This window comes from Streptomyces angustmyceticus (assembly GCF_019933235.1).
GTDB lineage: Bacteria > Actinomycetota > Actinomycetes > Streptomycetales > Streptomycetaceae > Streptomyces > Streptomyces angustmyceticus.
Map to the genome: position 1 here is coordinate 2,908,255 of NZ_CP082945.1, position 55,661 is coordinate 2,963,915.

The 55,661-nt window shown below is 71.7% G+C and carries 57 protein-coding genes (2 of these 57 only partly in view); 26 read left to right on the plus strand and 31 right to left on the minus strand.

Features of this window, described 5'->3' with window-relative positions:
• The 3 genes from xseA to K7396_RS13060 all read left to right on the plus strand — a co-directional run.
• Positions 1 to 655: the 3' portion of an exodeoxyribonuclease VII large subunit gene (gene xseA / locus K7396_RS13050; protein ID WP_152104553.1), read on the plus strand. It extends 581 nt beyond the left edge of the window; the window shows 655 of its 1,236 coding nt (coding positions 582–1,236); the start codon falls outside the window, past its left edge; the stop codon is at positions 653 to 655.
• A 29-nt stretch (positions 656 to 684) separates the two neighbouring features.
• Positions 685 to 978: an exodeoxyribonuclease VII small subunit gene (locus K7396_RS13055; protein WP_152104552.1), complete on the plus strand. Its 294-nt coding sequence runs from the start codon at positions 685 to 687 to the stop codon at positions 976 to 978.
• Positions 979 to 1,257: 279 nt separating this feature from the next.
• Positions 1,258 to 1,851, plus strand: coding sequence for a malonic semialdehyde reductase (locus K7396_RS13060; protein ID WP_152104551.1), 594 nt, complete (start codon positions 1,258 to 1,260; stop codon positions 1,849 to 1,851).
• A 75-nt stretch (positions 1,852 to 1,926) separates the two neighbouring features.
• On the opposite strand, the gene K7396_RS13065 is transcribed toward K7396_RS13060, so the two are convergent.
• On the minus strand, positions 1,927 to 2,436 hold the full coding sequence (locus K7396_RS13065) for a DUF4245 domain-containing protein (protein WP_233476800.1): 510 nt from the start codon (positions 2,434 to 2,436) through the stop codon (positions 1,927 to 1,929).
• A 263-nt stretch (positions 2,437 to 2,699) separates the two neighbouring features.
• Here K7396_RS13065 and glpX point away from each other — a divergent pair, with 263 nt between their 5' ends.
• Positions 2,700 to 3,731, plus strand: coding sequence for a class II fructose-bisphosphatase (gene glpX / locus K7396_RS13070; protein ID WP_086717321.1), 1,032 nt, complete (start codon positions 2,700 to 2,702; stop codon positions 3,729 to 3,731).
• A gap of 150 nt (positions 3,732 to 3,881) precedes the next feature.
• Here glpX and K7396_RS13075 read toward each other — a convergent pair whose 3' ends face one another.
• Complete coding sequence (locus tag K7396_RS13075; protein ID WP_086717320.1) at positions 3,882 to 4,241, minus strand: WhiB family transcriptional regulator; 360 nt, start codon at positions 4,239 to 4,241, stop codon at positions 3,882 to 3,884.
• 227 nt (positions 4,242 to 4,468) lie between these two features.
• Positions 4,469 to 5,350 (minus strand): DUF1707 SHOCT-like domain-containing protein, encoded by an 882-nt coding sequence (locus K7396_RS13080; protein WP_223659914.1) that lies wholly within the window; start codon positions 5,348 to 5,350, stop codon positions 4,469 to 4,471.
• A gap of 188 nt (positions 5,351 to 5,538) precedes the next feature.
• Between K7396_RS13080 and K7396_RS13085 the strand changes: the two genes are divergently transcribed.
• The 5 genes from K7396_RS13085 to K7396_RS13110 all read left to right on the plus strand — a co-directional run bounded on the left by K7396_RS13085 (position 5,539) and on the right by K7396_RS13110 (position 9,450).
• Complete coding sequence (locus K7396_RS13085; protein WP_086717319.1) at positions 5,539 to 7,212, plus strand: fumarate hydratase; 1,674 nt, start codon at positions 5,539 to 5,541, stop codon at positions 7,210 to 7,212.
• Positions 7,213 to 7,422: 210 nt separating this feature from the next.
• Positions 7,423 to 7,620: a hypothetical protein gene (locus K7396_RS13090; RefSeq protein WP_086717318.1), complete on the plus strand. Its 198-nt coding sequence runs from the start codon at positions 7,423 to 7,425 to the stop codon at positions 7,618 to 7,620.
• Positions 7,621 to 7,633: 13 nt separating this feature from the next.
• Positions 7,634 to 8,128, plus strand: a complete 495-nt coding sequence (locus K7396_RS13095; RefSeq protein ID WP_086717317.1) for a DUF6879 family protein — start codon at positions 7,634 to 7,636, stop codon at positions 8,126 to 8,128.
• Positions 8,104 to 8,955, plus strand: a complete 852-nt coding sequence (locus K7396_RS13100) for a helix-turn-helix domain-containing protein (RefSeq protein ID WP_174886904.1) — start codon at positions 8,104 to 8,106, stop codon at positions 8,953 to 8,955. The genes K7396_RS13095 and K7396_RS13100 overlap by 25 nt, the downstream gene beginning before the upstream one ends.
• A gap of 309 nt (positions 8,956 to 9,264) precedes the next feature.
• Positions 9,265 to 9,450: a hypothetical protein gene (locus K7396_RS13110; protein WP_086717314.1), complete on the plus strand. Its 186-nt coding sequence runs from the start codon at positions 9,265 to 9,267 to the stop codon at positions 9,448 to 9,450.
• 62 nt (positions 9,451 to 9,512) lie between these two features.
• On the opposite strand, the gene K7396_RS13115 is transcribed toward K7396_RS13110, so the two are convergent.
• The 3 genes from K7396_RS13115 to K7396_RS13125 are packed head-to-tail and all read right to left on the minus strand — an operon-like array spanning position 9,513 to position 11,574.
• A complete protein-coding gene (locus K7396_RS13115) occupies positions 9,513 to 10,157 on the minus strand; it encodes a TetR/AcrR family transcriptional regulator (protein WP_086717313.1) in 645 nt (214 codons plus the stop codon).
• Complete coding sequence (locus K7396_RS13120) at positions 10,154 to 10,834, minus strand: DUF4166 domain-containing protein (protein WP_086717312.1); 681 nt, start codon at positions 10,832 to 10,834, stop codon at positions 10,154 to 10,156. Before K7396_RS13120 ends, K7396_RS13115 begins: the two co-directional genes overlap by 4 nt.
• A complete protein-coding gene (locus tag K7396_RS13125; RefSeq protein ID WP_152104550.1) occupies positions 10,831 to 11,574 on the minus strand; it encodes a hypothetical protein in 744 nt (247 codons plus the stop codon). The genes K7396_RS13120 and K7396_RS13125 overlap by 4 nt, the downstream gene beginning before the upstream one ends.
• 320 nt (positions 11,575 to 11,894) lie before the next feature.
• On the opposite strand from K7396_RS13125, the gene K7396_RS13130 reads away from it, so the two are divergent.
• The 5 genes from K7396_RS13130 to K7396_RS13150 all read left to right on the plus strand — a co-directional run bounded on the left by K7396_RS13130 (position 11,895) and on the right by K7396_RS13150 (position 19,426).
• Positions 11,895 to 13,307 carry a class II fumarate hydratase gene (locus K7396_RS13130; protein ID WP_086719501.1) on the plus strand — a complete coding sequence of 471 codons (1,413 nt, stop codon included), beginning with the start codon at positions 11,895 to 11,897 and terminating at the stop codon, positions 13,305 to 13,307.
• 137 nt (positions 13,308 to 13,444) lie between these two features.
• On the plus strand, positions 13,445 to 14,188 hold the full coding sequence (gene fomD, locus K7396_RS13135) for a cytidylyl-2-hydroxypropylphosphonate hydrolase (RefSeq protein WP_223659918.1): 744 nt from the start codon (positions 13,445 to 13,447) through the stop codon (positions 14,186 to 14,188).
• A 211-nt stretch (positions 14,189 to 14,399) separates the two neighbouring features.
• On the plus strand, positions 14,400 to 15,083 hold the full coding sequence (locus tag K7396_RS13140) for a class I SAM-dependent DNA methyltransferase (protein WP_086719500.1): 684 nt from the start codon (positions 14,400 to 14,402) through the stop codon (positions 15,081 to 15,083).
• A 537-nt stretch (positions 15,084 to 15,620) separates the two neighbouring features.
• A complete protein-coding gene (locus tag K7396_RS13145; RefSeq protein ID WP_435837634.1) occupies positions 15,621 to 17,762 on the plus strand; it encodes a SpoIIE family protein phosphatase in 2,142 nt (713 codons plus the stop codon).
• A 200-nt stretch (positions 17,763 to 17,962) separates the two neighbouring features.
• Entirely contained in the window at positions 17,963 to 19,426 is a 1,464-nt protein-coding gene (locus tag K7396_RS13150; protein ID WP_086719498.1) for a catalase, read from the plus strand.
• A 68-nt stretch (positions 19,427 to 19,494) separates the two neighbouring features.
• Here K7396_RS13150 and K7396_RS13155 read toward each other — a convergent pair whose 3' ends face one another.
• Positions 19,495 to 21,777 carry a transglycosylase domain-containing protein gene (locus K7396_RS13155; protein ID WP_086718412.1) on the minus strand — a complete coding sequence of 761 codons (2,283 nt, stop codon included), beginning with the start codon at positions 21,775 to 21,777 and terminating at the stop codon, positions 19,495 to 19,497.
• Positions 21,778 to 22,085: 308 nt separating this feature from the next.
• Between K7396_RS13155 and K7396_RS13160 the strand changes: the two genes are divergently transcribed.
• The 7 genes from K7396_RS13160 (at position 22,086) to K7396_RS13190 (ending at position 28,584) form a co-directional block, all read left to right on the plus strand.
• Positions 22,086 to 23,057: an SPFH domain-containing protein gene (locus tag K7396_RS13160; protein WP_086718413.1), complete on the plus strand. Its 972-nt coding sequence runs from the start codon at positions 22,086 to 22,088 to the stop codon at positions 23,055 to 23,057.
• A gap of 55 nt (positions 23,058 to 23,112) precedes the next feature.
• A complete protein-coding gene (locus K7396_RS13165; RefSeq protein WP_086718414.1) occupies positions 23,113 to 23,379 on the plus strand; it encodes a hypothetical protein in 267 nt (88 codons plus the stop codon).
• A 132-nt stretch (positions 23,380 to 23,511) separates the two neighbouring features.
• Positions 23,512 to 24,036, plus strand: a complete 525-nt coding sequence (locus tag K7396_RS13170; protein WP_086718415.1) for a PadR family transcriptional regulator — start codon at positions 23,512 to 23,514, stop codon at positions 24,034 to 24,036.
• Complete coding sequence (locus tag K7396_RS13175) at positions 24,033 to 24,722, plus strand: ABC transporter ATP-binding protein (RefSeq protein ID WP_086718416.1); 690 nt, start codon at positions 24,033 to 24,035, stop codon at positions 24,720 to 24,722. The genes K7396_RS13170 and K7396_RS13175 overlap by 4 nt, the downstream gene beginning before the upstream one ends.
• Positions 24,723 to 24,877: 155 nt before the next feature.
• Complete coding sequence (locus K7396_RS13180) at positions 24,878 to 27,178, plus strand: FtsX-like permease family protein (RefSeq protein ID WP_086718422.1); 2,301 nt, start codon at positions 24,878 to 24,880, stop codon at positions 27,176 to 27,178.
• A gap of 57 nt (positions 27,179 to 27,235) precedes the next feature.
• Entirely contained in the window at positions 27,236 to 27,835 is a 600-nt protein-coding gene (locus K7396_RS13185) for a dihydrofolate reductase family protein (RefSeq protein ID WP_086718417.1), read from the plus strand.
• A gap of 152 nt (positions 27,836 to 27,987) precedes the next feature.
• Positions 27,988 to 28,584 carry a Uma2 family endonuclease gene (locus K7396_RS13190; RefSeq protein ID WP_086718418.1) on the plus strand — a complete coding sequence of 199 codons (597 nt, stop codon included), beginning with the start codon at positions 27,988 to 27,990 and terminating at the stop codon, positions 28,582 to 28,584.
• Between the two features lie 3 nt (positions 28,585 to 28,587).
• Here K7396_RS13190 and K7396_RS13195 read toward each other — a convergent pair whose 3' ends face one another.
• Positions 28,588 to 29,547, minus strand: a complete 960-nt coding sequence (locus tag K7396_RS13195) for a LysR substrate-binding domain-containing protein (protein ID WP_086718419.1) — start codon at positions 29,545 to 29,547, stop codon at positions 28,588 to 28,590.
• Positions 29,548 to 29,679: 132 nt separating this feature from the next.
• Here K7396_RS13195 and K7396_RS13200 point away from each other — a divergent pair, with 132 nt between their 5' ends.
• Both K7396_RS13200 and K7396_RS13205 read left to right on the plus strand, forming a co-directional pair.
• On the plus strand, positions 29,680 to 30,234 hold the full coding sequence (locus tag K7396_RS13200; RefSeq protein ID WP_086718420.1) for a peroxiredoxin: 555 nt from the start codon (positions 29,680 to 29,682) through the stop codon (positions 30,232 to 30,234).
• 32 nt (positions 30,235 to 30,266) lie between these two features.
• Positions 30,267 to 30,800, plus strand: a complete 534-nt coding sequence (locus tag K7396_RS13205) for an alkyl hydroperoxide reductase (RefSeq protein WP_086718421.1) — start codon at positions 30,267 to 30,269, stop codon at positions 30,798 to 30,800.
• A gap of 82 nt (positions 30,801 to 30,882) precedes the next feature.
• On the opposite strand, the gene K7396_RS13210 is transcribed toward K7396_RS13205, so the two are convergent.
• The 4 genes from K7396_RS13210 to K7396_RS13225 all read right to left on the minus strand — a co-directional run bounded on the left by K7396_RS13210 (position 30,883) and on the right by K7396_RS13225 (position 36,333).
• Entirely contained in the window at positions 30,883 to 32,427 is a 1,545-nt protein-coding gene (locus K7396_RS13210; RefSeq protein ID WP_152104548.1) for an AI-2E family transporter, read from the minus strand.
• 128 nt (positions 32,428 to 32,555) lie between these two features.
• Complete coding sequence (locus K7396_RS13215; RefSeq protein WP_086721478.1) at positions 32,556 to 33,260, minus strand: aggregation-promoting factor C-terminal-like domain-containing protein; 705 nt, start codon at positions 33,258 to 33,260, stop codon at positions 32,556 to 32,558.
• 406 nt (positions 33,261 to 33,666) lie between these two features.
• Positions 33,667 to 34,989 carry a PhoH family protein gene (locus K7396_RS13220; RefSeq protein WP_086721477.1) on the minus strand — a complete coding sequence of 441 codons (1,323 nt, stop codon included), beginning with the start codon at positions 34,987 to 34,989 and terminating at the stop codon, positions 33,667 to 33,669.
• Between the two features lie 564 nt (positions 34,990 to 35,553).
• Positions 35,554 to 36,333, minus strand: a complete 780-nt coding sequence (locus K7396_RS13225) for an isoprenyl transferase (RefSeq protein ID WP_086721476.1) — start codon at positions 36,331 to 36,333, stop codon at positions 35,554 to 35,556.
• Between the two features lie 140 nt (positions 36,334 to 36,473).
• Here K7396_RS13225 and mgrA point away from each other — a divergent pair, with 140 nt between their 5' ends.
• Complete coding sequence (gene mgrA, locus K7396_RS13230) at positions 36,474 to 37,505, plus strand: L-glyceraldehyde 3-phosphate reductase (protein WP_086721475.1); 1,032 nt, start codon at positions 36,474 to 36,476, stop codon at positions 37,503 to 37,505.
• 218 nt (positions 37,506 to 37,723) lie between these two features.
• Here mgrA and K7396_RS13235 read toward each other — a convergent pair whose 3' ends face one another.
• Positions 37,724 to 38,449 carry a prepilin peptidase gene (locus K7396_RS13235; protein WP_373866918.1) on the minus strand — a complete coding sequence of 242 codons (726 nt, stop codon included), beginning with the start codon at positions 38,447 to 38,449 and terminating at the stop codon, positions 37,724 to 37,726.
• Between the two features lie 81 nt (positions 38,450 to 38,530).
• On the opposite strand from K7396_RS13235, the gene K7396_RS13240 reads away from it, so the two are divergent.
• Positions 38,531 to 38,884: a DUF192 domain-containing protein gene (locus K7396_RS13240; protein WP_086721982.1), complete on the plus strand. Its 354-nt coding sequence runs from the start codon at positions 38,531 to 38,533 to the stop codon at positions 38,882 to 38,884.
• Positions 38,885 to 38,919: 35 nt separating this feature from the next.
• Here K7396_RS13240 and K7396_RS13245 read toward each other — a convergent pair whose 3' ends face one another.
• The 13 genes from K7396_RS13245 to K7396_RS13305 form a co-directional block, all read right to left on the minus strand.
• Positions 38,920 to 39,555 (minus strand): OmpA family protein, encoded by a 636-nt coding sequence (locus K7396_RS13245; protein WP_086721981.1) that lies wholly within the window; start codon positions 39,553 to 39,555, stop codon positions 38,920 to 38,922.
• Between the two features lie 10 nt (positions 39,556 to 39,565).
• On the minus strand, positions 39,566 to 40,147 hold the full coding sequence (locus tag K7396_RS13250; protein WP_086721980.1) for a hypothetical protein: 582 nt from the start codon (positions 40,145 to 40,147) through the stop codon (positions 39,566 to 39,568).
• Between the two features lie 67 nt (positions 40,148 to 40,214).
• Positions 40,215 to 40,913 carry a pilus assembly protein TadG-related protein gene (locus tag K7396_RS13255; RefSeq protein WP_152104546.1) on the minus strand — a complete coding sequence of 233 codons (699 nt, stop codon included), beginning with the start codon at positions 40,911 to 40,913 and terminating at the stop codon, positions 40,215 to 40,217.
• A gap of 23 nt (positions 40,914 to 40,936) precedes the next feature.
• Positions 40,937 to 41,101: a membrane protein gene (locus tag K7396_RS13260; RefSeq protein WP_018089307.1), complete on the minus strand. Its 165-nt coding sequence runs from the start codon at positions 41,099 to 41,101 to the stop codon at positions 40,937 to 40,939.
• Between the two features lie 593 nt (positions 41,102 to 41,694).
• Entirely contained in the window at positions 41,695 to 42,588 is an 894-nt protein-coding gene (locus K7396_RS13265) for a DUF5936 domain-containing protein (protein WP_086721512.1), read from the minus strand.
• 44 nt (positions 42,589 to 42,632) lie between these two features.
• On the minus strand, positions 42,633 to 43,580 hold the full coding sequence (locus K7396_RS13270; protein WP_086721511.1) for a type II secretion system F family protein: 948 nt from the start codon (positions 43,578 to 43,580) through the stop codon (positions 42,633 to 42,635).
• Positions 43,577 to 44,917 carry a CpaF family protein gene (locus K7396_RS13275; RefSeq protein WP_086721510.1) on the minus strand — a complete coding sequence of 447 codons (1,341 nt, stop codon included), beginning with the start codon at positions 44,915 to 44,917 and terminating at the stop codon, positions 43,577 to 43,579. The genes K7396_RS13270 and K7396_RS13275 overlap by 4 nt, the downstream gene beginning before the upstream one ends.
• Positions 44,914 to 45,405 carry a TadE/TadG family type IV pilus assembly protein gene (locus K7396_RS13280; protein ID WP_086721509.1) on the minus strand — a complete coding sequence of 164 codons (492 nt, stop codon included), beginning with the start codon at positions 45,403 to 45,405 and terminating at the stop codon, positions 44,914 to 44,916. The genes K7396_RS13275 and K7396_RS13280 overlap by 4 nt, the downstream gene beginning before the upstream one ends.
• Positions 45,402 to 45,785: a TadE/TadG family type IV pilus assembly protein gene (locus tag K7396_RS13285; protein WP_086721508.1), complete on the minus strand. Its 384-nt coding sequence runs from the start codon at positions 45,783 to 45,785 to the stop codon at positions 45,402 to 45,404. The genes K7396_RS13280 and K7396_RS13285 overlap by 4 nt, the downstream gene beginning before the upstream one ends.
• Before the next feature lie 3 nt (positions 45,786 to 45,788).
• The gene (locus K7396_RS13290) at positions 45,789 to 47,249 is read right to left on the minus strand and encodes an AAA family ATPase (RefSeq protein WP_152104545.1); all 1,461 of its coding nucleotides are present in this window, start codon (positions 47,247 to 47,249) and stop codon (positions 45,789 to 45,791) included.
• A gap of 13 nt (positions 47,250 to 47,262) precedes the next feature.
• A complete protein-coding gene (cpaB, locus tag K7396_RS13295) occupies positions 47,263 to 47,979 on the minus strand; it encodes a Flp pilus assembly protein CpaB (protein ID WP_174886903.1) in 717 nt (238 codons plus the stop codon).
• Between the two features lie 167 nt (positions 47,980 to 48,146).
• On the minus strand, positions 48,147 to 49,727 hold the full coding sequence (locus tag K7396_RS13300) for a hypothetical protein (protein ID WP_152104544.1): 1,581 nt from the start codon (positions 49,725 to 49,727) through the stop codon (positions 48,147 to 48,149).
• Between the two features lie 468 nt (positions 49,728 to 50,195).
• The gene (locus K7396_RS13305; RefSeq protein ID WP_086718340.1) at positions 50,196 to 51,098 is read right to left on the minus strand and encodes a S1 family peptidase; all 903 of its coding nucleotides are present in this window, start codon (positions 51,096 to 51,098) and stop codon (positions 50,196 to 50,198) included.
• 248 nt (positions 51,099 to 51,346) lie between these two features.
• Between K7396_RS13305 and K7396_RS13310 the strand changes: the two genes are divergently transcribed.
• Complete coding sequence (locus tag K7396_RS13310; protein ID WP_152104543.1) at positions 51,347 to 52,699, plus strand: M14 family metallopeptidase; 1,353 nt, start codon at positions 51,347 to 51,349, stop codon at positions 52,697 to 52,699.
• An 81-nt stretch (positions 52,700 to 52,780) separates the two neighbouring features.
• Here K7396_RS13310 and K7396_RS13315 read toward each other — a convergent pair whose 3' ends face one another.
• From K7396_RS13315 to K7396_RS13340, 5 genes are all read right to left on the minus strand, one after another.
• Positions 52,781 to 52,972: a hypothetical protein gene (locus K7396_RS13315; protein WP_086715786.1), complete on the minus strand. Its 192-nt coding sequence runs from the start codon at positions 52,970 to 52,972 to the stop codon at positions 52,781 to 52,783.
• A 10-nt stretch (positions 52,973 to 52,982) separates the two neighbouring features.
• Positions 52,983 to 53,174, minus strand: coding sequence for a hypothetical protein (locus tag K7396_RS13320; RefSeq protein ID WP_086715785.1), 192 nt, complete (start codon positions 53,172 to 53,174; stop codon positions 52,983 to 52,985).
• A gap of 9 nt (positions 53,175 to 53,183) precedes the next feature.
• On the minus strand, positions 53,184 to 53,375 hold the full coding sequence (locus K7396_RS13325; RefSeq protein WP_086715784.1) for a hypothetical protein: 192 nt from the start codon (positions 53,373 to 53,375) through the stop codon (positions 53,184 to 53,186).
• Between the two features lie 281 nt (positions 53,376 to 53,656).
• Positions 53,657 to 55,132, minus strand: coding sequence for a GntP family permease (locus K7396_RS13335; RefSeq protein ID WP_152104542.1), 1,476 nt, complete (start codon positions 55,130 to 55,132; stop codon positions 53,657 to 53,659).
• A 179-nt stretch (positions 55,133 to 55,311) separates the two neighbouring features.
• Positions 55,312 to 55,661 carry the 3' portion of a RidA family protein gene (locus K7396_RS13340; protein WP_152104541.1) on the minus strand. Its footprint extends 61 nt past the window's final position, so the window shows 350 of its 411 coding nt (coding positions 62–411); the start codon falls outside the window, past its right edge; it ends in the stop codon at positions 55,312 to 55,314.

Consider the following 55,661-nt stretch of genomic DNA (forward strand, 5'->3'; position numbering starts at 1 on the left):
GCTGGACGCGCTGCCCGAGGTGGACGTGATCATCGTGGCCCGGGGCGGCGGCAGCGTGGAGGACCTGCTGCCGTTCTCCGACGAGCAGCTCGTGCGGGCCGTGAGCGCGGCCGTGACGCCCGTCGTCTCGGCGATCGGCCACGAGCCGGACACCCCGCTGCTGGATCTGGTCGCCGACCTGCGCGCCTCGACGCCGACGGACGCGGCGAAGAAGGTGGTCCCGGACGTGGGCGAGGAGCTGGCCCGGGTCCGGCAGCTGCGGGAACGGGCGCTGCGTGCGATCGACGGCTTCCTGCAGCGCGAGGAGCGCGGCCTGGCCGGGGCCCTGCAGCGGCCGTGCATACAGCGTCCGCAGCGGATGGTCGAGGAGCGCGAGGAGCAGGTCACGGCGCTGCTGGAGCGCGGCAGGCGGACCCTGGGACATCTGCTGGACCGCGCCGACTCGGAGCTGTCGCACACCCTGGCCCGGGTGGTCGCGCTCTCCCCGAAGGCGACGCTGGAGCGCGGCTACGCGGTCCTGCAGAAACCGGACGGCACGGCCGTGCGCGCACCGGCCGAGGTCGGCGCGGACGAGACGCTGCGGGCCCGGGTGGCCGAGGGCGAGTTCCGGGTACGGGTGGACGGCGTCCCGGGCGCCGGCACACCCCCCGAATAGGGCACGGACCAACTCTTAGGGTGGGAGACATGGCGAAGGCGAAGACGGACGGCGCGGCGGACACGGAGCAGGGCGCGGCGGCCGGGGCGGCGGCCCCCGTGGAGTCGGTGGACTCCACGCTGGGCTACGAGCAGGCGCGGGACGAGCTGATCGAGGTCGTCCGCAGCCTGGAGGCGGGCGGTACGACGCTGGAGGAGTCGCTCGCGCTGTGGGAGCGCGGCGAGGCGCTGGCGAAGGTCTGCCGCCGCTGGCTGGACGGCGCACGGGCACGGCTGGACGCGGCGCTGGCGGAGCCGGACGAGCCGGAGGCGGAGCGCGCATAGGGGGCGGAGCGCGCCCGGCGACGGAGTTCGCCGGAAGCCCTCGCGGCCGGTCCCGGGGTCTCCGGAAGCCCTGGCGGCCCCGCGCGGCACTGCCGGTTCGGCCTCTCGCCCCCTCGGCAAGGCGAACCCTTGTGAACCCCCTCACAACACCCGCATTTTAGTTGAAGCTTAATCTATTTCCTCTACAGTATTTCCCGAATGACCCCTGTGGCGGCTACATGATCACTGGTGTCTGCACTGTCACAGAACCCGACCCAGCTCACTCACCGAGGTGCCCTTATGTCTCTCGCCCTTGACACCGCCGCTCAGGACCTCCTGTTCCGGGAGGCCCAGACCGCCAACACGTTCACGGACGAGCCGGTGACGGACGAGCAGGTCCAGGCCATCTACGACCTGGTGAAGTTCGGCCCGACCGCCTTCAACCAGACGCCGCTGCGGATAACCCTGGTCCGTTCCCAGGAGGCCCGTGAGCGCCTGGTCAACCACGCCATGGGCGCCAACGGCCCGAAGACCCTCAGCGCGCCGCTGACCGCGATCCTCTCCGTGGACCTGGACTTCCACGAGAAGCTGCCGCAGCTCTTCCCGCACGCCCCGGGCATCAAGGACGCCTTCTTCTCCGAGGCCGCGCGCCGCGAGGTGGCCGGCACCCAGAACGCCACCCTCCAGGCCGGCTACTTCATCGTCGGCGTCCGCGCCGCCGGCCTGGCCGCCGGCCCGATGACCGGCTTCGACTTCGCCGGCATCGACAAGGAGTTCTTCGGCGACGGCAAGCAGAAGGCGTTCCTCGTCATCAACATCGGCAAGCCGGGCGCCGACGCCTTCTTCCCGCGCTCCCCGCGGCTGGCCTTCGACGAGGCCGTCGCCACCGTCTGAGCGGACCCGCCCGCACCACGCACGAGGCCGCCGCACCCCTCCCGGGTGCGGCGGCCTCGTCGGTTTCGCCGGCGCTCAGCTCTTCTTCGCGACCAGCGCGGCGGCCAGGTCGGCGAGCCGTCCGTAGGGCGCGGTGCCGGTGACGACGGTGGTCACCCCGGGCTCCTCGCGGACCAGCGCGTTGTACTTGTCGCCCTTGTAGCGGTCCCACTTCTTGCTGCCGACGGCCTGCTTGCCCTCGGCCTTGGCCGCGCCGAGCGTGACCTCCTGGATGAACTTCCGCGGCACGGCGTCGCTCTGCTCGACGGCCGCGTACTGCTGCTCCGGGTCGAGCAGGCCCAGATGCCAGGCGCCGCCCTTGCCGTCCTCGCTCGCCTTGTACGACACGGAGGTGGCGCGCCAGGTCTTGGGCAGCCCCTCGGGCGCGGCGACCGCGTAGGGCGCCGCCCGCCGGGCCGTGATCAGTTCGACGCGGTAGTCGACCGTCTTGACCGCGTTCTTCGCCGCGTCCGCGCTCTCGTCGTGCGGGATGAAGATGTAGATCGCCCCGACGAGGATGCCGATCACCGCCAGCGACAGGACCATGTCCCGCACCGTTTGCCTGCCTCGCATACCTGCCACGCCCCTATGGTCCCCCATCCCCGGCGCGGCCCCGACAGGCCCCCCGGCAAAGGCCCTGACCTGCGAGGACAACCACGCGACCGGCCGCCCGGCGGGTGCTCATGCGTAGGGCCCTCTGCTCATTTTGGCGGCCTGGAGATACTGTGAACCTCCGGGGGAAACCCCCGCACCCCCGCACAGCCACCCTCATTCCCTCACGGCCGTCGCCGTTCAGAAAGGTGCGCTCGATGAGCGAGCATCATCTCCCGTCCCAGCTCGAGGTCAGCCCCGAGGCCCCGGACCGCAACCTCGCCCTGGAGCTCGTCCGGGTCACCGAGGCCGGTGCCATGGCGTCGGGCCGCTGGGTGGGGCGAGGTGACAAGAACGGCGCGGACGGCGCGGCGGTCAAGGCGATGCGCGCCCTGATCCACACCGTCTCGATGGACGGCGTCGTGGTCATCGGGGAGGGCGAGAAGGACAACGCCCCGATGCTCTACAACGGCGAGCGCGTGGGCGACGGGACCGGCGCGGAGTGCGACGTGGCCGTGGACCCGGTGGACGGGACGACGCTGACCGCCAAGGGCATGGCGAACGCGGTGTCCGTGATGGCGGTGGCCGAGCGCGGCTCGATGTTCGACCCGTCCGCGGTCTTCTACATGGACAAGCTCGCCACGGGCCCGGAGGCGGCGGACTTCGTCGACATCACGGCGCCGGTGGCGGTGAACATCAAGCGGATCGCCAAGGCGAAGAAGTCCGCGGTCGAGGACGTCACCGTCGTCATCCTGGACCGGCCCCGCCACGAGGGCCTGGTCAAGGAGGTCCGGGAGGCCGGGGCCCGGATCAAGTTCATCGCCGACGGCGACGTCGCCGGCGCGATCATGGCGGCCCGCGAGGGCACCGGCGTGGACCTGCTGCTGGGAATCGGCGGTACGCCCGAGGGCATTATCGCGGCCTGTGCGCTGAAGTGCCTGGGCGGCGCCTTCCAGGGCAAGCTGTGGCCCAAGGACGACGAGGAGCGGCAGCGGGCGCTGGACGCCGGGCACGACCTGGACAAGGTGCTGGAGATCGGCGACCTGGTCCGCGGCGACAACGTCTTCTTCGTCGCCACCGGCATCACCGACGGCGAACTGCTGCGCGGGGTGCGCTACCGCGCCGAGAACGCCTACACCCAGTCCCTGGTGATGCGCTCCAAGTCCGGCACCATCCGCCAGATCGACTCCCAGCACCGGCTGTCCAAGCTGCGTGCGTACAGCTCGGTGGACTTCGAGCGCCCCAGCTAGCGGCGCGCGGGCCGGCCTGTGCAACCGGCCCGCCCGCCCACGCACTTCGCCCCCGCCGGAGAAGCTCCGGCGGGGGCGAAGTGGCCCATACGCCCTGGGGTGCGTCCTGCTGGGGGGTGCGTCCTATGGGCCGAAGCCTCGCGCGGCCGCTCAGCCCGCCGCAGGCATGTGCGCGGCGCGCTGGAGTTCGCTCTCCCGGCGCCGCCGGCGGGTCAGGACGACCCGGCGCTCGGCCGCGGTCAGGCCGCCCCAGACGCCGTACGGCTCGGGCTGGAGCAGCGCGTGCTCCCGGCACTCGACCATCACGGGGCAGCGGGCGCAGACCCGCTTCGCGGCCTCTTCTCTGGCCAGGCGCGCGGCGGTCGGCTCCTTGGACGGGGCGAAGAACAGCCCGGCTTCGTCCCGGCGGCACACCGCCTCCGAATGCCAGGGGCCGGCCTCGTCACGAGCAGGCACTTGCTGGGACGGGACGACAGCGGCATCCTGCAGGGGCTGTTGCGGTAGCAGCACGGTCAACTCCTGACGACGGCTTCGGCGAGAGAATCACCCTTGCCCGTCTCGCTGCGCACGGCCTTTTCGCACCCCGCAGCCGTACGAGAGACGATGCACCAGCCCTACCCGCTGTACGCACGCTTATGCACACCGTGGCGATCGTGCGACAAGGAGAAAATCGCGGGTGACGCCCCTGCTGGGCGGGGCACCCGCGCCGCGGCGGTGTCCGCGCGCCTTCCCCGGCCTCAGCCCCCCATGCCCTTGCGGAACCGGTCACGGCGCTCACGGCGCTCGGCGTGCAGCCGCTCGTGCCATTCGCGCCGGTCCTCGCGCAGTTGGTGGTGCCGCTCACGCCGCTCCTCGCGCAGCTCGTGGCGGAGTTCGCGGTGCCCGTCGCGCAGACGGTCGCGCAGGTCGCGGATCCAGGCACCGCGCTTGGGCCTGGCCTCCACGCTGCCCAGCACGGCGAAGCCGTTGACGACAACCTGCGGGGCGTCGGCGTCCTCGGAGTCGTGCGACTCGACCTCGAAGCTGCCCAGAATGCCGGAGCCGCTGCTGCGCAGCGTGATGTTCTCCGGCACCCGGATCTCGACGCTGCCGAAGACGGCCGTGACGTTGATCTGGACCTGCCGCTGCGGGAAGACGGCCTCGGTCAGGTCGATCTCGACGCTGCCGAAGAGCGCGAAGGCGTTGATCCGCGCGGGCGCCCGCCAACGGCCCTTGCGCGCGGAGGCGCTGAAGATCGCGACGAGGTTCTGGTCAGGGCCCGGAGTGCCGGCGCCGGGGGCGTACGCGTCCCGGTCCTGCCGGGCGCGGCCGGCGCCGGACGCGGGGAGGTCGCGGATGACGGGCTCCAGTTCGCCCATCGTCTTGGCGCGGTAGACCGTGTCGATCCGCTCGGCGTGCTCCTCCGGGTCCAGCCGGCCCTCGGCCAGCGCCTCGCGGAGGATCTCGGCGACCCGGTCGCGGTCCGCGTCGGACGCCCGGAGGTCGCCCTCGGCCACCGCGGGCGGCGCGGTCGCCGTCTTGGTCATGTTCACCGGCTGCCGGTCCTGCCGCCGGCCCTGCTGCTCCAGCGGTCCGGGCGGGTTCTCGGGGCCCGGTCGTCCCCCGTTGTCTGCGTCCACCGGCTCAGCGTATCGAAACGCGATAGATCGCGACTAGGGCCTGTGGGCAAAGTCCCGCCCTTCCCGGAAGGCGGCGCCGGCGGCGACTGAGCCTTACCTCACAGCGGCGTCCGCGCGCCGGGGTTCTACGCTGTGGAGGCGCTGCCGTAGAAGCCAGCCGGACCTCTCCGAGTAAGGAATGACCTTCGATGCCGGAATTCGCCTACACCGACCTTCTCCCCGTAGGTGAGGACACCACCCCGTACCGCCTCGTCACCGCGGAGGGCGTGAGCACCTTCGAGGCCGACGGCCGGACGTTCCTCAAGGTCGAGCCGGAGGCGCTGCGCAAGCTGGCCGCCGAGGCGATGCACGACATCTCGCACTACCTGCGCCCCGCCCACCTCGCCCAGCTCCGCAAGATCCTGGACGACCCGGAGGCCAGCGCCAACGACCGCTTCGTCGCGCTCGACCTGCTGAAGAACGCCAACATCGCCGCCGCGGGCGTCCTGCCCATGTGCCAGGACACCGGTACCGCGATCGTGATGGGCAAGCGCGGCCAGCAGGTGCTGACCGAGGGCGGCGACGAGGAAGCGCTCTCCCGCGGCATCTACGACGCCTACACCCAGCTGAACCTGCGCTACTCGCAGATGGCCCCGCTGACCATGTGGGACGAGAAGAACACCGGCTCCAACCTGCCGGCCCAGATCGAGCTGTACGCGACCGACGGCGGCGCCTACAAGTTCCTCTTCATGGCCAAGGGCGGCGGCAGCGCCAACAAGTCCTTCCTCTTCCAGGAGACCAAGGCGGTCCTCAACGAGGCCTCCATGATGAAGTTCCTGGAGCAGAAGATCCGTTCGCTGGGCACGGCCGCCTGCCCGCCGTACCACCTCGCGATCGTCGTCGGCGGCACCTCGGCCGAGTACGCGCTGAAGACCGCCAAGTACGCCTCCGCGCACTACCTCGACGAGCTGCCCGCCGAGGGCTCCCCCACCGGCCACGGCTTCCGCGACAAGGAGCTGGAGGAGAAGGTCTTCGAGCTGACGCAGAAGATCGGCATCGGCGCCCAGTTCGGCGGCAAGTACTTCTGCCACGACGTCCGCGTCGTCCGCCTCCCCCGCCACGGCGCGTCCTGCCCCGTCGCCATCGCGGTCTCCTGCTCCGCGGACCGGCAGGCCGTCGCGAAGATCACCGCCGAGGGCGTCTTCCTGGAGCAGCTGGAGACCGACCCCGCGCGCTTCCTGCCGGAGACCACCGACGACGAGCTGACCGAGGGCGCCGGCGCGGACCTCGACGCGGTCGCCGTCGACCTCAACCGCCCCATGGACGAGGTCCTGGCCGAGCTGACCCGGCACCCCGTCAAGACCCGCCTCTCCCTCACCGGCACGCTCGTCGTCGCCCGCGACATCGCGCACGCCAAGATCAAGGAGCGGCTGGACGCGGGCGAGGAGATGCCGGAGTACCTGAAGAACCACCCGGTCTACTACGCGGGCCCGGCCAAGACCCCCGAGGGCTTCGCCTCCGGCTCCTTCGGCCCGACCACGGCCGGCCGGATGGACGCCTACGTCGAGCAGTTCCAGGCGGCCGGCGGCTCCAAGGTCATGCTGGCCAAGGGCAACCGCTCCCAGCAGGTCACCGACGCGTGCGCCGCCCACGGCGGCTTCTACCTCGGCTCCATCGGCGGCCCCGCGGCCCGCCTGGCCCAGGACTGCATCAAGAAGGTCGAGGTCCTGGAGTACGAGGAGCTCGGCATGGAGGCGGTCTGGAAGATCGAGGTCGAGAACTTCCCCGCCTTCATCGTCGTCGACGACAAGGGCAACGACTTCTTCCAGGACCCCGCGCCGACGCCCACCTTCACCAGCATCCCGGTACGCCAGGGAAGCTGACGCACCCGGTCTCACCGGCGGAACCCCCGCAGAGCCCCTGACGTGATGTCAGGGGCTCTGTTCTTGACGCCGTCCCGCAGTGGGCCGGAATCCGCAGTGTCCGGGCCCCGCCCTGTTTTCCTGTCTTGGAAACTCGAACCCCTTGCGCCTGCGGTCGGTTGCTCACGAGCATCAACCACGACGCGACGCAACAGGCCAGGAAGGGAACGCATGAAGGTCACCAAGCTTGTGAGTACCTGCGACCTCAAGGACTGCCCGACCATCTATGCCACCGACCGAGGAACTCTGCTGGTACAGGGGGAGACCCCCGGTGACCACGGGTTAAGGGTTCCCGCACACGAAAATCTCGTCGAGATCCCTGAACAACTCGTCATCGACCTGGTCCGGAAGGGATTTCGTGGCGCCTAAGACTCTCGGCGAAATGTTCGGCGCCTTCGAACGGGAGGCGTTCCGACTGGAAACCCTGAACGACTACAGCAAGTCGGGGAACGTGAACGCCTATAGAACGTTCCTTGCCGGGAAACCGCAGCCGGCCGACTACAACGATGCATGGGTGGCAGAACTCCGTTCTCACACCACCAAGGGCAAGCGCGTCTATCGCGTGCACATCCTCACTCGCCCCCTCACCCCGTATTTGCGGTTCGAACTGGGCTGGGGCTACCAGAAGAACGCAGCGGGCGGCGAAGAGTTCTTCATCCTCGACACCACCGACCAGCCGAACCCCTTGGAAGGGATTCCCGACTTCTGGCTGATGGACAGCCTGAAACCGGCGGTCATGAACTATTCGGAGGACGGGGCTTTCCTCGGAGCCGACGTCCTGGAACCAGAACGTGCAGAGGAGTTCCGCGCGCACCGTGATACGGCGATGGCGCACGCCGTGCCGTTCTCCGGATGGTGGGCGCAGCACGGCACGTGAAAAGAGGAGAGCTGGGGGCCGCGCTGCGGGCGCTACGACGCGCTTCCGGGAAGGAAGCCAAGACTGTCGCCCGCAGCGCCGTCATGTCCGCGAGCAAGCTGAGCAAGATCGAGACCGCGAAGGCCGCACCGTCGGTCGTGGACGTTGAGCGCGTCCTCACGGCCATCGGCGTGTCCGATGAGGTCAAGGAAGAGTACCTGGAGGCCGTCCGAGCAGCGGCGACCGAGGCCACGGCATGGCGTCTCATCCGCCGCATGGGTGTGCACAAGGCTCAGCAGCAGACACGAGCGCTGGAAGCCCACATGACGGTACTGCGGCTCTTCCAGCCGGCCTTGGTGCCCGGTCTCCTGCAAACGCCGGAGTACATCAGGGCCGTTCTCGCCCGCCACAACCTCGGCGCGGAGGTACTCACCAAAACAATCAGCGCGCGCGTAGAGCGCCAACAGGTGCTCTACGACTCGTCCAAGGAACTCCACTTCGTCATCACGGAACCTGTACTGCGGTGGCGAATCGTGTCGGCTTCCAGGATGGCAGAACAGATGGACCGGATCGCCAGTCTTTCGCGATTGCCTCACCTGGATATTCGCATCGTTCCCCTGTCGGCGCGGCAGCGTGACATAGCCAATCACGCCTTCGTCGTCCGCGACGACCGAACGGTTACGGTCGAGACCGTCCATGCTGACCTAGCGGTCACCGATCCTCGCGACGTCGCCCTCTACATCCGCAAGTTCGAGGGATTCGCAGCCATGGCGATTTCCGGTGACGAGGCGCGCTCCACGCTGGAAAGCATCCGGGACGACTTCTTGCGTGAACAGGAAACCGGCTAGGCGGAAACCGCATCGCCGAGCACCATTGCTTGCCACGGTATTGATTCCACCGGGGAGGCATCCAATATTGAGTGACACAAGGAAAACGATGGCGCGGCCGGTGTGCTTGCCGCTCCCTCCTGACGCTCCCGAACCGGCCGAAGGGTGCGATGTCTGTGCCGCACTGGTGAAGCAACGTGCAGAGGCACGGGCCAGTGGCGACTGCTCGGCGGCGTCCGATCGCAACGTGGAGCCGGCAGCGCATCCACACGACAAGGCCACCGATCAGCAGGCCGGCGGCACGCCCCGCGCGAAAAGGGAGGTCGGTGGATGAGTTCTGCCGCCGTCGACACGTACGAGACGCGGCCTCCCGACGCGGAGGGCTGGCGCGGAGTCCCGTTCCGGCACCCCGGCGGCCCGGTGGCCGCCGAGGACGAGGGAGGGAAGCACGACGGTGGGCCGATGCCGCCGGAGGCTCCGCGGGAGCCTGCGCCGCAGGGGGGCGACGGCAAGTAGATGCCTCGGGCCCTTGGGCCGCGGCAACGCGGCCTGCCCCCGCCGTGGCCCCTGACCTCATGTCAGGGGCCACGCCGCCCCGTGCTGCGCCGGATCCTGGCGCGTACGGCGCGCTGTGCGACCGGGCCCAGGTCCTCCAGGACGCCGACCAGGCCGGACAGTTGCTCCAGGGCGTCCAGGGCCGCCAGCGCGCCCTCGGGGTCCACGCCCTCGTACAGTTCCAGGCCGACGAAGCCCGCGGCGAGGGCCCGGGAGAGGCCGGCGACGTCCACGAAGGCGGCGATGGGCGTGCCGGACAGTACCCGGGTCAGTACCGCTTCGATCTCCTCGATCCAGGAGGCGAGTCCGGCGGCGGTCGCGGGGGCGAGGCGGGGCTGGGTCTGGGCGCCGGCCAGGAGCTGGGCGAGGACGGCGACATGGCCGGCGGCACGCTCCTCGGCGTGCAGTTCCCGTCCCAGTTCCAGGAATTCGGCGAGGCTGCCGACCCGGGCGAAGCGTTCGCGGTAGTGGGCGACGCGCTGCTCCGCGCCGTAGCGGCAGGCGGCGGCGAGGAGTTCGTCGACGCTGCCGAAGTGGTAGAAGACCAGGGCCTGGTTGACTCCCGCGGCGGTGGCGACGGCGCGGGCCGAGGTCTTGGCGAGGCCCTGTTCGGTGAGCGTGCGCAGGGCGCCGGCGAGCAGTTTCGTACGGGTGTCGTCCGCGCTCACGCCCGCGCCTCCTCGCGCACCGGCCGCAGCCCGGCGCGTACCCCGCGCTCGGCGGCGTCCACGAATTCGGCGTCGAACGACCCCTCGTAGCCGAAGAGCGGCCCGAACCGCCGGTTGCCCACCCGCACCTGGATGCGGAAGCGTCCGGCCGGCTCGTCGTACGACTCGCGCACCACCGCGTCGCCCCCGATCAGGTCCGGCACCCGGACGTCGACCGGGCCCTCCCGGAAGCGGTGCTCGCCGGAGCGGATGACCAGGGCGCCGGTGGCGTCGGCCGTGAAGTGCAGGTCGGTGGCGAGGTGCTGGTGGGTGCCCAGGTAGTCGACGACGCAGCCGCGCTCGGGGCAGAAGACCATGGTGGCGTCGAAGCGGCGGGGGCGGCCGGGGAAGGCGAAGGTCCGGACGAAGGTGACGGTCTCGCGGCCGAAGGAGTCGGTGTACGGGACGTTCTCGATGACGAAGGGGATGTCCCGGCCGGTCCGCGGGACGAGGATGTTGCGGCTGCCGCCGAGGGCCAGGAACGGGCGGACGAAGCTGCGGCCGTGCCAGATCCGGTCCATCGTGCCCCGGCCGATACACGCCTCGCCGCTGTCGAGCCCGACGGAGAAGCGCCGCCGGATCTCGGGGTGGAGCCGGTCGAAGTCGGCGCCCAGTGCGCGCTGGAACATCGAGGTCATGGCTGCTCCAGGGTGGCGAGGAGGGCGGTGGGGGCGGTGCTCCGGCCGCGTGCGGCGGCCCGCTCCGGCGGGCGGCGCAGGCAGCGGCGGGCCGCGGGGGTGGTGGGCAGGGGCGGCAGCAGCAGCGCGGCGGCCGCCACGGCGGGGACGGTCGCGGCGAGCACCGAGATCGTGGCCACCGGGGCCACGGGGGCCAGGGCCGCGGTGGCGACGACGGCGGCGACACGGACGAACAGCTCCGCGAGGGCCTGGCGCAGCGACCGCTCGGGGGTGATCCCGCGCTCGCACCACAGCCGCAGCCGGTCGAAGGACCAGGCGGTGGCCCAGCCCATCAGCGGCCGGAAGAGGAGCCGGTCGACGACCCGGCCGAAGCGGCCCCAGCGCGGCCGGTAGTCGTATCCGGTGAGGAACCTCAGCGCCTCGCCGTCCGGGACGTACCGCCAGTAGCCGCGGCCCTCCGCGATCAGCGACAGCGGGTGCGCCGAGGCGAAGCGGAGGGCCGAAGTCCGGGTGCCGTCGGGCCGGTTGCGCTCGCCGGCCGAGATGCCGGTCCCGTCGACCGTGAGCCCCGGCAGCACCCGGGTCGCGTACCGGAAGCGCTGCGGTTCCCCCGGCGCGCACGGCAGATAGTCGATCTCCCCGAACCGCAGGTCCCAGCGCTGATGCTGCTGCGGCACCTGGCTCCGGTCCCACACCTCGCCGATCCCGGCGCGTATCCGGGCCTCCACGTACAGCCCCATGCGACATCCCCCTCCCACATGTTTGAGCGACTGCTCAAACGCAGCGTAGAACGTTTTGAGCAGTCGCTCAAGGACGGGTGTGCGAGGGGAGGTTGTGCGTTGCGCGCTGCTCCGGTTCCACGGCGGTGAACCGTCGGGCCGGCTGCCGGGACGCGGGGCCGACGGGCGCCGCGCCGCCGCAGGAGCCTGGCACGGGGCCCCGCCGGTGGCACGCGGGGCGCCCGGGGCCGGGCCAGGGACCGGCCGCCACTGCCCCGCAGCCAGGTGACATCCGGCCGGCCTCCGGGAACAGATCGGGGTTCCTGGGCACTGAGAGAGGTATGAGTGACAACGGCGCATTCGGCGACCCCGGCGGCTTTCGGACCGAGCACGACTCCATGGGGGAGGTGCGGGTGCCCGCGCACGCGAAGTGGCGGGCGCAGACGCAGCGTGCGGTGGAGAACTTCCCGGTCTCGGGGCAGCGGCTGGAGCGGGCGCACATCGAGGCGCTGGCGCGGATCAAGGGCGCGGCGGCCAAGGTGAACGGCGAGCTGGGGGTGCTGGACAAGGACATCGCGGAGGCCGTGCAGGAGGCCGCCGCGGCCGTCGCGGAGGGGCAGTGGGACGACCACTTCCCCGTCGACGTGTTCCAGACGGGCTCGGGGACGTCGTCGAACATGAACACCAACGAGGTCGTGGCGACGCTGGCGAGTGAGCGGCTGGGCCGGGAGGTCCACCCCAACGACCACGTCAACGCCAGCCAGTCGTCCAACGACGTCTTCCCGTCGTCGATCCACATCGCGGCGACGTCGGCCGTGCTCAACGACCTGGTCCCGGCGCTGGAGCATCTGGCGGAGGCGCTGGAGCGCAAGGCGGAGGAGTTCGCCGGGGTCGTGAAGTCGGGGCGGACGCATCTGATGGACGCCACGCCGGTGACGCTGGGGCAGGAGTTCGGCGGCTACGCCGCGCAGGTGCGCCACGGCGTCGAGCGGCTGCGGGCGTCGCTGCCGCGGCTGGCGGAACTGCCGCTGGGCGGCACGGCGGTGGGGACGGGCATCAACACCCCGCCGGGGTTCTCGGTCGCGGTCATCGCGGAGGTGGCGCGGGTGACGGGGCTGCCGCTGACCGAGGCGCGCGATCACTTCGAGGCGCAGGGGGCGCGCGACGGGATCGTCGAGACCAGCGGGCAGCTGCGGACGATCGGGGTCGGGCTGACGAAGATCGCCAACGATCTGCGGTGGATGGCGTCCGGGCCGCGGACCGGGCTCGCGGAGATCGCGCTGCCGGATCTGCAGCCGGGTTCGTCGATCATGCCGGGGAAGGTCAACCCGGTGATCCCGGAGGCGGTGCTGATGGTGGCGGCGCAGGTCACCGGCAACGACGCGACGGTGGCGGCGGCGGGCGCGGCCGGCAACTTCGAGCTGAACGTGATGCTGCCGGTCATCGCGCGCAACGTGCTCGAATCGATCCGGCTGCTCGCCAACGTGGCGCGGCTGCTGGCGGACCGTACGGTCGACGGGATCACCGCGAACGCGGAACGGGCCCGGGAGTACGCCGAGTCGTCGCCGTCGGTCGTCACCCCGCTCAACAAGTACCTCGGGTACGAGGAGGCGGCGAAGGTCGCCAAGATGTCGCTCGCCGAGCGGAAGACCATCCGCGAGGTGGTTCTGGAGGGCGGCTACGTCGAGCGGGGGCTGCTGAGCGAGGAGCAGTTGGACGAGGCGCTGGACGTGCTGCGGATGACGCGTCCCTGAACCGGCCGGCCCCCGTCGCCCGCGCCGGGGCTCCTGTTACGGCGCGGGGTCGCGGGGGCGGGCGCGTTGTCCTGCCCGTAACGCCCGGTGCGTCTCATGTCACGGCGCGCGTCGTGCCGCGCCTCTAAGATCTGCGCATGACAGCGGACATGGTGGACACGACGGAAGGCGAGACGCCCGGCGGACGCGGGACGGCCGGGACGGGGCGGGCGGGCGGTGGTGCGGCGGGAGCCTCCCACTGGGCGCCGGGGGACCACGTCCTGTGGCGCTACCGCGACAACGCCGACGCCGGACGGTTCCACATCTGCCGCCCGATGACCGTGGTGCAGGACACCGACGAGCTGCTCGCGGTGTGGATGGCGCCGGGCACGCCCTGCGTCAAGCCGGTGCTCGCCGACGGCACCCCGGTGCACCGCGAGCCGCTGTCCACCCGCTACACCAAACCGCGCCGGACCGTGCACGACCAGTGGTTCGGCACCGGTGTGCTGAAGCTGGCGCGGCCCGGCGACCCGTGGTCGGTGTGGCTGTTCTGGGAGCGCGGCTGGCAGTTCAAGAACTGGTACGTCAATCTGGAGGAGCCGCGCCGCCGTTGGTCGGGCGGCATCGACTCCGAGGACCACTTCCTCGACATCTGCGTCTATCCGGACCGGCACTGGGAGTGGCGGGACGAGGACGAGTTCGCGCAGGCGCAGCGCGACGGGCTGATGACCGACGCGCAGGCCGCCGAGGTCAGATCGGCCGGCCGGGCCGCGATCGCACAGATCACGGCCTGGCGGGGGCCCTACGCCGACGGCTGGGAGGACTGGCGCCCCGACCCGGCCTGGGACGTTCCCGGGCTCCCGGACGACTGGGACCGCGCACCGGATCGTTTGCGGTCGTGAGGGAGCGAAGGGAAATCGGGCGACTGAAGGGGGCGAACCGTGGAAAGGTGCGCCTATGGGCACAGCGCGATCCTGCGGGGCGAGGAGCGGGGCCGAGCCCCCTTGCTGCGCCCCGGGTCTTCAAACGTAGGATCGTCCTCCGCAAGACTGCACAGGCGCAACTCCAGAACGGGAAAACGAACTTGACCGCGGTCGCAGGAGGGGCGAGGTCGTGAGCGCGACTCACTACGACGATTACGAAGGGCTGCACCGGTTAGCACTGGACCGGGCCGGCCAGGCCGAGGCGTTCGACGCCATCGGTGACCGGTACGACGATGCCTTTCCCCACAAGGAGGGCCAGCTCGCCTCGGGCACCTGGCTGGCCGACACCCTGCCCGCGGGCTCGCGCGTCCTGGATCTCGGATGCGGCACGGGCCTGCCGACCGCCCGTCAGCTCTCCGACGCCGGACACCGCGTCGTGGGAATCGACCTCTCCCCCTCGATGATCGCCCTGGCCCGGGCGAACGTCCCGGACGCCGCCTTCCACCGGCTGGACATCGCCGATCTGCGCGGCGGCCGGCTCGGCGGCCCCGGCTCCTTCGACGGTGTCGCCGCCTATTTCTCGCTGCTGATGCTGCCCCGTGCGGAAATCCCTTACGCACTGGCCCTGCTCCATGATCTGCTACGACCGGAGGGGCTGCTGGCCCTGTCCATGGTCGAGGCGGATGTGGACGACTTCACCATTCCGTTCCTGGGCAACTCGATCCGGGTATCGGGTTACCTGCGGGACGACCTGCGCCGGGTCGTGCACGACGCGGGTTTCGACGTCGTCGGGGAGGATGCCTACGCATACGCCCCGTCGAGTACGGACGTACCACCCGAGATCCAGCTCTTTCTGCACCTGCGACGCGCCTGAGACGCAGCGCGTGGGGCGCGTCCCGTACGGGCGGCGCGCTCATCACGCGGCGCGCTCGGCGCACAGCCCCGGACGGATGGAATCCCACGCGTGACGGAGCACCCCACCTCCCACGAATCGCGACGGTCGGCACCGACCGCCGCGCCCTCGGCGTCCCCCGCGCGGGGGACGGCCGGGACGGCGTCGTTCGGCGCGGTCCCCGACCCGCGCAGCGCCCTGCAGCAGCCCGCGGCGGCGGGGTTCGCCCCGTCGCCCGGCGCCGGGTTCGCGGTGCGCGGCGGTGACGACATAGGTTTCGCCGGTGTCGCCGTGGCCGCCTCGGCCGGTCCGCCGGCGGGCCGCCACGAGGACGAGCCTGCCGTGGACCACGGCGCGGCGCGGCGGGACCCGTCGGCGGACGCGGACGGCGCCGCGGCGGGCCACACCGGCGGGCGCACCAGTGATCACAGCGCCGCTCACAGCAGCGGCCATGCCGCCGCACGGGACATCGCGCTCCCGTACGGGGAGGCGTACGGCGACACGTACGGGGAGGTGGCCATGCCTGCGCAAGGACGGCCGGGCGGAGCGGCGGACGCGGGGCGCGAGACGGCCCGTGCCGGACGGCGTACGGCGCAGGGCGCGGTGAGCCGCGCCGAGGCGCCCGAGCCGGGCGAGGAGCCGCACCAGGGGCAGCGGCCGCGGCACGGCGGCGAGGGCATCGGACGGCCGCGGGAGGGCGGCGGGCGGTCGCGGCCGCACGCCGGCGACCCGGGCGGGACGGTGCCGGGGCAGCCTGCGGCGCCGCACGGCGGCCGGTCCGGCGGCCCGGGTGCCCATGGCGAGACGTCGCGTCCGGCGGCCGGGGAGGTCACCGCGTCCCAGGTGCCCGGACCGGCCGGTGCTCCGCAGGTCCCGCCGCCCGTTCCCCCGGCCCGCTCGGCGCATCCGGGCGAGAGCGGCGAGGTGGCCGCGGCCCGGCAGGCGGGCGGCGACCGGCTGCGGTTCATCGGGGCGGCCACGCGGCGGATCGCCCGCGGTATCGACCTGGACGAGATCGTGCTCGGCCTGTGCCGGGCGACGGTGCCGACGTTCGCCGACGCGATCCTCGTCTACCTGCGCGATCCGCTGCCGGTGGGCGACGAGCGCCCGACCGGCCCGGTGGTGCTGCGGCTGCGGCGCACCGACCGGATCCCGGAGGAGCCGGACACCAACGGCGGCCGGCTGCCGGTGCTGCCCGCGCAGCCCGATCTGGGGCCGGCGATGGGCGGCAGCGCGGCGGAGCTGGCCGAGGTGGAGCCCGGCGGCCCGCTGGCGGAGGTGCTGCGGGGCGTACGGCCGCTGTTCGGCGAGGCGCAGGCGGCGCGGACGGCGCTGCCGGAGCTGTTGGGGCCGGATCCGCGGCTGCCCGGCGGCCACCGGGTGATCCTGGCGCCGCTGCGCGGCCGTCGCCGGGTGATCGGCGCGGCGGTGTTCCTGCGCCGCCCGGACCGCCCGGCGTTCGAGCCGGACGACCTGCTGGTGGCCGCGCAGTTGGCGACGCACACCGCGCTGGGCGTGGACAAGGCGGTGCTCTACGGCCGCGAGGCGTACATCGCCGACGCGCTGCAGCGCACCATGCTGCCGGACTCGCTGCCGCAGCCCACCGGCGTCCGGCTGGCCAGCCGCTACCTGCCGGCCGCCGAGACGGCGCGGGTGGGCGGCGACTGGTACGACGCGATCCCGCTGCCGGGCAGCCGGGTGGCACTGGTGGTCGGCGACGTCATGGGGCACTCGATGACCTCGGCCGCGATCATGGGCCAGCTGCGCACCACCGCGCAGACGCTGGCGGGGCTGGACCTGCCGCCGCAGGAGGTGCTGCACCACCTCGACGAGCAGGCCCAGCGGCTGGGCACGGACCGCATGGCGACCTGCATGTACGCGGTCTACGACCCGGTCGCGCACCGGATCACCATCGCCAACGCCGGGCATCCGCCGCCGGTGATGCTGCACCGCGGCGGGCGCGCCGAGGTGCTGCGGGTGCCGTCGGGCGCGCCGATCGGCGTCGGCGGGGTGGACTTCGAGGCGGTGGAGCTGGACGCCCCGGCGGGCGCCACCCTGGTCCTCTACACCGACGGCCTGGTCGAGTCGCGGATCCGGGACGTGTGGACCGGCATCGAGCAGCTGCGGGAGCGGCTGGCGGAGACGGCCCGGCTGACGGGGCCCAACCCGCCGCCGCTGGAGCCGATGTGCGACGAGGTCCTGGACATGCTGGGCCCCGGCGACCGCGATGACGACATCGCGCTGCTGGCGGCCCGGTTCGACGGGATCGCCCCGAGCGATGTCGCCTACTGGTACCTGGACCCGAAGGCGCAGACCGCCGGGCAGGCCCGCCGGCTGGCCCGGCGGGCGCTGGCGCGCTGGGGTCTGGAGGAGCTGACCGACCAGCTGGAGCTGCTGGTCAGCGAGGTGGTGACGAACGCGGTGCGGTACGCGGAGCGGCCGATCACGCTGCGGTTGCTGCGAACGGACGTACTGCGCTGCGAGGTGGGCGACGACGTCCCGCAGCTGCCGCGGCTGCGCCAGGCCCGGCCGTCGGACGAGGGCGGGCGCGGCCTGTACCTGGTCAACCGGATGGCCCGGCGCTGGGGCGCGACCCGTCTGAGCATGGGAAAGGTCGTCTGGTTCGAGCTGTCGATGCCGCCGGGGGCGGTGCGCCGCTGACGCCGCGCGGCCCGGAGCGCCGCACATCCCACATGTTGGACCCCGTCTGAGATCGGACGGGGTCCAACTCTTGCCGACGTGCCGTCGGGGTAGTTGACTGCTTGGGTGGACGTAAGGGACTGAACCCCCAAATTGGGGCTGCCCCGCTACGGGACCGGCCGACCCCTACTTCCCGTCGTCGAAACAGGAGGCACTCCTCCATGACCAGCACCGCGCACAACGTCCCGCGCACGACGAACAACGCCGGCGTCCCGGTGGAGAGCGACGAGCACTCGCTGACCGTGAGCCCGGACGGCCCCATCCTGCTCCAGGACCACTACCTCATCGAGAAGATGGCCCAGTTCAACCGCGAACGGGTCCCCGAGCGGGTGGTGCACGCCAAGGGCGCGGGCGCCTACGGCTTCTTCCAAGTCACCAATGACGTGAGCCAGTTCACCAAGGCGGATCTCTTCCAGCCGGGGAAGACCACCGAGATGCTCGCGCGCTTCTCGACCGTCGCGGGCGAGCAGGGCTCCCCCGACACCTGGCGCGACCCCCGTGGCTTCGCCCTGAAGTTCTACACCGAGGACGGCAACTACGACCTGGTGGGGAACAACACCCCGGTCTTCTTCGTCCGTGACACGATCAAGTTCCAGGACTTCATCCGCTCCCAGAAGCGCCGCCCGGACAACGGGATGCGCGACAACGACATGCAGTGGGACTTCTGGACGCTGTCGCCGGAGTCCGCCCACCAGGTCACCTGGCTGATGGGCGACCGCGGCATTCCCAAGACCTACCGCCACATGAACGGCTACGGCTCGCACACGTACATGTGGGTCAACGCCGGCGGCGAGAGGTTCTGGATCAAGTACCACTTCAAGACCGACCAGGGCATCGACTTCCTCACCCAGGAGGACGCGGACCGGATCGCCGGCGAGGACGGCGACTACCACCGCCGCGATCTGTTCGAGGCCATCGACGGCGGCAACGCCCCGTCGTGGACGCTGTATGTGCAGGTCATGCCGTTCGACGACGCCCCGGACTACCGGTTCAACCCGTTCGACCTGACGAAGGTGTGGCCGCACGGCGACTACCCGCTGATCGAGGTCGGGCGGATGACGCTCAACAAGAACCCGGAGGACTACTTCATCCACATCGAGCAGGCGGCGTTCGAACCGTCCAACATGGTGCCGGGCGTCGGTCCGTCACCGGACAAGATGCTGCTGGGCCGGCTGTTCTCGTACGCGGACACCCACCGCTACCGCATCGGCCCGAACTACGCGCAGCTGCCGCCCAACCGGCCGCACGCCCCCGTCCACTCGTACGCGAAGGACGGCCCGATGCGGTACGAGCCCTCCCGCGCGGCCCGGCCCTACGCGCCGAACAGCTACGGCGGCCCGGCTGCGGACACCCTGCGCTACGGGGAGCCCGCGGGCTGGGAGACCGGCGGGCAGATGGTCCGCGAGGCGTACACGCTGCGCCGGGACGACGACGACTTCGGCCAGCCGGGCACGATGGTCCGCCAGGTCCTCGACGACGCGGCCCGCGACCGGCTCGTCGGCAATGTGTCCGGCCATCTGCTGAACGGCGTCAGCCGTCCGGTGCTGGACCGGGCGCTGCAGTACTGGCGCAACATCGACAAGAACGTGGGCGACCGGATCGCCCACAAGGTGAACGGCGGCTGAGCGGCACCGCTCCGTACCGCACCGCGGCCCCCGCCTCGTGCGAGGCGGGGGCCGCGGTGCGGGGTGCGTCAGTCGAAGCCGGGCAGGCTGTCGGTGCGGTTCCCGCCGTCGCCGGTGCCGCCGTCGCCGCCGGCCGGGCCGCCGTTGCCGCCGCCGGCACCGCCGTCCGCGCCGCCGTTCGGCGGGCCGGAGCTGGAGTCGGACGGGCCGGGCGGGCTGGGCCGGCCGCTCTGGGACTGCGAGGGGCTGCCGCTCGGCTTCGACGGGGTCGGCGACGGCGAACCGCTCGGCGTCTTCGACGGGGTCGGGCTGGGCGACGTCGACTCGCTCGGCGTCGGGGTGATGGTCGGCGGGACCCCGGCACCCATGTCGGTCTCCAGGTCGAAGTCCGCGCCGGTGTTGCCGTTCAGCGCCGCCTCGGTGTAGTCCGCCCACACCCGGGCCGGGTAGCCGCCGCCGTTGACGCGGCCGTCGCCGCCGGCGTTCTTGAGGGTGACCTGCCGGCCGCCCTGGGGGGACTCGCCGAACATGCCGACGGCGGTGACCAGCTTGGGCGTGTAGCCCACGAACCACGCCGACTTGTCGTCGTCGGAGGTGCCGGTCTTGCCCGCCGCCTTGTAGGCGGTGTTCTTCACGGCCTGCGAGGCGGTGCCGTCGTTGACCACGCCCGTCAGGACGGAGGTGACGGTGTCGGCGGTCCTGCGGCTGAGCACCTGGTCGCCGATCGGGTCCTTCAGCGGGACCTTGGTCTCGGCGCCGTTGACGCTGTGCGTGGCCTGGGTGACCAGCGTCGGGGTGACCTTCTTGCCGTGGTTGTCGAGGGTGGCGTAGGCCCCGGCCATCTGGAGCGGGCTGGCGCCCATGGTGCCCAGGGTCATGGCGGGCTTGACGTCCATCGTGTCCGCCATGCCGAGGCTGACCGCCGTCTGCTTGACCTTGTCCAGGCCGACGTCCGCGCCCATCTGCGCGAAGACCGCGTTGACGGAGTTGTTGGTCGCCGTCTGGACGCTGATCTTCCCGTACTCCTGCTCGTCCTCGTTGGGCGGCGCGAAGGGGATGGTGCCGCCGACGACCGGACGGCGGTTACGGCCGTCGTAGACCGTGTTCGGGGTGATCGGGACGCTGTCCTGGGTGACCGCGTTGTTCTCCATCGCGGAGGCCAGGATCAGCGGCTTGAAGGTGGAGGCGGCCTGGTAGTCGGTGCGCGTGGCGTTGTTCCGGTAGTGCTTGGGCGGGCCCTCGCCGCCGTACATCGCCACGATGTGCCCGGTCCTGGGGTCCACCGAGGTGGCGCCGAGCTGGGCGTCCGCGTCGACCTTGCGCTTCTTGGGGTCGAGGTCGGCCAGCAGCTTGCGCTTGACGGCCCGCTCCAGCGCCTTCTGCTTGTTCTTGTCGATGCCGAGGGTGACCGTCCAGCCGCCGGCCGCGAACTGCTTCTCGTCGACGCCCTGGGCGAAGAGCTCCTGCTTGGCCTGCTCGACCAGGTAGTTGGTCTGGCTGCTGACACCGCTCAGCGGCTTGGGGTCCTTCGGCCTCTGGAAGGTCTGCTTGCGGCGCTCCTCCGGAGAGAGCCACTTCATCTCGACCATGTTGTCGAGGGTGTAGGCCCAGCGCTGCTTGACCCGCTCCTTGCCGGCGTCGGTCGCCAGGGTCCAGTCGTACTGGTTCGGCGCCTGGAGCAGCGAGGCCAGGTAGGCGCCCTGCGAGACGGTGAGCTTCTCGACGTCCACGCCGTAGTAGGCCTGGGCGGCGGCCTGGATGCCGTAGGCGCCGCGGCCGTAGTAGCTGGTGTTGATGTACCCGGCGAGGATGTTGTCCTTGCTGTACTTGTTGTCCACCTTGAGCGAGATGACGATCTCCTGGAGCTTGCGGGAAACCGTCTGCTCCTGGCTCAGGTAGTAGTTCTTGACGTACTGCTGGGTGATCGTCGAACCACCCTGCTTGCCCTGGCCCCGCAGGGTGTTCAGGATGCCGCGCAGGGTGCCCTTGAGGTCGACGCCGGAGTCGTCGTAGAAGGTCTTGTTCTCCGCGGCGACGAAGGTGCGCTGCACGTCCTTGGGTATCCGGCTGAGCGGGACGTTCTCCCGGTTGCGCAGACCGGTGCGCGCCATGACCTTGCCGTCGGCGTACTTGTAGACGTTGCTCTGCAGCTTGGCGTCGTTGTTCCCCTTGGGGATGTCGACGTACAGATACAGGCCGATGAAGCCGAGGATGCCCAGCAGGCACACCCCGAGGAAGGCCCCGAGGAGCTTCTTCCAGGTGAAGAAACGGCGTATGCCGGACTTCCCGTCCTTCTGTTTGGCCCGGCGGGCACTCCCCTGCCGCGCCCGTCTCGCGTCCGCTCGGCCCATCGCTTCAGCAACTCCAGTCGTTCCGCCCCCAGCTAACTCAGCTGTTGAAGCTAACACCGCATCTGTCAACAAATACTCATCGATCAAGGCTTTTCCCGACGTGACAAACAGCACCCGGCCGTGCGGAACCAAGGGGTGGGTGTTCTGCGTCGCCGCGCCCCCACCTGGGATCTTTCCGCCGGCGGAGCCTCGTACGGGCACTGGACAGCCCGCTGCGCCAGGGCTTAAAGTGATATCACCTTGCTAGGCCAGTGACATCATCCACTGCGGCAGACATCACGTGCCGTACAGGGAGAAACGGGGATTCCATGTCCGATCAGACTCCGGCCGACCGCTCCGCGGGGCCCGGCGAGGACCTCGCCGTCGACGCCCCCCAGATGCCCCGCCCGCAGGTCCGCGAGACCCCGGCGCACAGCATTGCGGGCGGCCTCGCCCTGCTGCTGACCGTGCTCGGCGTGGCGCTGGGCATCGCCCTGATCATCGGCGGCGGGGTGCTCGGCGACGGCGGCGACAAGGCGGCCGGCGTGCCGATGATCATCGGCGGCGTCGCGCTGCTGATCGGCTCGTTCTTCTGCATGACCGGCGTGAAGATGGTCGCGCCCGGCGAGGCCCGGGTCATCCAGCTCTTCGGACGCTACGTCGGCACCATCCGCACCGACGGACTGCGCTGGGTGAACCCGCTGACCACCGCCCGGAAGATCTCCACCCGGGTGCGCAACCACGAGACCGCGGTCCTCAAGGTCAACGACGCCTACGGCAACCCGATCGAGCTGGCCTCGATCGTGGTCTGGCAGGTCGAGGACACCGCTCAGGCGCTCTTCGAGGTCGACGACTTCCTGGAGTTCGTCGCCACCCAGACCGAGGCCGCCGTCCGGCACATCGCCATCGAGTACCCCTATGACGCGCACGACGAGGACGCCCTGTCGCTGCGCGGCAACGCCGAGGAGATCACCGAGAAGCTCGCCCTGGAGCTGACCGCGCGGGTCCAGGCCGCCGGCGTCCGGATCATCGAGTCCCGCTTCAGCCACCTCGCCTACGCTCCCGAGATCGCCTCCGCGATGCTGCAGCGGCAGCAGGCCGGCGCGGTCGTCGCGGCCCGCCAGCAGATCGTCGAGGGCGCGGTCGGCATGGTCGAGCAGGCGCTGGACCGGATCAGCGAGCAGGGCATCGTCGAGCTGGACGAGGAACGGAAGGCGGCCATGGTGAGCAATCTGATGGTGGTGCTGTGCGGCGACCGGGCCGCCCAGCCGGTCCTGAACACGGGCTCCCTCTACCAGTGAGCGGGCACACCGTGACGAGGCGCGCGCCCGGGTCCGGGCGCAGCGGGGCCCCGGCATGAGCGCCGGCACCCCGGAGGGGCCCGACGCCGAGAGCGGGCGGGCCCCCGCGCGACGGCCGCAGCGGCGCAAGCAGGTGCTGCTGCGGCTGGACCCGTTGATCCATGACGCGCTGGCACGCTGGGCCGACGACGAACTGCGCAGCGCCAACGCGCAGATCGAGTTCCTGCTCCGCAAGGCCCTGTCCGACGCGGGCCGGCTGCCCCGCGGTGCGGGGGCGATCCCACGGCGGGGGCGGCCGCCGAAGGAACCGGGGAACGAGTAGGCGGCGCGGTCCCGGCCGGCCGGGTGCCGCCTCCGTGCCGGTGACCGCGGCGGCCGGGCCCGTGCCGTACGCGGCCCCCGCTATACCGGGCGCGTATACACCACCGGTACACCCCCGAGTAGAGTGACCGGCATGTCAATCGGTCATACGCTGCTGGGTCTTCTGGAGTCCGGCCCCCGCCATGGCTACGACCTCAAGCGGGCCTTCGACCAGCACTTCGGGCAGGACCGTCCGCTGCACTACGGGCAGGTCTACTCCACGATGTCCCGGCTGCTGAAGAACGGCCTGGTCGAGGTGGACGCCGTGGAGCCCGGCGCCGGTCCCGAGCGCAAGCGGTACGCGATCACGGACGCCGGGATCACCGATGTCGCCCAGTGGCTGGCCCGCCCGGAGAAGCCCGAGCCGTACCTCCAGTCGACGCTCTACACCAAGATCGTCCTGGCCCTGCTGACCGACCGCGACGCCGCCGAACTGCTGGACAGCCAGCGCACCGAGCACCTGCGGCTGATGCGCGGACTGACCGAGCGCAAGCGCACCGGCGACCTCGCCGACCAGCTGATCTGCGACCACGCGCTCTTCCACCTCGAAGCCGATCTGCGGTGGCTGGAGCTGACCGCCGCGCGGCTCGGCAAGCTGGCCGAAGCGGTCCGCCCGTGACGCCGGAGGGCTCCCTGCTCGCGGCGGAAGGGCTGTGCAAGACCTACGGTCGGACCACGGCGCTCGACGACGTCGAGTTCTCCGTCCACCCCGGTGAGGTCGTCGCCGTCATGGGCCCCTCCGGCTCCGGCAAATCCACCCTGCTGCACTGCCTCGCCGGGATCATCCCCCCGGACTCCGGCACCGTCCGCTACGGCCCGCACTCCCTGACCGGGCTGAGCGACGCCCGGCGCAGCGCCCTGCGCCGCACCGACTTCGGCTTCGTCTTCCAATTCGGCCGGCTGGTGCCGGAGTTGACCGCGCTGGAGAACGTCGCGCTGCCGCTGCGGCTGAACGGCACCAAGCGCAAGGAAGCCGAACGCCGGGCCCACGAGTGGCTGGAGCGGCTGGAGGCCGACACGGTGCGCGGCCGGCGGCCCGGGGAGATATCCGGCGGCCAGGGCCAGCGGATCGCCGTCGCCCGCGCCCTCGTCACCCGGCCGCGGGTCGTCTTCGCCGACGAGCCCACCGGCGCCCTGGACTCGCTCAACGGCGAACGCGTCCTGACCCTGCTGACCGACGCCGCCCGGGACACCAACGCCGCGGTCGTCCTGGTAACCCACGAGGCCCGGGTCGCGGCCTACTCGGACCGCGAGGTCGTGGTCCGCGACGGCAGGGTGAAGGACATGCAGGCGGGCCTGCTGTGAGCCGCCCGCGCCCGCACACCGGCACCCACCCCGCCGGCGGCGACCGCCCGACGGCCCCGGCCGCCTCGCGGGGGCCGGCCACGTCCCCTGGCCCGTCCGCCGCCCCTGGTCCGTCCGCGCCCACCGGCCCCCGGGCCTGGGCCCGGGACCTCGTGATGGGGATGCGGTTCGCGGCCGGCGGCGGCCGCGAGGGCTGGATCCGTACCGCGCTGACCGCCACCGGCGTCGCCCTGGGCGTGGCCGTCCTGCTGCTCTGCTCCTCCGTGCCGCCCCTGCTGGACGCCCGGCACGGCCGGGAGGAGGCCCGCGAGAGCCCGGGCCGGCTCCACCCGCCGCCGCCCTCCGACCGCACCCTGCTGCAAGCCTCCGTCGACACCACCTTCCGCGGTACGCCGATCCGCGGCCGCCTGGTGCGCCCGGACGGCGCGCATCCGCCCGTGCCGCCCGGTATCCGCCAACTCCCCGGGCCCGGAAGGATGCTGGTCTCCCCGGCGCTCAAGGAACTGCTGGACTCCCCCCGCGGCGCGCTGCTGCGCGACCGGCTGGACTACCCGGTCGCCGGCGTGATCGGCGACGCCGGTCTGCTCGGCCCGCGGGAACTCGCCTACGTCGCCCGGACCAACACGCTCTCCGCGGCCGACGGCGACCGCGTCGACCACTTCGGCACCGGCTGGCACCCGCCGCCGGCACGGGCGCCCGTCGCGCTCCTCGTGGTCATGACGTGCGTGACCCTGATGACGCCCGTACTGGTCTTCATCGGCACCTCCGTGCGGTTCGGCAACGAGCGCCGCGAACGCCGGCTGTCCGCGCTCCGGCTGGTCGGCGCCGATGTCCGCACCACCCGCCGGATCGCCTCCGGCGAGGCGCTGTTCGGTGCGCTGCTGGGGCTGGCGGGGGGCGGTGCGCTGTTCCTGGCCGGCCGGCAGTGCGCCGCGGCCATCACGCTGTGGGACGTCAACGTCTTCCCCTCGGACGTGGCCCCGTCGCCCCTCGCCGCCGCGCTGATCGCCGTGCTCGTCCCGACGGCGGCCGTGGTGGTGACGCTCGTCGCCCAGCGCGGCGTCACCGTCGAGCCGCTGGGCATCGTCCGCGACCGGCCCGCGCTCCGCCGCCGGCTGTGGTGGCGGGTCGCGCTGCCCGCCGTGGGCGTCCTGCTGCTGGTGCCACTGGCCCGGGAACGGCCGTGGCACGACACCCCGTTGCACACCGCCGCCCTCGCGGCCGGCGCGATGTCGCTGCTGCTCGGCGTCACCGCCCTGCTGCCCTGGCTGGTGGACGCGGTCGTCGGCCGGCTGCACGGCGGCCCGGTCCCCTGGCAGCTCGCCGTCCGCCGCCTGCAGTGGAACAGCGGCCCGGCCACCCGCGCGGTCGGCGCCATCACCGTCGCGGTGGCCGGCGCGATCGCGATCCATATGCTCATGACCGGTATGCAGGCCGGATACGCCCAGGCGTACGCGAAGTCCGGGAAGGTCCCGCGGATCGGCCTGTGGGGCAACGCCGACAGCTGGCCGCGGACCCAGCGGGCGCTCGATGCGCTGCGCGCCACCCCCGGGGTGACGGCGGTCCGCGGCACGATCGACGCGAACGTCGGCCGGCTGGCGGACGCCGGGCGCCCCGCGTCCGCCGCGAGGCCCTCGACGCTCGCCGTCGGCAGCTGCGCCGCGCTGCGCACGGTGGCCCGGCTGGACTCCTGCCGGGACGGCGAGGTCTTCCTCACCGATGCCGCCGGCCGCGACCGCGCCCTCGCTCCCGGGACGAGGATCGACCTCAACCCCGCGCTCACCGCGCACGATCCGCAGGACCCGCGCCCCTGGACAATCCCCGCCGCGGCCCGCGGCGCCCGGCTCCTCGACCACGGCCGCAGCCCCGACCGGATCCCGTACGACCTGCTGGCCACCCCCTCCGCGCTCGACGTCGGACGGCTCGACCGGCCCACCATGGAGTTCAAGGTCGACTTCGACCGCGGCACCCCGGACGCCGTGGAGCACATCCGCAACACCGCGGCCCGCATCAGCCCGGCGATGGCCGAGTACTCCGCCGTCGACAACCCGCACGACGCGCAGTACACCAGCGTCCGCCAGGGCCTGTTCGCCGGCGCCGCCCTCACCCTGCTGCTGATCGGCTCGGGCCTGATCATCTCCACCGTCGAGCAGCTCCACGAACGCCGCAGGCTGCTGTCCACCCTCGACGCGTACGGCACCCGCCGCGCCACCCTGGGCTGGTCGGTGCTGTGGCAGACCGCCCTGCCGGTGGCGCTCGGCCTGGGCCTGGCGCTGGCCTGCGGGCTGGCGCTGGGCGCGCTGCTGCTGACGATGATCGACAGCGCGGTGACGGTCGACTGGCCGGTGGTGGCCGGGACGGCCGGCGTCGGCGGCGGCGTGATCCTCCTCGTGACGCTGCTGAGCCTGCCGCCGCTGTGGCGGATGATGCGCCCGGACGGGCTGCGCACGGAGTGAATCTGCGAGATCATTCCGCCACCGCAGTGCCCATCAACTGCCCCAGGGGGACCCTTCATGCGCCGGCTCGTCTACTGCATCGCCTCCAGCCTCGACGGCTTCCTCGCCGGCCCCGACGGTGCGGACCCCACCGGCCCGGACGGCTTCTGGCCGATCGCCGACGACTACCTCAAGCATCTGGCCGCCGAACTCCCGGAGATCCTCCCCGCCCCCGCCAGGGCGGCGCTCGGCATCACCGACGAGGGCACCCGCTTCGACACCGTCCTGGAGGGCCGGCGCACGTATGAGATCGGCCTGCGGGCCGGCCTCACCGACGCCTACCCCCACCTGCGGCACCTGGTCTTCTCCCGGACCATGACGGAGAGCCCCGACCCGGCGGTGGAGCTGGTGGCCACCGACCCGGTGGCGAAGGCGCGGGAGCTGAAGGACGCGGACGGCAAGGACATCTGGCTGCTGGGCGGCAGCGAACTGGCCGGCGCGCTCTACCCGGAGATCGACCAGCTGATCGTCAAGCTCAGCCCGCTCACCCTCGGCAGCGGCATCCCGCTCTTCGCCCGCACCACCGCCTTCGACCCCCGCACCTGGGAACTGACCGAACACACGGTCCTCCAGAGCGGCGCGGCGTTCCTGACGTATACGCGGGAAACCACGGCCTGAACTCGGCGGCCTCCTCACGACCCCACGGAGCGGTCATCCGGCGCCCGCTCCGCGGGGAGGCGCCACGAACGGGTGAACGCGTTCGGACGAGACGGACACCTACGCCTCTGCCTACGATGATGGTCTCGATACACGCCATCTGGAGGCACGTCATGTCTGCCGCAGCAGTCGAGCACCCTCATGACGGCAAGTCCGCGCTGCTGCGGGAAGCAGAGCGGCTCGCCGAGAAGCTTCCCGGCTACCGCATCGAGATCATCGGGGGAGAGCTCACCGTGACGCCGCCGGCCGACGGCCCACACGCCGATTCGCTGACCGACCTCACCTTTGCGTTCGCTCCGGCTCATGGCGCGGAGACCCGAGTGGCGCAGGCCATGGGCGTATGGCTGCCCGACGGCCCCGAGGACTACGCCGTTCCCGACCTCGCCGTCGTCGACGCCGACTACCGTGACCACCTCCTCTCGGACAACTGCTACGACCCGGCCGTCTTCCGCATGGTGCTGGAAGTGACGTCTTCCAACTACGCCACCGACCTCAAGAAGAAGGTCGCCGCCTACGCGATCGCCAAGATCCCGGTCTACGTGGTCATCGACCGCAAGAAGGACCGCGTCCACGTCCTGACCGACCCGTTCGCCAACGAGTACCGCTGCCACCGCGTCCACGCTCCCGGCCAGCAGCTCACGCTCCCGGAGTCCCTCGGCGCCGAGATCACCCTCGACGTCGCGGCGATCCTCGACGTCGCCCGCCCCTGACCCTCACCCCTCCGCTATCCGCACCGGCAGCCCCCGCAGGGCCCCGCGCAGCGCTGCCGCGAACTCCTCGAACTCGCCCTGGCGGGCGGCGCCCGACCGCATGGCGAGGGCGATAGTCCGCGAGGGTGCCGGGTCGGCGAAGTAGCCGGTGGTGAGCTGGTCGTTGCGGCCGGTCTCGACGCGCAGCGCGGTGCGGGGCAGCAAGGTCACCCCGAGGCCGCCGGCGACCAGTTGGACCAGGGTGGACAGGCCCGCCGCGCTGGTGGTGACGGGGGTGTTCTCGTCCCGGCCGGCCTCCCGGCAGATGTCCAGGGCCTGGTCGCGCAGGCAGTGGCCCTCGTCGAGCAGCAGCAGGTCCAACTCCTGGAGGGCCTGGCGGGGGATGTCGCCGCGGCCGCCGAGCCAGTGCTCCTTGGGGGCGACCAGGACGAAGTCCTCCTCGAAGAGCGGGAGTTCGGTGACCTGGGGGACGCCGAGGGGCACGGCGAGCAGCAGCAGGTCGAGGCGCCCGTGGGCCAGCCCCTCCAGGAGGGAGGCGGTCTGCTCCTCGTGCACCTGGAGGTCCAGGTCGGGGTAGGTCTCGTGGACCAGCCGCAGGACGGCCGGCAGCAGATACGGGGCGACGGTCGGGATGACGCCGAGCCGCAGCACGCCCGTGAACGGCGCGCGGGCCGCCTCCGCCTCCTCCATCAGATCGCCGACGGCCTCCAGGACCGTCCGGGCGCGCGCGGCCACCCGCTCCCCCGCGGGCGACAGCAGCACCTTGCGCGTCGTACGCTCCAGCAGCTGCACTCCGAGCGTCTCCTCCAGCGCGGAGACCGCCCCGGACAGCGCGGGCTGGCTCATCCCGATCTCGGCCGCCGCCTCGCGGAAATGCAGATGCTCGGCCACCGCCGCGAACGCCCGCAGCTGGGCCAGGCTGGGCTGGCGGGGCCGGCCGCCCTGACTTGCCGGTGAAGCCACTGATAACCACCTCCGATCAACATCAACCAGTCTAGCTATTTCACTGATCAATGCCTCCTGTGGCACTGTGAGACCCGTCCAAGCCTCAAGGAAAGACCCCAAAAGGGAATTTCTGCACAACAAGGAGAGTACGTGCTCACTGTCGGTGACAAGTTCCCCGAGTTCGACCTGACCGCCTGCGTCTCGCTGGAGAAGGGCGCGGAGTTCGAGCAGATCAACCACAAGACCTACGAGGGCAAGTGGAAGATCGTCTTCGCGTGGCCCAAGGACTTCACCTTCGTGTGCCCGACCGAGATCGCCGCGTTCGGCAAGCTGAACGACGAGTTCGCCGACCGTGACGCCCAGATCCTCGGCTTCTCCGGCGACTCCGAGTTCGTGCACCACGCCTGGCGCAAGGACCACCCGGACCTGACCGACCTGCCCTTCCCGATGCTCGCCGACTCGAAGCACGAGCTCATGCGCGACCTGGGCATCGAGGGCGAGGACGGCTTCGCGCAGCGCGCCGTCTTCATCGTCGACCAGAACAACGAGATCCAGTTCACCATGGTGACCGCCGGCTCCGTCGGCCGTAACCCCAAGGAGGTCCTGCGGGTCCTCGACGCCCTGCAGACCGACGAGCTGTGCCCCTGCAACTGGTCCAAGGGCGACGACACCCTCGACCCGGTCGCGCTGCTCTCGGGCGAGTGACACTCCGCTAGCGAACTGGAGGCTGATCTGACATGGCTCTCGACGAACTGAAGTCCGCGGTCCCGGACTACGCCAAGGACCTCAAGCTGAACCTCGGCTCGGTCATCGGCAACAGCGACCTGCCGCAGCAGCAGCTCTGGGGCACCGTGCTGGCCTGCGCGATCGCCTCGCGCTCGCCGAAGGTGCTGCGCGAGCTGGAGCCGGAGGCGAAGGCCAACCTCTCCGCCGAGGCGTACGCCGCCGCCAAGTCGGCCGCCGCCATCATGGCGATGAACAACGTCTTCTACCGGACCCGGCACCTGCTGTCGGACCCGGAGTACGGCAACCTGCGCGCCGGTCTGCGGATGAACGTCATCGGCAACCCGGGCGTGGACAAGGTCGACTTCGAGCTGTGGTCGCTGGCCGTCTCGGCCATCAACGGCTGCGGTATGTGCCTGGACTCGCACGAGCAGGTGCTCCGCAAGGCCGGTGTGGACCGCGAGACGATCCAGGAGGCCGTCAAGATCGCGTCCGTCCTGCAGGCCGTCGGCGCCACCCTGGACGCCGAGGCCGCGCTCGCCGAGTAATCGGACCGCGCGCGAGACCCGCAGGCAAGAACCCCGCAGACCTCACGTCTGCGGGGTTCTGTGCGTCCGGCACCCGGCCGGGTCACGCCGGGGGTTGCTCCGTCGGGCGCGGGGTCGGGGGCGGGGTCGGTGCCACCGAGATCGCGGTGGCACCGCGGGGGGCCACCGACATCCGCAGCGCCTGTTCCGTGGAGTACGAACGCAGATAGCCGACCACCGTGTTGGTGACCGCCACCAGCGGCACCGCGACCACCGCGCCGCCGATGCCCGCGATCAGCCCGCCGGCCGCGACCGACAGGATCACCGCGAGCGGATGCACCCGCACCGCCCGGCCGAGGATGAACGGCTGCAGGACGTGCCCCTCGATCTGCTGGACGGCCAGCACGACCGCCAGCACCATCAGCGCCGTGAACACTCCGTTGGCGACCAGCGCGATGACACACGCCAGCGCGCCCGAGACCACCGCGCCGACCAGCGGGATGAAGGCGAACAGGAAGATGAAGACGGCGAGCGGCACGGCCAGCGGCACATTGAGGAAGTAGAGCCCGATACCGATGAAGATCGCGTCGATCAGGGCCACCACGACGGTGCCGCGCACATACGCCGTCAGCGTCCGCCAGGCCCGCGGCCCGGCGCCCGCGACTCCCCCGCGGGCCGCGCTCGGGACCAGCCTCAGCAGCCAGTTCCAGATCCGCCGGCCGTCGTAGAGCAGGAAGAGCGTGGTGAACATCGCCAGCAGGATGCCGGTGAAGACCTCCAGGACGACGGTGACGCCCTCCAGGCCGGCCGAGGTGATGGCCTCGGTGTTGGCGCCGACGGCGTCCTGCAGGTTCTTGGCGATGTGGTTGATCTGAGACTCGGTCACATGGAACGGGCTCTTCAGCAGCCAGCCCTTGAGCTCGGTGATGCCCTCCTGGATCCGGCTGGAGACCGAGTCGATGTTGTCCTGGACCTGCCAGACGACGAACCAGCCGACCAGGCCCATGATGACGAACCCGCCGATGAAGGTCAGCGCCGTGGCCGGTCCGCGCGGCAGCCCCCGCTGGCGCAGCCAGGCCACCGTGGGCTGCAGCAGCGCGGTGATCAGCGTCGCCGCGACGAAGGCCAGCACCACCAGTTCGATGGTGGTGATGACGCGCGCGAGCACCCAGAGCGTGGCCGCCAGGATCAGCAGCCGCCAGCTCGCCTCGGCGGCGACCCGGACGCCCCACGGCACCGCGTCGACCGGCTCGGGGCGGGCCGCGACGGCCGGGGCGTAGGAGGGCGGCGGAGGAACGGTCTCCGGCGCGGGCGGGACGGCGTGCGGGGAGGGTGCGACGAGCTCGGTCGCGGGGTGCGGCACCCCGTCGGTCGCTTCCGGCAGCTGGGTACGGGGAACGGTGAGCGTGCCCGCCGCGCCGTCGCGCGCCGTCGCGTCGTCCACCGCGCCGGCGGCCGCGGAGGCGTCCGCATGTCCGGCACGCCTCAGCGTTTCCGGGTCGCCCGCCTCCCCCGGCGAGCCCACGGGGCTCCCTTCAGGGGGGACCCCCACCGCGCCCTCCGCGCGGCGGCGCTGTTCCTCCAGCCGCTGCGAGAGTCGCGTCAGACCGGCGCCGAGGCCACCGACCCACTGAGGCAATCTGGACATGTGCCTTCCTCTTCCCCTCCCATGCGCCTACAACCTGCCGGGGACGACGTTACCTGCGCCGGACGCACGAAACCCCCGACGCTGCCGCGTTCGGGGGTTTCGGAAGTGCGGTGGTGCGGCCGACGGGCCTAGTACCAGCTGTTGGCCTGCCAGAACGACCAGGCGCCGCAGGGGCTGCCGTAGCGGTCGTTCATGTAGTTGAGCCCCCACTTGATCTGGGTGGCCGGGTTGGTCTGCCAGTCGGAGCCCGCCGAGGACATCTTGGAGCCGGGCAGCGCCTGGACGAGGCCGTAGGCGCCCGAGCCGGCGTTGGTGGCCTTGTAGTTCCAGCCGGACTCGTGGTCCACGATGTTGCTGAAGCACTGGAACTGGTCGCCGGCCATCATCTGCCGGGCGATGGCCTGTGTCTCGGAGACCGAGTACGAGCCCTTGCCGAGGAGGTCGCCCAGGTCGCCGCGCGTGGAGGAGCGGGACGCCGCCAGCTCCTTCTTCTTGCGCGCGTCGGCTTCCTTCTTGGCCTTCGCCTCGTCCGCCGCGTCCTTCTTGCTCTGCGCGGTCTCAGCGGCAGCCTTGCGGGCCGACTCCTGAGCGGACTTCAGCGCTGCCGTGTCCGCCTGGGTGGACTGGTCGTCCGCCTGCTGCGTCAGGGAAGCCGTCTGCACCTGGGCCTGTGCGCCCGCGGGGATGTCGGCGATCGTCGCGTCGGCAGCGGTGGCCTCGGTGTTGCCGACCGAGGCGGGCTCGTTGCCTGCAGCGACGCCGACTACGGCGCCGACGGTGGTGACCGCGGTGGCGGATGCCACGGCGAATCCCCGGACCGAGATCCGGCTCACACGTTTTCCTTCCAGCATCGCCCGCATAGGTGACCTCGCGGGCGCAATCGTGCCCCTGACGCTGGTCTCCCCTTGTTCCGGGCCCTGTTGAGCGGGCGGGTCCGGCTGGCCACGGGAGGCACTGGCCCGGTACGTCCCCCTCGGGGTCCGCGTGGTGCTCGGGCGGCATACGGCGATTCGCTATGAAGTTCGTTGGTTCTACACACCGCTGGGGGTGCTTGATGCCGTATGCGGGGCCTGACAGGACCCAGACTCTGCCCGAACGAGATGCCGCGAGGCAATTCCCCGCTGGGTGTGAAAGCTCACACCCCGTTTACGGCAAACTATTTTCGGATATCCACTCGCAGCACTGCGCCGCCCGGCTAAGCTCCTTCGCTTCGCCGGGCGGCGCCGTGTTCACAACCGGTCAGATCCGGCCGTCCTCCAGCAATTCGGTCACCAGTGCCGCGATCGGCGAACGCTCCGAGCGGTTCAGCGTGACGTGGGCGAACAGCGGATGACCCTTCAGCTTCTCCACCACCGCGACCACACCGTCGTACCGCCCCACCCGCAGGTTGTCGCGCTGGGCGACGTCGTGGGTCAGTACGACCCGGGAGTTGGCGCCGATACGGGACAGAACCGTCAAAAGGACATTTCGCTCCAGCGACTGGGCCTCGTCCACGATGACGAACGCGTCGTGCAGCGACCGCCCGCGGATGTGGGTCAACGGCAGCACCTCCAACATTCCGCGCCCCACCACCTCTTCGATGACGTCCTTGCTGGTCACCGCGGACAGCGTGTCGAAGACGGCCTGCGCCCAGGGGCTCATCTTCTCCGCCTCGCTGCCCGGCAGGTAGCCCAGCTCCTGTCCGCCGACGGCGTACAGCGGGCGGAACACCATCACCTTGCGGTGCTGCCGGCGCTCCAATACGGCCTCCAGCCCGGCGCACAGCGCCAGCGCCGACTTGCCCGTACCGGCCCGGCCGCCCATCGAGACGATGCCGACGTCCGGGTCGAGCAGCAGGTCCAGCGCGATCCGCTGTTCGGCGCTGCGGCCGTGGATGCCGAACGCCTCCCGGTCGCCGCGCACCAGCCGGACCGCGCCCTCGGCGGTGACCCGGCCGAGCGCCTTGCCGCGCTCGGACTGCAGCACAAGTCCGGTATGCACCGGAAGTTCGGCGATTTCCGGGACATGGGCGGTCTCGGCGGCGAAGAGGTCATCGATCTGTTCGGCGGAGACGGTCAGCTCGGCCATCCCCGTCCAGCCGGAGTCGGTGATCGCCAGCTCGGCGCGGTACTCCTCGGCCAGCAGCCCGACCGAGGACGCCTTGATGCGCAGCGGCAGGTCCTTGGAGACGACCGTGACGTCGTACCCCTCGGCCTGCAGGTTGCGCGCCACGGCGAGGATCCGCGAGTCGTTGTCGCCGAGCCGGAAGCCCGCGGGAAGTATTCCGGGGTCGGAGTGGTTCAGCTCGACCCTCAGTGTCCCGCCGAGATCCCCGATGGGGATGGGCGAGTCCAGCCGCCCGAACTGCACCCGGTACTCGTCCAGCAGGCGCAGCGCCTGCCGGGCGAAGTAGCCGAGCTCGGGGTGGTGCCTTTTGGCCTCCAGTTCCGTGACCACCACGACCGGCAGCACGACCTCGTGCTCGTCGAAGCGGGCCATGGCTCCTGGATCCGCCAGCAGGACACTGGTGTCGAGGACATAAGTGCGCCGGTCGTGCTCACGGCGCTGCTTGATGTTCACCACGGATGGACGAACCCCCTCGGATGAGGTTGGGGTGCGACGGCGTCGCGGGGCGGTGTGCTCCCGGGGGCGGTGTCGCTCCAGCAACCGCTGGACGGCGTCCCCGGGACACCCGGCCATCTCCTGACCGGACCGGGCTCGGGCCACAATGCGCGGGCCGAACGCCGGCCCTCCGCGTCGACCGTGCGGTGCGCACGGACCTCCGAGATGTGCAAAGGGCCTCCCGGGCGGACGGCCCCATGCCGTCCGCTGAGATCCGGCGCCCGATGGCTTGTTCCGGACGCCGACCTGGAAGGGATATTCCCTCGAACCTGCGTAGCCATGCCCCGGCATATGACGCACAGGCGATGAACCTTGGGTGACGCCTGCTCGCCGGGCGGCGGCCGCTCACCAGTGGTACGGGAGGGGAGGCCGCGTCAGAAGAGGCCCCGTCAGCGGCACATGGCGCCGACGGGGCCTGGTGACGCCCCGTAACACGGGGGGCGTCGGGAACTTCAGGGATGTAACGGGCTCACTGGGCGTGAGTAACTCGCCCGGCGTAACGCCGGGGAGGGTCCCGGGCGCCTTCTAGAAGCCGTAGCGCCGGTGCCGTGCCGCGTAGTCGCGCAGGGCGCGCAGGAAGTCGACCTTCCGGAACGCCGGCCAGAAAACTTCGCAGAAGTAGTACTCCGAATGGGCGCTCTGCCACAGCATGAAGCCCGACAGCCGCTGCTCGCCGCTGGTCCGGATCACCAGGTCCGGGTCCGGCTGGCCGCGGGTGTAGAGGTGCTCGGAGATCAGGTCGATGTCGACGATCTCGGCGAGTTCCTCGAAGGAGGTGCCGCGCTCGGCGTGGGCCAGCAGCAGCGAGCGCACCGCGTCGGCGATCTCCTGCCGGCCGCCGTAGCCGATCGCGACGTTCACCAGAACGCCGGTGTTGTCGCGGGTGGCCTGCTCGGACTCCTTGAGCACCTGCTGGGTGGCGGTCGGCAGCAGGTCGCGGTTGCCGACGTGGTGCACCCGCCAGCGGCCGTCGGCCGCGAGATCGCGGACGGTGTTCTCGATGATGCCGAGCAGCGGCTTCAGCTCCTGCTCGGGCCGGTCGAGGTTGTCCGTCGACAGCAGCCAGAGCGTGACCACCTCGACGTCGGTCTCCTCGCACCAGCCGAGCAGCTCACTGATCTTGGCCGCGCCGGCCTGGTGGCCCTGCTCGGTCGTCCGCCCGTCGGCCCGCGCCCAGCGCCGGTTGCCGTCCAGGATGACGCCGATGTGCTTGGGCACCTGGGTGTGATCCAGGCGACCCTCCACTCTGCGCGCATACAGCCGGTAGACCAGATTGCGCAGTGCAGGCGGATAAGGGATGCGCATCCCGGAAGATCGCAGCATGTGTGGTCCAGCCCCTCCGTGCCAGTGGCGGTCGCCCCGTCGCCTCAAGTGGGCAACTTTACTTCTCGGCTGTCTCGACAGCCCAATCAGGTAGGTCACAAGTACGTGATAGGGAGATGAGCATGACTGGCACCGACTACCGCGCAGCGGATTCCCGCTACGACTCGATGAAGTACCGGAGGACGGGTCGCAGCGGACTCAAACTCCCCGCTATCTCCCTTGGACTCTGGCACAACTTCGGGGATGACCGCACCCTGAGCTCCCAGCGGGACATCCTGCGCCGCGCCTTCGATCTGGGTGTGACCCACTTCGATCTGGCCAACAACTACGGACCGCCCCCCGGGTCCGCCGAGCTGAACTTCGGAAAGATCTTCGCGCAGGACTTCCGCGGCTACCGCGACGAGATGATTCTGTCGACGAAGGCCGGATATCTGATGCACCCGGGCCCCTACGGCGAATGGGGTTCGCGGAAATATCTCCTCTCGTCGCTGGATGCCTCACTGAAGCGGATGGGTGTCGATTACGTCGATATCTTCTACTCGCACCGCTTCGATCCGGACACCCCGCTGGAGGAGACGATGGGCGCGCTGGCGTCCGCCGTCCAGCAGGGCAAGGCCCTGTATGTCGGGGTTTCCTCCTACAACGCCGAGCAGACCCGCGAGGCCGCCGGAATTCTGCGCGGAATGGGGGTGCCCGCCCTGATCCACCAGCCCTCGTACTCGATGATCAACCGCTGGACCGAGGACGATCTGCTGCTGGACACCCTCGAGGCCGAGGGCATGGGCTGCATCTCTTTCGCGCCACTCGCGCAGGGCATGCTCACGGACAAGTACCTGCACGGCATCCCCGAGGGCTCGCGGGCCTCCCAGGGCAAGTCCCTGGACCCGGGCCTGCTGTCCGACGAGGTCGTCCGCCGTCTGCGCGGCCTCAACGACATCGCGGCCCGGCGCGGCCAGTCGCTGGCCCAGCTCGCGCTGCGCTGGGTGCTGCGCGACGACCGGATGACCTCCGCCCTGATCGGCGCCAGCAGCGTCGCCCAGTTGGAGGCCAATATCGCCGCCCTCGACGCCCCCGCGCTCACGGACGCCGAACTGGCGGAGATCGACGCGTACGCGAAGACGACGGACGGCGTGAACATCTGGGCGCGGCGCTAGGCGCTCCTCCCCAGGTCCCGCGGACCGGCACAAAAAAGCGGGCCGGTCCGTGGGGGGGATACGGACCGGCCCGAGGGGGGGTTTCCACCATAACCCCGCGGGAGGGATGGTTCGTGCACCGGCGCGCGGCGGCGTGGCATCCGGGTCAGGCAAGGCCCGGCGAGCGGGGGCGGGGCCGGCGGAGGGAATCCTTCCGGTTCGGGGCGGGGGCCCGCGCCTCAGGCGGCCGCGGCGGCTCCCAGAAGCAGCCCGCAGAACGCGCCGAGGATCATGAAGGGCCCCAGCGGCATCGCCGTGTCCCGTGCGCCGCGCCCAAGGAGCAGCAGTCCCGCGCCGTAGAGCGCACCGGCCAGCACCCCGGCCGCCCCGCCGGTGACCAGGGTGCGCCAGCCGTACCACCCGAGGGCGACCCCCAGCCCGACCGCCAGCTTGACGTCGCCCATCCCGAGCCCGGCCGGGTTGACGAGATGGAGCAGGAGATAGCAGCCGCCGAGGACCAGGCCGCCCAGCAGGGCCCGCCGCCATGCCCCGCCCTCCCCCGTGAGCCAGCCGGCGAGCCCCAGCAGCAGCGCCCCCAGCACGGCGAGCGGCACGGTCAGCTCGTCCGGGAGGCGGCGCACCCGCCAGTCGACGGTGACCAGCAGCACCGCGAGCGGGGTCAGCACCAGCCAGGCGGCGAGTTCCGGCCGGGGCCCGGTGGCCGCCGCCAGGGCAGCGCAGGCCAGTGCGGTGGCCGCCGCCGTCGGCAGCGCTCCCGGCCCGTACGCCCCGCAGTGCGGGCAGTGCCCGCGCCCCAGCCAGCCCCGTGCCACGCCCGTGATCGCGTGCCCGCCGGGGCAGACCGCGCGCCACTCCTCCTCGGGCCCGACGGCCATCCGGTGGGCGGGCCGCGGCAGCAGCAGCCCGGCCGCGGCCCCGTAGACGGCGGCGAGAATCATCAGCATCACGGACACATGCCGACCCTAGAGCCAGGGTCCCGGGCCGCGGCGGGTTCCGGGCGCGCGGGAGCTGATAGAACGCTGTGCATGGCGCGTTGGGAGAACGGTCCGGGGGTGCTGCGCGGCGTACCGGCCCGCGTTCCGGTGGAGATCGCGGCGTCCTACCGGGCCCGTACCCGCGGACTGCTGGGCCGTGACGGCATCGAGGGGGCGCTGCTGCTGACCCCGGCGGGGAGTGTGCACACCGTCGGGATGCGGTTCGCGATCGATGTCGCCTATCTGAGCCGGGACTTCACCGTGCTCGCCGTGCGCACCATGCGGCCGGGCCGGCTGGGGCTGCCCCGCCTCCGCGCCCGGCATGTGCTGGAGGCGGAGGCGGGTGCGATGGCGTGCTGGGGTGTTCGTCCGGGCGTCCGGCTCGGGGTCGAGCCCGTCCGCTGACCGGCGGGCGGTCGCGGGCCGGCGGCCGGGCCCGGTCACGAGGCGCGCGGGAAGCTGACCTCGACCCGGCGGTTCTTCCTGCGGCCGGCCTCGGTGGCGTTGTCGGCGATCGGGTACTGCTCGCCGTAGCCGCGGATCTGGAAGCTGACGGACGAGCCGAGGTCCTTGGCCAGTTCCTCCTGGACGGCACTGGCCCGCTTCTTGGACAGGACCAGACCGTGGCTCGCCGAGCCGAGGTTGTCGGTGAAGCCGAAGACCCGCAGGCGGGTGGCGTTCTGCTTCTTGATCTCCGCGGCGATGGTGCCGATCCGCGACAGCGCGTCCGACGACAGCTTCGCGCTGTCCTTGCCGAAGAGGACCTCCGCCTGGAGCGAGAAGGTCACGTTGTCGTTGGTGTCCTGGCGGCGCTCGGAGCCGTCGTCGGTCTCGACGATGGACTTGATGTTGAGGACCTTGGAGGGGGCGAGCTTGGCGCCCTGCACCATCCGCAGGTCGGGGTCGTCGGGGTCGATGCGGACCGGGGGGCTGGAGTCCTCGGTCAGGCCCGGCGGGTCGGCGTGGGCGGTGGGGACCGTCAGCGCCGCGGTCAGCAGCAGGGCGACGGCGGCGGTGACGGCCGTGCGGGGCGCTCGGCGCGTACGGGCTTCTCGGGGCATCCGGTTCGCGGTCATCGGTGCCCGCTCAGTCCGTGATCTGCACGCTGGCGGGGGGCATGGTCGGCAGTTGGAAGTCGACCTGGGTCACCTTGGCGGGCGGCGCCGGGAACTGCGCGAAGATCGGGCGGCTGGCCCCCGGCATCAGACCGCTGAGGCCGGTCGTGCACAGGCATTCGCCGTTGGTGTCCCGCAGCACCAGATACCGCTTCTTGCCGGCCTTGTCGACGAGGGTGGCCCCGGAGATGGACGAACGGGACCGCAGCTCGGTCTCGTTGGAGCGCCAGTCGATGGCGTTGAAGGCGCGGTTGCCGTGGTTGGCCACCGTGCCATTGACGGTCACGAAGCCGCCGGAGTCGCGGACGACGGAGTGCAGGGTGACCACCACGCCGTCCGGCCCCTTCATCTCGCCGATCACCTTGTCGGAATCGGCCGCCGGGCTGCCGGGGCCGCTGTCCTTGGGGGCGGTGCTGCGGGCCGGGGGCTTGTCGCCGTCCGTCCCCTTCGCTCCGCCGCCACCACCACAGCCGGCCACGACCAGAGCCAGGCCGACAGCGCTCGCCATGGCGACCGCGCCCCTGGCGGCCTTCGTGGTGCGCCGAATGCTCATTGGATGCGATTCCTTTGATCGTCGTCTGGTCGTCTCGGTGTGCGGGTCGGGGTGCGGGGGCGGCCGGTCATCGGGCGAGGCGTACGGAGAAGAGGTCGGCGGCGCCGGGGAGGTCGCGGAGGTCGTCGGGGTCGAGCTTCCAGTGCTTTGTGTCGCAGGTGAGGTCGAGGGGCGCGGCGTCGTCCTTGCCCTTGCCGTCCTTGCCGCCCTTGCCGCCTCCGTCGTCCTTGCCGTCCGGTGCGTCCGGGCCGTCCTCGGCGGGGTCGAGGGTGCAGCGGGGCGCGACGACGGACTTCGCCCCGGCCTCGGCATGGGTGCTGCTCGTCTTCGGGATGACCGAATTGCCCACCGGTTTCAGGGTGGTGACCTGGACGGCGAACGAGGTGGGCCAGGAGCCCGGGAGGCAGCCGGAACCGGAGCCGGAGAGCCGGGCGTCGTTGCGGCCGGCGAACCAGCCCGCGCTGGCGCAGGCCGGAGCGGACTGCGCACCGCGGGCGTCGAGCAGGTCCTTCCAGGCGGCCGGGTTGCTCTCGTAACTGCCGTCGCGGAGGCCGTCGAGCAGGTCCTCGGTCAGCAGGTCGCGGTACTTCTGGCCGGCGGCGAGCGCGGCCGCGTCGGCGGCGGTCTGGGCGCCGTTGCGGCTGGCCGCGGCCTGCCCGACGGCGAAGAAGGCGAGCGCGAGGAAGAGCAGGCCCCCGACCGCCACGATGTAGAGCGGAAAGGCCTGTCCGGCGTCGCGCCGGCGGCGCACGTCGGTGGCCGGCACGGGCGCGACGGCAGCGGCGGGGCCTAAATGCCGACGACGTCGGAGATCTTGTTGGCGATGGCGTTGGCGATCTGACTGCCGAAGTCCGTGGTCGACAGGACCAGGACGATCGCCACGACCACCGCGATGATGCCGAGGTACTCGATCGAGGTCTGTCCCCGGTCGTTCCCCAAAATACGCTTCGCCATCGTGTTCCCCTCCATGGGCGGCCGTACCGCTCTGGTCCGGCTGGTCTGCCCCCGTGATGCCGGCGCGGTCGACCGCGCTCACGACACGAGAAAAGTACGCCGGAACAGCGTGCCCGGAACAGGGATTCCTTACCCAATCCTCATTTCGGATCACATACGGCGGGCACAACGGCGCATTTCGGCCACTCAGTCGCACCCCACCCACCCCCGTTCCCCCTTCGGAACCATGCCCCGCACCCCTGCCCATGTGGACCGGACGGCCCGTCCGCACCATAGTGCGAGCGAAACCGTCCGCCCACCCACTGTGACACAACTCGTTGCTCGTGCGAAGGAGTTGTCGGGAAGCGAGCGGTGCGGCGTCCGCATCCGGCCGGGCGCGGGCCACCGGTGCCGAACGCGGCCGTCACCGGGGCCCGAACGCCCGGGGATGTGCACCCGCAAGGGTCGTACGCCGTGTTGACGGCCGCGGACCCGGGCGGCGCGGCCGGCGGCCGAAGGGGCGCTCCGGGGAGCCCCGGCGCCGGTGCCCCGCGCCCGGCCGGGCGGCGGCGGACGGCCGGCGGCGGGGCGGGGGCAAGGCGGTGTGGCACGGTTCACTTCCCCATCAGCGAGCCGAAGTTGGTGCCCGAGCCCAGGAAGAACCCCGCGATGAGCAGGATCATCGTGGCCGGAACCATAAAGGTGGTGACGACCATGGTGGCCTTGGGGACCGCGCGGGCGGCGCGGCGCCGGGCGTTCTGGGCGTCGGTGCGGCGCATGTCGTTGGCGATCTGGATCAGGGTCTCGACGATCGGCGAGCCGAGTTCCTCGCCCTGCTGGAGGGCGGTGACGAACTGGGCGACCTGTTCGGAGTCGTTGCGTTTGCGCAGTTCCTCGAAGGCCGCGCGGCGGCTGACGCCCATGTCCATCTGCCGCAGGGTGATCCGGAGTTCGTCGGCCCACGGCCCCTCGTACTTCTCCGCGACCCGGTCCAGCGCCTGACGGAAGCTCAGGCCCGCGCTGACCACGACCGCCAGGACGTCCAGGAAGTCCGGAAGGGTGCGCTCGATGGTGTCCTTGCGCTGGCGGATCGCGGCCCAGATGCCGACCTCGGTCCAGAAGAGGCCGAAGAGCACCATCCCGACGCCGAGCAGCGGCTGTCCGCGCAGGAACATCACCAGCGCGCCGACGAACCCGAGGGCGCCGTAGACCGCGCGCCGGGCGGCGTACCGGTCGACGGTCAGCCCGCCGGGGTTGCCGGCCAGGTCGATCCGCCGGCGGACCCGGGCGGTGCGCTTGTCGCCCATCAGCCGCAGCACCAGCGGCGCGTAGCGCATGCCGGTGCGGTCGACGGCCGAGCCGACCACCGTGGTGCGGGTCGCGCCGACCTCCAGGGACAGCGCCAGGTCGGGCGGCAGCCGGGCCTCGCGGCGGTAGAGCGCGATACCGCAGCAGATGCCGGCGACCGAGAGGGCGAAGGCCGCGGCCAGCAGAATTCCGATTCCCATTCCTGTTCCCCTGGGGAGACCGACAGCGGTGCCGGTGGCGGTGTCTAGACGTCGATCTTGGACAGCCGGCGGATGAAGAAGAACCCGAGCCCGTAGAGGACGAAGGCCGCGACGACCGCGAACTGGCCGAGGAAGGAAGAGGTCATCCGGTCGATGGCGCCCGGGGCGATCCGGTTCATCAGCAGCAGGGTGCCGATGCCGAGCAGCGGGACGACATAGGCGGTGACCACGACCTGGGAGAGCTGGGTGCGGACCTCGCGGCGGGTCTCCTTGCGCTCCTCCAGGGTCGTGGTGAGGTTGCGCAGCGAGCCGACGACGGTGCCGCCGGCACGGTTGGAGAGCACCAGGGTGGTGACGAGCACCACCAGTTCGCGGGACGGGAGGCGTTCGGCCAGCTCGCCGAGCGCCTCGTCGACGGAGTGGCCGACGGAGAGCTTGTCGGAGACCTTGGCCAGTTCCTCGCCGGCCGGTGCCTCCAGTTCCTCGGCGGCCATGGCCAGCGCGGTCCGCAGGGCGAGCCCGGCCTGGGTGGCGTTGGCGAGGATCCGGGAGAGTTCGGGCAGCTGGTTGATGAACCGCTCGATGCGCTTCTGCCGCTGCCAGTTGAGGAAGGCGAACGCCGCCCAGACGGCGACCAGCCCCGCGATCGGGCCGAAGAAGGGGGCGAGGGCGGCCTGCGCGATCAGCCACAGGGCGAGCACCGCGCCGAGCATGGCGACGAAGAACTCGCCGGGGGTGACGTCCAGGCCGGTGGCGGCCAGCCGCAGTTCGAGCCGGCGGCCGAAGCGGGTGCCCCGCAGGGCGCGGTCGACGGACGGGAAGCGGCGCCGGCGCCCGTCGGTCGGCAGCCGCCGCTCGTCGTCGAGGCGGTCGACGACGGCCTGGCGCTGGGCGCGGCCCGCGGCGTACGTCCGTACGCCGGCGATGGCGAGCACCCCGCACAGCACGGTAGCGCCGATGGCGAGCAGGGCGAGGTCGTTCCCGCCGGTCATGACAGGGCCTTCCGGGTGGCGAGTTGGGCGTCGTCGGTGGCGACGCCGAAGGCGGGCGGGGTGGGCTCGCTCGCCATGAAGAGGCGTTCGGCCACCCGGCGCGGCAGCGGGAAGTAGCGGAAGCGCCCGTGCACGATGCGGTCGGCGCCCATCGGTTCGGCGTCGAAGCGGCAGACCGTCGCGATCCGGTAGTCCTCGTGGCCGCGCGAGTCGAGGATGGCGATCTCGCTGATCCGGCGGGAGCCGTCGGCGTGCCGGGTGAGCTGGACGATGCAGTCGACGGCGCTGTTGATCTGGTCCCGCAGCGCCTCGAAGGGGATCTTGACGTCCGACATGGAGGCCAGGGTCTGCAGCCGCATCAGGGCGTCCTCGGCGCTGTTGGCGTGGACGGTGGCGAGCGACCCGTCGTGGCCGGTCGACATGGCCTGGAGCATGTCGAGGGTCTCGCCGCCGCGCACCTCGCCGACGATGATGCGGTCGGGGCGCATGCGCAGGGAGTTGCGCACCAGGTCGCGGATGGTGATCCGGCCCTTGCCCTCCACGTTGGGCGGCCGGGACTCCAGCCGGATGACATGGCTCTGCTGGAGCTGGAGTTCGGCGGCGTCCTCGACGGTGATGATCCGCTCGCCGTCCGGGATCAGGCCGGACAGCGCGTTGAGGAGGGTGGTCTTGCCCGCGCCCGTGGCACCGGAGACCACCACGTTGAACTTGGCCCGCACCAGCCCCGCCAGCAGCAACAGCATCTGCTCGTCGAGCGTGCCCATGCCGATGAGTTCGGCGAGGGTGTAGGCGCGCGGGAAGCGGCGGATGGTGAGGGTGGCGCCGTTCAGGGCGAGCGGTGGGATGATGACGTTGACGCGTTCGCCGGACGGCAGGCGGGCGTCGACCATCGGATTGGACTCGTCGACCCGCCGGTTGACGGTGGAGACGATCCGCTCGATGGTCTGCATCAGCTGCTCGTGCGAGGCGAAGCGCACCGGCAGCAGCTCGACCCGGCCGGCCCGCTCGACGTACACCTGGTCCGGGCCGTTGACCATGATCTCGGTGATCGAGGCGTCCTCCAGCAGCGGTTCCAGCACGCCGAGGCCGAGCGCTTCGTCCACCACCCGGCGGATGAGCTGGGCGCGTTCGGCGGTGGACAGGACCGGGCCCTCGCGGCTGATGATGTGGCCCAGGACGCGTTCCAGCCGGCCGCGGCGTTCGGCCGCGGCCAGCGAGGACATCTCGGCGAGGTCGATCTCCTCCAGGAGTTTGGCGCGGTAGACGGCGACCATGTTGCCGTCCTGGCGCGCCTCGCCGGCCGGCTCGGGTGCGACGATCCGGGCTTTCAGGCTCATCGCGGGGGTGCTCCTTCGTACGTGTCCGCGGCGGGGCCACCGCCCAGGGCGGCGGGTTCCTGCGGGCGGGGCATGGTGGCGCTGCGGGAGGCGGTGCCGAAGTCGGCGACGCCGGGGACGATCGAGGGGATGGTGACCCGCACCGTCGCACGGACCGAGCCGCCGCCGTCGCCGCCCACGCTGATCCCCGCGTCGACCCAGTCGCTCATCGCGGCCCGGCCGGCGGCGGCCGGGTCGGGCGGGTGGTCGGTCTCGTCCATCGAGGCGGTCCGGGCCGCGGCGCGCGCTCCCGTACCGGCCTGCTGCACGGCGAACGCCGCCAGCCCGAGCTGGACCACGGCCAGCCCGACGACCAGCAGGAGCGGCAGGAAGCCGAGGAACTCGATGGACACCGTGCCCCGGTCGCGGCCGTGACCGCGCAGCCGGGCGGGGAGCCGGAGCCGGTGAGCGACGGACCGGGGCCGGGCCGGCGGGCGTACGGCGCTCACCGGAGGTCCTCCTTGGCGGCGCCGGCCGAGCCCCGCACCTTCCACGGGAAGCTGCCCGCGCCGGGGAAGAGCACCGGGACCTCGATCCGGACCGTCGCCTTCCACACGTCTCCTCCGTCGCCGCAGTCGATGCCGGCGCCGCCCCGCCAGGAGCCGGGCAGTTCGTGCTCGGCGGCGGACCGGCAGGCGCCCGCGCCGCCGCCCTCCGTCGCGGTGCCGGCCCGCGCGCCGCGGTCGGCGGCGTGGGCGGCGAGCGCGTACGCGTAGCCGACCAGCACCAGCTGCCACAGCAGCGCGAGGACCACCAGGATCAGCGGGAGCATCCCCATGAACTCCACGGCGACCTGCCCGCGGTCGTTGCCGCCCAGTGGGCGCCGCACCGCTCAGCCCTCCTCGTACGGACCGGCCGGATCGAACGGACCCGGGCCGCCGGCCGCCGCCGCGGAGCCGCGCCGCGCGCCGAACCGCAGGCCGGACCCCGACCCGCCCCCGGAGGCCGGCCCCGGAGCCGGACCCTGACCCGTCCCCGAACCGGGAGCCGCCCCCGGCGTTATGGCCTTGCGCCTGCGCCCCGTCAGCGTCGGGCGCGCCCGGTGGCTGCCCCGGCCCTCCCGCCGCACGGCCGGCGACTCGCCCAGGCCGAGCTCGCCCGCCAGCGACCATAGCGCCTGACGGACCGTCGACCGGCCGTCGAGGTCCTGCATCCGGCCGGCGTCGACACAGGGCTGGAGCTCCTTGAAGGCGGCCGGCACATGGGTCCTGGCGACCTGGGTGCCGGTGGCCTTGGCGACCAGCGGCGGCTGGATCTCGGTATTGCGGGTGAGGCGGTTGACCACGGTCGTGGTGTCCTCCGCCTGGCGGATCTGCAGCCGGTCCCACAGCCGCACCTGCCGCTTGGCGGCCCGTACGGCGACCACGTCCGGGGTGGTCACCAGCAGGGCCACATCGGCGAGTTCGACGGCCGCGGCGTTGGCGGACTGCATCTGGGAGCCGCAGTCGACCAGCACCACTTCGTAGCGGGCCCGCAGCGCGCCGATGACCTGGCGGGCCGCCCGGTCGTCGACCTCCTCGCCGCGCTCCCCCTCCTCGGGTGCCAGCAGCAGCCCGAGCCCCGTGTGGTGGTCGTGCACCGCGTCCTGGAGCACCCGTACGGAGATGTCCGCGATGCCCGCCAGGTCGGCGATCGAGCGGCGGAACTGGACGTCCAGGTAGGAGGCCACGTCGCCGGACTGCAGATCCAGGTCCACCAGGGCGACGCTCCGGCCCGCGGCGCGGGCGGCCAGCGCGAGCTGCACCGCGGTGACGGTGGTGCCGACTCCGCCCTTGGCTCCGGTCACGGTGACCAGGGTGCCCGCCGGGCCGGGGGCGGTCTCCGGGCTGCCCCCCAGGTGCACCCGTACGCCCGCCGACCACTGGGCGGCGGCCTGCACCCGGGCGGCCAGCTCGTCGTAGCCGAGCGGCAGTCCGACGATGCCGCGGGCGCCGGCGTCCATCGCGGCGGAGAACAGCGCGGGCCCGGCGTCCATGGTGATCAGGACGACGCCGACGGCGGGGAAGCGCAGCGCCACCTCGCGGATCAGCTCCAGCGCCGGCATCGGCCCGATCCGCTCGTGGACGAGCACGACCTCGGGCAGCGCCTCGACGGCGGACGGACCGGCCGCGGGCGCGGCGCCCCCGGGGGAGGCGCCCGCCCCCTGCGCCGCGGCGCCGGCCAGCGCGTTCAGCAGCGCCGTGGAGTCGGCGACGGCGGGTGCGGGATCGGCGTCCGGCAGCTGGTTGAGCAGCGAGGACACCGCGCGCGCGGCGTCCGGGTCGCCGACCGCCGGGAGGATACGGATGGTCACCTGGGCCTCCGGGTCACTTGTCGCCGTCGAGGGTGTACGTGCGCTGACCGGGCGGGACGGTGGCCTCGCTGCCGGGCGCGAGCAGGGCGAGCCGTACGTGCGAGGCGAACGACTCCGCGTACGCGACCCGTTGGGCGTCCCGGGTGTCCAGCGCGAAGGTGATCGGGACGGCGTCACCGGCCGGGCGGCCCGCGGTGGTGTCGCCGGGGTCCTTGGCCTCCAGCGGCGTCAGCTTGCCGACGTCGATCACCTGGGCGCCGGAGACGATGACCTTGGAGACCGGCTTGTCCTCGGGGCGCTTGCCCTCGAAGGTGGCGTAGATGTTCACCCGGGCGCCGGGGTTGATCTTGCCGGCCACCCCGGTGGCCGCGTCGATCATGATGGCGATCTCCTGCTGCCCGGCCTTCAGCGCGGGCCGCTCGACGATCATGTCGTCCTGCAGCAGCGACCCCTTCTTCAGCGGGGTCACCGCGATCCTGCCGCTGACCTTGTCGAGGTCGGTCACGGCGGTGGGCGGCAGCCACCGCTCGGGCATCTTCACCTTCTCGAACTGCCCGGGATCCAGCGCTTTATAGGCCGCGACATCCGTCTTCAGCCGGTACGCCGTCGTCTCGGGGCCGACCTTGGACTCGACGTTGTTGATCACCGACAGTACGCCGACGAACGCGCCGACCGCACAGAGAACCGACAGGAGCAGCAGGATCACTCCGCGGCGCTGGCGTGAGTTCATGGGGGAGGGACCTCGATCGGGACGGGGAGAGAGGGCGGGCGGGGTGGACGGGCGGCGCGGGCGGACGGCACCGGGCGAACCGGCGGGCGGGCGCCGGGCGGTGGCGGCCGGGGGCGGCCGCCGGGGGCGCGTTCGGGGGGGCGGGGGCACGGACGGCCCGGGTGGGCTCAGCGCACGCGGGCCACCGTCCGCGGGGTGCCGGGGACTTCCGGCCGGCCGGACAGGTCCGGGTACCCGGGGTGCTCCGGGGGACCCGCGAAATCGGGGTGGCCGGGCAGGTCCCAGTGGCCGGGGGCGCGGGGGACGTCGGAGGCGTAGGGGTTCCCCGGCACGGGCCGCCCGGACCCGTACGGGTTCGGCGGCGCGCCCGCGCCGCCCGCCGTGAGATCCGGCCCGCGCACGTCCCACTGCCCCGGTTCACCGGGCCCGTCACCCCGTAGGTCCGTCACCCCTGGCACACCGAGCACACCGGCCACACCGGGCGGCGCCACCGGCGAGAGTCCGCGCTCGTCCCAGGGCGAGACGGGCGGCCCGGACGGCACCGGGGCGGGCGCGACGGGCTGCCCCCCGGGACCGCCGGGGGGCGGGGCGGGGGCAGGAGCGGAGGCCGGAGGAGCGGAGGCGGCAGCGGAGGCCGGGCGCGTCGCGGGGGACGGCGGCTCGACGATCGGGGCGGGGGCGGATGCCGGGGCCGACGCCGAGGGCGGAGCCGGGGCCGAGGGCGGAGCCGGAGTCGGGGACGACGCCGATGCCGCTGGTGGAGCCGGGGCCGGCACAGGAGCAGGAGCAGGCACAGGAGCAGGAGCAGGCATCGGCGCCGCGGCAAGGGCCTGCGTCGTCGCGCCGCCCGCCGCCGTCCGGTGTTCGGGCCCTTCTATGGCTGCCGGCTCCTGGCCCGAGCCGCCACCTCCCGCCGCCCGTTCCCTCGCGAGCGGCGACCGGCAGAACGCGCAGTGGTCGCCGAGGAGTTCCAGGCCGCACCAGCCGCACTCGGCACGCCGTACCGAGGCCACCAACTGCCGCAGGACGGCCACATCCGGTATGGCCGCCGCGAATTCGATGAGCTTCTGGGTCCCCCACCACCGCGCGGACTCGTCCGGCAGCCGGGCCTCGAACACCCCCCGCACCCGCCAGGCCGGGGCGAGCGCCCCGGTCACCCACTCGGAGGTGAGCTGGCCGCGGGCGACCGCGAGTTCGGTGGCGAAGCCGGGCGCGGGCAGCTTGGCCTCGGTGCTGTGCCGGTCCAGGTGCTGCAGTTGGGGCTCGGGGTGCGCCAGGACCGCGAAGTGCGCCCCGGGCAGCCACGACTTCACATGCGCCCGCAGGTCGACCTCGATGCGGTCCAGGCCGCTGACGCTGCCCAGCAGGGCGCCGGTGTGCAGGTAGTGGGACAGCAGCCGGGCGGCGCTGGCCAGCACGCCGGGGGTGAATTCGCACAGCGACAACTGCCGCAACTGACGGGCGAGCAGCGCCACGCCCAGCGGGGGCAGGGGCAGCGGCACGATGGCGATCCGGTCGCTCTCCAGGACGGCGCGCAGGGTGTGCAGGCGGCGGACGTGTTCCGGCGGGCAGGCCGAGGAGTACAGCACGACGAGGTGGCCGTGGTGCTCCAGGACGGCACTGGTCTCCGTCAGCGCGTCGTCCAGCGACTGGAGTTGCGGGGCCCGCAGGACGACGGCGGCCGGGGTCTGCCGGTCGGTCGCGGGCAGCGCGAGGTCCGGGCTGGTGACGGCAATCGCGGTCGGCACGTCGCTCCCCCACTCCCTCCGGCCGCCGGGGGCCCCGGGACCGCGGATCGGCACAGCTCTGCGCCAGAGGCGCCATACGCTCAGCACTTTATCCACAGAGATACGCCCCAGAGAACACGTTCTGGGCTACTCGTCATGACCATCACCCGGTAGGGAAATGGCGCATACCGCCCGTACGACGCTCAGCGGAACGTCCGTTTCCGGCGCAACTCTTGACAGATCATGGGCCTCACCACGCGGTACGGCAGACGCGGGAACACCGCGTCACCGGCCTCGGCCCGCGGCCTCGCCCTCCCGCCGCCGAACCGACCGGGCCCCGCACGGTCGGGTTCCGCGCCGCACCCGGCCGCCGGCCCCGGTTCCACCGGCGAATTCAAGGCAGATATCGCCATGCCGCCGGGTCCCGCGCGACACCACCGGGTCCCGCGCACCCCGTGCGCGGGACCCGGCGTCGCGCCTCACGTCATGTCACCCGCGGGTGGCCGCCGGCTTCGGCAGCGTGCACCCGGCCGCGTTCAGGTCCAGCTTGTTGCCGGCGCCGAAGCACTTGGGTATCCCGTAGGTCTCCTCGGCGTAGTTGGTGCCCTGGTGCACCGTGACGTTGCCGTTCTCGTCGACCTCGCACGGGTTGTTGACGGTGCACTTCTCGCCGTCCTCGTTGCCCGTGTTGTTGATGGCCGTCACCTTGCCGGTGGCGTTGTCGATCACCGGCGATCCGGAGGTGCCGCCGATCGTCTTGCACTGCGGGGTGTAGCGGACCGAGTCCTTCCAGGTCCAGCCGCCTTCCTTGAGGGTGGGCACGAAGCCGTCGATGTTGCAGGTGTAGATCTTCTTCCAGTAACCGGAGACCACACTGATCGCCGCGCCCTTGACCGGGTGGCCGGTGGCCAGCTCCAGCGCCTTGATCCCGTACTTCTGCTCGATCTGGGCGTAGGTCGAGGAGGTCTCGTAGAGCGTGACGTCGGTGTCGGTCATCGTGGCGTAGGCGACCTTGGTGGCCCGGATCGTGCCCGCCCGGCCGGCCGACTTGTCGAGGAGGGTGAAGCTGCGGCTCGACCGCTGGCCGACGATGACCTCGCCGGGGTCCGGCATGCCGCTTTCCAGACAGTGGCCGTTGGACATCACCAGGGCCGGGTCGTTCGGCTGCGAGGTGGGCATCCGGACGACCGAGCCCGAGCAGTTGCTCAGCGCGACGGTGCCGGCGAAGTCCACCGCCTTGGTCCGCTGCTGCGAGGGGTGCTGCGGTGCGAGGTGGCGCTGTGCCTGCGGCGCCGCGTGCTGCGGCGCCGCGTGGGCCGTTCCGACGGTGCCCGCCAGGGCTGCGGCTCCCAGCACGGCCGTGGCCAGGGCGCCGACGAGAGGTCTGTTCATGTGGGGGTCCTCTCCGCTTTATGTCGCCGAAGCGCCTTCGGGCGCCTGCGGCTTTGTCGTGCGCATTGTTGGCGCCACGGCCCGAGGTGGCAATCAATCCGGCGGAAACGATGGGAAGTTGCCCGTTCCGTCCGTTACGGAGACGCCCGCCCGGCGGCGCCGTATCTGGCCGTACGACGCCTTGTCCCGGTCATGCCAACGCACCAACACTGACGCCGTCGCTTCGCTCACACCCCACAGGAGACCGCATGCGACCACGTCTCCGCGGCGGACGGACCACCGTCCTCGCCGCGCTCCTCTCCCTCGCCCTCGCCGCCCCGATCGCCGCCGCCCAGGACCGGACCGCCCCCGCGGCCGGGCCCGCCGCCGGCACCACGGCGCACCCCCGACTCCCCCATCAGTACGAGGTCACCGGCCCCGCCACCCCCGCCCAGCGCACCGCCCTCACCGCGACCGGCGCCACCGTCGACGAGGTCCACGCCGGGAAGGTCGTCATCACGGCGGACCGCGCCCAGGCCCGCGCCGTCCGCCAACTCGGCTACGCCCTGCGCAGATTGCCCGACCCGCCGGCCACCGCGCCCGCCGCACCCGCCGGCGCCGCGGTCAAGGACTTCCCCAGCGGCTACGCGAAGTACCACACCTACGACGAGGCCACGAAGGAGATCGACGCCCTCGTCGCCAAGTACCCGGCCATCCTGAGCAAGCAGGTCATCGGCACCTCCCAGGAGGGCCGCGCCCTGCTCGCCCTCAAGCTCAGCAAGAACGTCACCAAGGACGAGGCGGAGCCCGAGGTCCTCTTCACCGCCCACCAGCACGCCAGGGAACACCTCACCGTCGAGATGGCCCTCTACCTCCTGAACGAGTTCACCTCGAAGTACGGGAGCGACCCCCGCATCACCAAGCTGCTCGACTCCCGTGAGGTCTGGATCATCCCGGACCTCAACCCGGACGGCGGCGCGTACGACATCGCCTCCGGCTCGTTCCGCAGCTGGCGCAAGAACCGCCAGCCCAACACCGGCTCCCGCAACATCGGCACCGACCTCAACCGCAACTGGGACTTCAAGTGGGGCTGCTGCGGCGGCTCTTCGTCCAGCACCTCCTCCGAGACCTACCGCGGCGCGTCCCCCGCCTCCGCCCCCGAGGTCCAGGTCGTCGCGAAGTTCGTCCGCAGCCGGATCGTCGGCGGCACACAGCAGATCAAGGCCGCCATCGACTTCCACACCTACAGCGAACTGGTCCTGTGGCCCTTCGGCTTCACCGACGACGACACCGGCCCCGGTATGACCCGGGACGACCACGACGCCTTCGCCGCCATCGGCAAGGACATGGCCACCACCAACGGCTACACCCCCGAGCAGTCCAGCGACCTGTACATCACCGACGGCTCGATCGACGACTGGCTGTGGGGCGACCAGAAGGTGTTCGCGTACACCTTCGAGATGTACCCGACGTCCTTCCTGGGCGGCGGCTTCTACCCGAAGGACTCGGTGATCCCGAAGGAGACCACCCGCAACCGCGAGGCGGTCCTCCGCCTCCTGGAGATCGCCGACTGCCCGTACCGGGCGATCGGCAAGGAGGGGCAGTACTGCAAGGGAAGCTGATCCGGCCACGGCCGGGACGAGAGGCGGGCCGCGCCACTGCGGCGCGGCCCGCCGCACCCACACGACTACGGGCACGTACGCCTAGAGCAGGTGGTCGGCCTTGCCGGCCTTTATCTCGCGGATGAGCGTGCGGAGAGCTTCGCGGGTGTCGGTCACGTAGGCGTGCTCGGCGCCCGCTACGGCGATGTAGGCGTTGCCTTCTTCGTCGATGCCGAGGCGGAAGCAGGCCGAGCCCTCGGCGCAGAACGGCTCTTCCCAGCGGATGTCTCGCATGGCGACCTCCCTAGAGCAGGTGATCCGCCTTGCCCGCCTTTATGTCACGGATGAGCGTGCGGAGAGCTTCGCGGGTGTCGCTGACGTAGGCGTGCTCGGCGCCCGCCACGGCGATGTAGGCGTTGCCCTGGTCATCGGTCCCTATGCGGAAGCAGTTGTTGCCTTCGCCGCAGTAGGGCTCTTCCCAGTTGATGTCTTTCATACGGCCTCCCTAGAGCAAGTGATCCGCCTTGCCGGCCTTTATCTCGCGGATGAGCGTGCGGAGTGCCTCGCGGGTGTCGGTCACGTAGGCATCCTCAGCACCCGCCACCGCGATATAAGCGTTGCCCTGACCGTCGGTACCTATGCGAAAGCAGTTGTTGCCTTCCGCGCAGTAGGGGTCTTCCCAGGCAATCTGAGCCATGTGGCCCTCCTCAGAGCTGTCGGACGATGCGGTGAATAAAGTCCCGAGATTCGCGCGCCCCGAGCGTACGGGCATGCATCCAGCCCATGCCTGTGTGATGCGCGCCTGTGACGGTGAGTGGGGGTTCGGGGAGTCGTCCGAGCCCGGCGACGGGACGCGGTTGTGGGCGGTGCTGCCGCGCGAGGGGGCACGGGCGTACGGGCGCGTGGCATGACGCGCAGGGGACGCCGGATGCCGGGCGCCCCCTGTGCGTAAAGGAGACAAGATGTCGCGACCCGCGCCTACACGACCAGGCTCACCAGCGCCGCCACCGCGAATCCGGCCACCGAGAGGACGGACTCCAGCACGGTCCAGGACTTGAGGGTGTCGCGTTCCGTGATCCCGAAGTACTTGCTGACCATCCAGAAGCCGCCGTCGTTCACATGCGAGGCGAAGATCGAGCCTGCCGAGATGGCCATGATGATCAGGGCGAGGTGGGGCTGGGACAGGTCCTGGCCCTCGACGAGGGGGACGACGATGCCGGCGGTGGTGACGATGGCGACCGTGGCGGAGCCCTGGGCTACGCGGAGGACGAGGGAGAGGAGGTAGGCGAGGACGATGACGGGGAGGCCGACGTCGTGGAAGGTGTCGGAGAGGGCGGTGGCGACACCGCTGCCCTTGAGGACGGCGCCGAAGATGCCGCCCGCGCCGACGACCAGGATGATGTTGCCGACCGGCTTGAGGGAGGCGGTGGAGACCGTCTCCAGGGACGTGCGGGACCAGCCGCGGCGGATGCCCAGCAGGTAGTAGGACATCAGCAGGGCGATCGTCAGGGCGACGAAGGGGTGGCCGAAGAACTCGATCACCGAGCGGCCGGTGGAGGGGGCCAGGGCGATGGAGGAGAAGGTCGCCAGGAGGATGAGGAGCAGCGGGGTGCCGATGATGGTGAGGACCGTGGCCAGGGGGACCGGCCTCTCGTCGGGCGTGGCGCCGGCCGTCGCCTTCTGCGCGGCGACCGCGGCCTTGGCCTCGTCCGCCGCCTCGACCATGTCCTGGGGGACGGGGACGAAGAGGCGCTTGCCGATCCAGGCCGCGTAGCCCCAGGCGGCAAGCACGGCCGGGATGCCGCAGAGGACGCCCATGAGGATGATCCAGCCGAGGTCGACCTTGAAGAGGCCGGCGGCGGCGACCGGGCCGGGGTGCGGCGGCAGGAAGGCGTGGGTCATGGACAGGCCCGCCAGCAGCGGCATGCAGTAGAGCAGGATCGACTTTCCGCTGCGCTTGGCGGCCGCGTAGACGATCGGGGCGAGGACGAAGATGCCGACGTCGAAGAAGACCGGGATGCCGAAGATCAGGCCGGTCAGGCCCATGGCGAGCGGTTCGCGCCGCTCGCCGAAGAGGCGGAGCAGCCGGGAGCTCAACACCTCGGCGCCGCCGGAGACTTCGAGGATCGCGCCGAGCATGGTGCCCAGGCCGATGATGATGGCGACGTGGCCGAGGATGCCGCCCATGCCGGTCTCGATCATCGAGACGGCGTCGGATTTCTGGACCGTGCCGAAGAGTTCGGTGACGGAGAGGCCGGCGGCCAGGCCCACCGCGATGGAGACCGTCAGCAGTGCGACGAACGGCTGCAGCCGGACCTTGATGATCAGGACGAGGAGCAGGGCGATGCCCAGGGCGGCGACCGTGAGGAGCCCCGCGGTGCCCGGTATCAGGGCGGTCAGTCCACCGGTGTGGGGTGGTGGCGCGGGGGCGGCGGGCGCGGCGGCGAGGAACATGGGGTGACTCCGTTGTCAGGCAGGGGCGGTTTCCGGGCAGGTCCGGGTGGCCCCTGGAAGGCATCTCCAGGCAGGGGGGTCCGCGGCACGGCGCCCCGTCGGTACGGGGCGCCGTGCCGTGCGGCGAACAGTGCGCTCGGGGTGGCGCTAACGGCAGGCGGAGCAAGGGTTCTTCGGCCTCAGCTCAGGACGGCGAGGGCGTCGATCTCGATGAGCAGGCCCTTGGGCAGGCCGACGTAGACGGTGGTGCGGGCGGCGGGGGCCTCCTTGAGGCCCTGCTCCTCGAAGTAGGCGTTGTAGATCGCGTTCATCTCGGCGAAGTGGTCCACGTCGGTGAGGTAGACGCGGATCATCATCGCGTCGTCCCAGCTCGCGCCGCCCTCTTCGAGGATGGCCTGGACGTTGGCGAGGGTCTGCAGGGTCTGCTCGCGCAGGGTGGGGCCGGCCGGGGTGGGGGCCTGGCCCTCGACGGCGGGGAGGAAGCCGACCTGGCCCGCGACCTGGAGGATGTTGCCCTTCTTGACGCCGT

Coding starts and splice junctions, on each gene's coding strand:
- K7396_RS13240 (WP_086721982.1), top strand. CDS start 38,531: ATGGCGCGTTGGGAGAACGGTCCGGGGGTGCTGCGCGGCGTACCGGCC.
- K7396_RS13100 (WP_174886904.1), top strand. CDS start 8,104: ATGGTGGGCGCAGCACGGCACGTGAAAAGAGGAGAGCTGGGGGCCGCG.
- K7396_RS13060 (WP_152104551.1), top strand. CDS start 1,258: ATGTCTCTCGCCCTTGACACCGCCGCTCAGGACCTCCTGTTCCGGGAG.
- K7396_RS13090 (WP_086717318.1), top strand. CDS start 7,423: ATGAAGGTCACCAAGCTTGTGAGTACCTGCGACCTCAAGGACTGCCCG.
- K7396_RS13145 (WP_435837634.1), top strand. CDS start 15,621: ATGCCTGCGCAAGGACGGCCGGGCGGAGCGGCGGACGCGGGGCGCGAG.
- K7396_RS13110 (WP_086717314.1), top strand. CDS start 9,265: ATGAGTTCTGCCGCCGTCGACACGTACGAGACGCGGCCTCCCGACGCG.
- K7396_RS13275 (WP_086721510.1), bottom strand. CDS start 44,917: ATGAGCCTGAAAGCCCGGATCGTCGCACCCGAGCCGGCCGGCGAGGCG.
- K7396_RS13160 (WP_086718413.1), top strand. CDS start 22,086: ATGTCCGATCAGACTCCGGCCGACCGCTCCGCGGGGCCCGGCGAGGAC.
- mgrA (WP_086721475.1), top strand. CDS start 36,474: ATGACTGGCACCGACTACCGCGCAGCGGATTCCCGCTACGACTCGATG.
- K7396_RS13320 (WP_086715785.1), bottom strand. CDS start 53,174: ATGAAAGACATCAACTGGGAAGAGCCCTACTGCGGCGAAGGCAACAAC.
- K7396_RS13310 (WP_152104543.1), top strand. CDS start 51,347: ATGCGACCACGTCTCCGCGGCGGACGGACCACCGTCCTCGCCGCGCTC.
- K7396_RS13245 (WP_086721981.1), bottom strand. CDS start 39,555: ATGACCGCGAACCGGATGCCCCGAGAAGCCCGTACGCGCCGAGCGCCC.
- K7396_RS13055 (WP_152104552.1), top strand. CDS start 685: ATGGCGAAGGCGAAGACGGACGGCGCGGCGGACACGGAGCAGGGCGCG.
- K7396_RS13225 (WP_086721476.1), bottom strand. CDS start 36,333: ATGCGCATCCCTTATCCGCCTGCACTGCGCAATCTGGTCTACCGGCTG.
- K7396_RS13235 (WP_373866918.1), bottom strand. CDS start 38,449: ATGCTGATGATTCTCGCCGCCGTCTACGGGGCCGCGGCCGGGCTGCTG.
- K7396_RS13335 (WP_152104542.1), bottom strand. CDS start 55,132: ATGTTCCTCGCCGCCGCGCCCGCCGCCCCCGCGCCACCACCCCACACC.
- fomD (WP_223659918.1), top strand. CDS start 13,445: ATGACAGCGGACATGGTGGACACGACGGAAGGCGAGACGCCCGGCGGA.
- K7396_RS13150 (WP_086719498.1), top strand. CDS start 17,963: ATGACCAGCACCGCGCACAACGTCCCGCGCACGACGAACAACGCCGGC.
- K7396_RS13260 (WP_018089307.1), bottom strand. CDS start 41,101: ATGGCGAAGCGTATTTTGGGGAACGACCGGGGACAGACCTCGATCGAG.
- K7396_RS13165 (WP_086718414.1), top strand. CDS start 23,113: ATGAGCGCCGGCACCCCGGAGGGGCCCGACGCCGAGAGCGGGCGGGCC.
- K7396_RS13185 (WP_086718417.1), top strand. CDS start 27,236: ATGCGCCGGCTCGTCTACTGCATCGCCTCCAGCCTCGACGGCTTCCTC.
- K7396_RS13085 (WP_086717319.1), top strand. CDS start 5,539: ATGCCGGAATTCGCCTACACCGACCTTCTCCCCGTAGGTGAGGACACC.
- K7396_RS13265 (WP_086721512.1), bottom strand. CDS start 42,588: ATGGGAATCGGAATTCTGCTGGCCGCGGCCTTCGCCCTCTCGGTCGCC.
- K7396_RS13120 (WP_086717312.1), bottom strand. CDS start 10,834: ATGACCTCGATGTTCCAGCGCGCACTGGGCGCCGACTTCGACCGGCTC.
- K7396_RS13210 (WP_152104548.1), bottom strand. CDS start 32,427: ATGTCCAGATTGCCTCAGTGGGTCGGTGGCCTCGGCGCCGGTCTGACG.
- K7396_RS13205 (WP_086718421.1), top strand. CDS start 30,267: ATGGCTCTCGACGAACTGAAGTCCGCGGTCCCGGACTACGCCAAGGAC.
- cpaB (WP_174886903.1), bottom strand. CDS start 47,979: ATGAACTCACGCCAGCGCCGCGGAGTGATCCTGCTGCTCCTGTCGGTT.
- K7396_RS13130 (WP_086719501.1), top strand. CDS start 11,895: ATGAGTGACAACGGCGCATTCGGCGACCCCGGCGGCTTTCGGACCGAG.
- K7396_RS13325 (WP_086715784.1), bottom strand. CDS start 53,375: ATGGCTCAGATTGCCTGGGAAGACCCCTACTGCGCGGAAGGCAACAAC.
- K7396_RS13315 (WP_086715786.1), bottom strand. CDS start 52,972: ATGCGAGACATCCGCTGGGAAGAGCCGTTCTGCGCCGAGGGCTCGGCC.
- glpX (WP_086717321.1), top strand. CDS start 2,700: ATGAGCGAGCATCATCTCCCGTCCCAGCTCGAGGTCAGCCCCGAGGCC.
- K7396_RS13305 (WP_086718340.1), bottom strand. CDS start 51,098: ATGAACAGACCTCTCGTCGGCGCCCTGGCCACGGCCGTGCTGGGAGCC.
- K7396_RS13180 (WP_086718422.1), top strand. CDS start 24,878: ATGGGGATGCGGTTCGCGGCCGGCGGCGGCCGCGAGGGCTGGATCCGT.
- K7396_RS13125 (WP_152104550.1), bottom strand. CDS start 11,574: ATGGGGCTGTACGTGGAGGCCCGGATACGCGCCGGGATCGGCGAGGTG.
- K7396_RS13250 (WP_086721980.1), bottom strand. CDS start 40,147: ATGAGCATTCGGCGCACCACGAAGGCCGCCAGGGGCGCGGTCGCCATG.
- K7396_RS13095 (WP_086717317.1), top strand. CDS start 7,634: ATGTTCGGCGCCTTCGAACGGGAGGCGTTCCGACTGGAAACCCTGAAC.
- K7396_RS13270 (WP_086721511.1), bottom strand. CDS start 43,580: ATGACCGGCGGGAACGACCTCGCCCTGCTCGCCATCGGCGCTACCGTG.
- K7396_RS13170 (WP_086718415.1), top strand. CDS start 23,512: ATGTCAATCGGTCATACGCTGCTGGGTCTTCTGGAGTCCGGCCCCCGC.
- K7396_RS13190 (WP_086718418.1), top strand. CDS start 27,988: ATGTCTGCCGCAGCAGTCGAGCACCCTCATGACGGCAAGTCCGCGCTG.
- K7396_RS13065 (WP_233476800.1), bottom strand. CDS start 2,436: ATGGTCCTGTCGCTGGCGGTGATCGGCATCCTCGTCGGGGCGATCTAC.
- K7396_RS13155 (WP_086718412.1), bottom strand. CDS start 21,777: ATGGGCCGAGCGGACGCGAGACGGGCGCGGCAGGGGAGTGCCCGCCGG.